Annotated in this window: 40 protein-coding genes, 2 pseudogenes and 1 riboswitch (1 of these 43 only partly in view); of the genes and pseudogenes, 10 read left to right on the top strand and 32 right to left on the bottom strand. The window is 71.6% G+C overall.

The annotated features are described in order from the left end of the window. Positions 1-118 precede the first annotated feature (118 nt). From ACZ4Z5_RS09315 to ACZ4Z5_RS09305, 3 genes are all read right to left on the bottom strand, one after another. Positions 119-1318 carry an alkaline phosphatase family protein gene (locus tag ACZ4Z5_RS09315; protein WP_468258974.1) on the bottom strand — a complete coding sequence of 400 codons (1200 nt, stop codon included), beginning with the start codon at positions 1316-1318 and terminating at the stop codon, positions 119-121. Beyond that, a complete protein-coding gene (locus ACZ4Z5_RS09310; protein ID WP_468258971.1) occupies positions 1318-1914 on the bottom strand; it encodes a DUF5998 family protein in 597 nt (198 codons plus the stop codon). The genes ACZ4Z5_RS09315 and ACZ4Z5_RS09310 overlap by 1 nt, the downstream gene beginning before the upstream one ends. Before the next feature lie 245 nt (positions 1915-2159). Next, positions 2160-5567 (bottom strand): GNAT family N-acetyltransferase, encoded by a 3408-nt coding sequence (locus ACZ4Z5_RS09305; RefSeq protein WP_468258969.1) that lies wholly within the window; start codon positions 5565-5567, stop codon positions 2160-2162. 178 nt (positions 5568-5745) lie between these two features. On the opposite strand from ACZ4Z5_RS09305, the gene ACZ4Z5_RS09300 reads away from it, so the two are divergent. Beyond that, positions 5746-6027 carry an HPr family phosphocarrier protein gene (locus tag ACZ4Z5_RS09300; protein WP_468258967.1) on the top strand — a complete coding sequence of 94 codons (282 nt, stop codon included), beginning with the start codon at positions 5746-5748 and terminating at the stop codon, positions 6025-6027. A 259-nt stretch (positions 6028-6286) separates the two neighbouring features. On the opposite strand, the gene ACZ4Z5_RS09295 is transcribed toward ACZ4Z5_RS09300, so the two are convergent. The 4 genes from ACZ4Z5_RS09295 to ACZ4Z5_RS09280 form a co-directional block, all read right to left on the bottom strand. Continuing rightward, entirely contained in the window at positions 6287-6964 is a 678-nt protein-coding gene (locus ACZ4Z5_RS09295) for a GntR family transcriptional regulator (protein WP_468258965.1), read from the bottom strand. Between the two features lie 365 nt (positions 6965-7329). Next, positions 7330-8163 carry a M23 family metallopeptidase gene (locus tag ACZ4Z5_RS09290; protein WP_468258963.1) on the bottom strand — a complete coding sequence of 278 codons (834 nt, stop codon included), beginning with the start codon at positions 8161-8163 and terminating at the stop codon, positions 7330-7332. A gap of 13 nt (positions 8164-8176) precedes the next feature. Beyond that, positions 8177-8341, bottom strand: a riboswitch (cyclic di-AMP (ydaO/yuaA leader). 232 nt (positions 8342-8573) lie between these two features. After that, positions 8574-9956 (bottom strand): M16 family metallopeptidase, encoded by a 1383-nt coding sequence (locus tag ACZ4Z5_RS09285; protein ID WP_468259599.1) that lies wholly within the window; start codon positions 9954-9956, stop codon positions 8574-8576. 17 nt (positions 9957-9973) lie between these two features. After that, a complete protein-coding gene (locus ACZ4Z5_RS09280) occupies positions 9974-11317 on the bottom strand; it encodes a M16 family metallopeptidase (RefSeq protein WP_468259596.1) in 1344 nt (447 codons plus the stop codon). Positions 11318-11522: 205 nt separating this feature from the next. Here ACZ4Z5_RS09280 and ACZ4Z5_RS09275 point away from each other — a divergent pair, with 205 nt between their 5' ends. Beyond that, positions 11523-13979 (top strand): DNA gyrase/topoisomerase IV subunit A, encoded by a 2457-nt coding sequence (locus ACZ4Z5_RS09275; RefSeq protein ID WP_468258961.1) that lies wholly within the window; start codon positions 11523-11525, stop codon positions 13977-13979. Between the two features lie 6 nt (positions 13980-13985). Here ACZ4Z5_RS09275 and ACZ4Z5_RS09270 read toward each other — a convergent pair whose 3' ends face one another. Together ACZ4Z5_RS09270 and ACZ4Z5_RS09265 are read right to left on the bottom strand one after the other, a co-directional pair. Next, positions 13986-15035, bottom strand: a complete 1050-nt coding sequence (locus ACZ4Z5_RS09270) for a CobW family GTP-binding protein (RefSeq protein WP_468258958.1) — start codon at positions 15033-15035, stop codon at positions 13986-13988. Between the two features lie 25 nt (positions 15036-15060). Continuing rightward, positions 15061-15186, bottom strand: a pseudogene (locus ACZ4Z5_RS09265) (citrate synthase/methylcitrate synthase); the annotation flags it as partial. Between the two features lie 244 nt (positions 15187-15430). On the opposite strand from ACZ4Z5_RS09265, the gene ACZ4Z5_RS09260 reads away from it, so the two are divergent. Next, the gene (locus tag ACZ4Z5_RS09260) at positions 15431-17053 is read left to right on the top strand and encodes a sensor histidine kinase (RefSeq protein ID WP_468258956.1); all 1623 of its coding nucleotides are present in this window, start codon (positions 15431-15433) and stop codon (positions 17051-17053) included. A gap of 41 nt (positions 17054-17094) precedes the next feature. Then, complete coding sequence (locus ACZ4Z5_RS09255) at positions 17095-17823, top strand: DUF7342 family protein (RefSeq protein ID WP_468259593.1); 729 nt, start codon at positions 17095-17097, stop codon at positions 17821-17823. A gap of 518 nt (positions 17824-18341) precedes the next feature. Here ACZ4Z5_RS09255 and ACZ4Z5_RS09250 read toward each other — a convergent pair. From ACZ4Z5_RS09250 to ACZ4Z5_RS09240, 3 genes are all read right to left on the bottom strand, one after another. Further along, positions 18342-19937: a solute symporter family protein gene (locus tag ACZ4Z5_RS09250; protein WP_468258953.1), complete on the bottom strand. Its 1596-nt coding sequence runs from the start codon at positions 19935-19937 to the stop codon at positions 18342-18344. Continuing rightward, positions 19934-20398, bottom strand: a complete 465-nt coding sequence (locus ACZ4Z5_RS09245) for a DUF485 domain-containing protein (RefSeq protein ID WP_468259590.1) — start codon at positions 20396-20398, stop codon at positions 19934-19936. Before ACZ4Z5_RS09245 ends, ACZ4Z5_RS09250 begins: the two co-directional genes overlap by 4 nt. Positions 20399-20692: 294 nt before the next feature. Further along, a complete protein-coding gene (locus ACZ4Z5_RS09240) occupies positions 20693-22810 on the bottom strand; it encodes a DNA gyrase/topoisomerase IV subunit B (protein ID WP_468258950.1) in 2118 nt (705 codons plus the stop codon). 432 nt (positions 22811-23242) lie between these two features. On the opposite strand from ACZ4Z5_RS09240, the gene ACZ4Z5_RS09235 reads away from it, so the two are divergent. Continuing rightward, a complete protein-coding gene (locus tag ACZ4Z5_RS09235; RefSeq protein WP_468258948.1) occupies positions 23243-23473 on the top strand; it encodes a DUF7455 domain-containing protein in 231 nt (76 codons plus the stop codon). A gap of 121 nt (positions 23474-23594) precedes the next feature. On the opposite strand, the gene ACZ4Z5_RS09230 is transcribed toward ACZ4Z5_RS09235, so the two are convergent. From ACZ4Z5_RS09230 to ACZ4Z5_RS09215, 4 genes are all read right to left on the bottom strand, one after another. Next, positions 23595-24422, bottom strand: coding sequence for a serine protease (locus ACZ4Z5_RS09230; RefSeq protein ID WP_468258945.1), 828 nt, complete (start codon positions 24420-24422; stop codon positions 23595-23597). Between the two features lie 194 nt (positions 24423-24616). After that, on the bottom strand, positions 24617-26167 hold the full coding sequence (locus tag ACZ4Z5_RS09225) for an RNA polymerase sigma factor (RefSeq protein ID WP_468258942.1): 1551 nt from the start codon (positions 26165-26167) through the stop codon (positions 24617-24619). A gap of 368 nt (positions 26168-26535) precedes the next feature. Next, positions 26536-27423, bottom strand: a complete 888-nt coding sequence (locus tag ACZ4Z5_RS09220; RefSeq protein WP_468258940.1) for a FadR/GntR family transcriptional regulator — start codon at positions 27421-27423, stop codon at positions 26536-26538. A 161-nt stretch (positions 27424-27584) separates the two neighbouring features. Next, a complete protein-coding gene (locus ACZ4Z5_RS09215) occupies positions 27585-28514 on the bottom strand; it encodes a hypothetical protein (protein ID WP_468259643.1) in 930 nt (309 codons plus the stop codon). Between the two features lie 660 nt (positions 28515-29174). On the opposite strand from ACZ4Z5_RS09215, the gene ACZ4Z5_RS09210 reads away from it, so the two are divergent. Further along, positions 29175-29660: a hypothetical protein gene (locus tag ACZ4Z5_RS09210; protein ID WP_468259640.1), complete on the top strand. Its 486-nt coding sequence runs from the start codon at positions 29175-29177 to the stop codon at positions 29658-29660. Between the two features lie 69 nt (positions 29661-29729). Here the strand turns inward: ACZ4Z5_RS09210 and ACZ4Z5_RS09205 are convergent. From ACZ4Z5_RS09205 to ACZ4Z5_RS09190, 4 genes and pseudogenes are all read right to left on the bottom strand, one after another. Beyond that, positions 29730-30137, bottom strand: a pseudogene (locus ACZ4Z5_RS09205) (ATP-binding cassette domain-containing protein); the annotation flags it as partial. A gap of 103 nt (positions 30138-30240) precedes the next feature. Beyond that, positions 30241-31005 (bottom strand): NUDIX hydrolase, encoded by a 765-nt coding sequence (locus ACZ4Z5_RS09200; protein ID WP_468258937.1) that lies wholly within the window; start codon positions 31003-31005, stop codon positions 30241-30243. 83 nt (positions 31006-31088) lie between these two features. Further along, positions 31089-33119, bottom strand: coding sequence for a glycogen debranching N-terminal domain-containing protein (locus tag ACZ4Z5_RS09195; protein ID WP_468258935.1), 2031 nt, complete (start codon positions 33117-33119; stop codon positions 31089-31091). A 375-nt stretch (positions 33120-33494) separates the two neighbouring features. Then, positions 33495-35333 (bottom strand): DUF4192 family protein, encoded by a 1839-nt coding sequence (locus ACZ4Z5_RS09190; RefSeq protein ID WP_468258932.1) that lies wholly within the window; start codon positions 35331-35333, stop codon positions 33495-33497. 137 nt (positions 35334-35470) lie between these two features. Here ACZ4Z5_RS09190 and ACZ4Z5_RS09185 point away from each other — a divergent pair, with 137 nt between their 5' ends. After that, complete coding sequence (locus ACZ4Z5_RS09185; protein WP_468258930.1) at positions 35471-37642, top strand: RecQ family ATP-dependent DNA helicase; 2172 nt, start codon at positions 35471-35473, stop codon at positions 37640-37642. A gap of 212 nt (positions 37643-37854) precedes the next feature. Then, a complete protein-coding gene (locus ACZ4Z5_RS09180; RefSeq protein ID WP_468258928.1) occupies positions 37855-38481 on the top strand; it encodes a hypothetical protein in 627 nt (208 codons plus the stop codon). Between the two features lie 166 nt (positions 38482-38647). On the opposite strand, the gene ACZ4Z5_RS09175 is transcribed toward ACZ4Z5_RS09180, so the two are convergent. From ACZ4Z5_RS09175 to ACZ4Z5_RS09150, 6 genes are all read right to left on the bottom strand, one after another. Next, positions 38648-39253, bottom strand: a complete 606-nt coding sequence (locus ACZ4Z5_RS09175; protein ID WP_468258926.1) for a hypothetical protein — start codon at positions 39251-39253, stop codon at positions 38648-38650. A gap of 95 nt (positions 39254-39348) precedes the next feature. Continuing rightward, on the bottom strand, positions 39349-40050 hold the full coding sequence (locus ACZ4Z5_RS09170) for a ribonuclease HII (RefSeq protein WP_468258924.1): 702 nt from the start codon (positions 40048-40050) through the stop codon (positions 39349-39351). A 722-nt stretch (positions 40051-40772) separates the two neighbouring features. Further along, positions 40773-42326, bottom strand: coding sequence for a DUF4153 domain-containing protein (locus ACZ4Z5_RS09165; protein ID WP_468258921.1), 1554 nt, complete (start codon positions 42324-42326; stop codon positions 40773-40775). A gap of 439 nt (positions 42327-42765) precedes the next feature. Continuing rightward, positions 42766-43674, bottom strand: coding sequence for an ADP-ribosylglycohydrolase family protein (locus tag ACZ4Z5_RS09160; RefSeq protein ID WP_468258918.1), 909 nt, complete (start codon positions 43672-43674; stop codon positions 42766-42768). Between the two features lie 26 nt (positions 43675-43700). Next, positions 43701-44360: a histidine phosphatase family protein gene (locus ACZ4Z5_RS09155; RefSeq protein ID WP_468258915.1), complete on the bottom strand. Its 660-nt coding sequence runs from the start codon at positions 44358-44360 to the stop codon at positions 43701-43703. A 158-nt stretch (positions 44361-44518) separates the two neighbouring features. Continuing rightward, on the bottom strand, positions 44519-45124 hold the full coding sequence (locus ACZ4Z5_RS09150) for a YdbC family protein (protein ID WP_468258913.1): 606 nt from the start codon (positions 45122-45124) through the stop codon (positions 44519-44521). 183 nt (positions 45125-45307) lie between these two features. Between ACZ4Z5_RS09150 and ACZ4Z5_RS09145 the strand changes: the two genes are divergently transcribed. Next, the gene (locus ACZ4Z5_RS09145; RefSeq protein ID WP_468258911.1) at positions 45308-45844 is read left to right on the top strand and encodes a TerD family protein; all 537 of its coding nucleotides are present in this window, start codon (positions 45308-45310) and stop codon (positions 45842-45844) included. 517 nt (positions 45845-46361) lie between these two features. Here the strand turns inward: ACZ4Z5_RS09145 and ACZ4Z5_RS09140 are convergent. Together ACZ4Z5_RS09140 and nrdR are read right to left on the bottom strand one after the other, a co-directional pair. After that, complete coding sequence (locus ACZ4Z5_RS09140) at positions 46362-49271, bottom strand: vitamin B12-dependent ribonucleotide reductase (RefSeq protein WP_468258908.1); 2910 nt, start codon at positions 49269-49271, stop codon at positions 46362-46364. A gap of 140 nt (positions 49272-49411) precedes the next feature. Continuing rightward, complete coding sequence (gene nrdR, locus ACZ4Z5_RS09135) at positions 49412-49933, bottom strand: transcriptional regulator NrdR (RefSeq protein ID WP_468259587.1); 522 nt, start codon at positions 49931-49933, stop codon at positions 49412-49414. 504 nt (positions 49934-50437) lie between these two features. Here nrdR and lexA point away from each other — a divergent pair. Then, positions 50438-51223: a transcriptional repressor LexA gene (gene lexA / locus ACZ4Z5_RS09130; RefSeq protein ID WP_468258906.1), complete on the top strand. Its 786-nt coding sequence runs from the start codon at positions 50438-50440 to the stop codon at positions 51221-51223. A gap of 106 nt (positions 51224-51329) precedes the next feature. Here the strand turns inward: lexA and ACZ4Z5_RS09125 are convergent, their stop codons facing one another. The 4 genes in view from ACZ4Z5_RS09125 to ACZ4Z5_RS09110 are tightly spaced (at most 60 nt apart) and all read right to left on the bottom strand, a layout consistent with a single transcriptional unit that may run on beyond the window. Continuing rightward, complete coding sequence (locus ACZ4Z5_RS09125) at positions 51330-53300, bottom strand: ATP-dependent DNA helicase (RefSeq protein ID WP_468258904.1); 1971 nt, start codon at positions 53298-53300, stop codon at positions 51330-51332. 37 nt (positions 53301-53337) lie between these two features. After that, positions 53338-55188 (bottom strand): IucA/IucC family protein, encoded by a 1851-nt coding sequence (locus ACZ4Z5_RS09120; protein WP_468258901.1) that lies wholly within the window; start codon positions 55186-55188, stop codon positions 53338-53340. A 60-nt stretch (positions 55189-55248) separates the two neighbouring features. Further along, positions 55249-56142, bottom strand: coding sequence for a GNAT family N-acetyltransferase (locus ACZ4Z5_RS09115; RefSeq protein WP_468258898.1), 894 nt, complete (start codon positions 56140-56142; stop codon positions 55249-55251). Positions 56143-56174: 32 nt separating this feature from the next. Further along, on the bottom strand, positions 56175-57671 hold the 3' portion of the coding sequence (locus ACZ4Z5_RS09110; protein ID WP_468258895.1) for an IucA/IucC family protein. Its footprint extends 444 nt past the window's final position; only the last 1497 of its 1941 coding nucleotides appear in the window; its start codon lies beyond the right edge, outside the window; it ends in the stop codon at positions 56175-56177.

The following is a 57671-nucleotide window of genomic DNA, read 5'->3' as shown; positions in this document are numbered from 1 at the left end:
CAAGCAGGTCGGTGCTCTTTCCGCAGTCCATCGTTCCGGAGAAGAACACCAGCTCGGGCATGGGGATGTGACGGCCTTCCAGGTGACAGCAGCGTGCGGCGGAGCGTGGGCGGAAGAGCTACGAGCGTACTTCGATGAGCGGGACGTACTGCTCCACGGGGGTCATCGAACCGTGCATGCCCACCATCGCGGACTCATGGGGCTCGTTGGCCGAGGCGATGATCACGACGTCGTCGTGGGCGGCCGCGACGACGTCGCCGATCCGCCCGTACACCCGCTCGTCGCATTCACCGGGCGGACCGAACCACCCGGCGGCGACGGCCTCGTCCCGGCTCGCCACCCAGAACTGCTCGCCGAGCACCTCACGCCACACGGCCAGGACATCGGCCTCGGCGCCGGGCACCGCGTAGACGTGCCGGGCGCGGCCCTCGCCGCCCAGCAGCGCCACTCCGGCGCGTAGTTCCCAGTCCTCGTCGAAGTCGATGCGCGACTGCTCGTCGAAGGGTATGTCGATCATCCCGTGGTCGGCGGTGACGTACAGCGCGGTGCGCGGCGGGAGCTGCTCGACGAGCCGCTCCACCAGCCGGTCCACGTACATCAGCTGGCCGCGCCACGCGTCGGAGTCCACGCCGAAGCGGTGCCCCTTGCCGTCCAGCTCGCTGTAGTACGTGTAGACCAGCGAGCGGTCCCCGGCGGCGAGCTGCTCGGCGGCGAGGTCCATCCGGTCCTCCGCGGACAGCCGTCCGTGGAAGGTGCCGCCGCTCAGCGCGATCTTCGTCAGCGGGGTGTGCTCGAAGGCGGGCGCGGAGACCTGTGCGGTGTGCACGCCTGCGGCGTCGGCGAGCCGGAACACGGTCGGGTAGGGCTGCCAGACCTGCGGAGGGGTCCACGGCTTCCAGCGGAGCTGGTTCATCAGCTCGCCGGTGTCCGGATTGCGCGCGGTGTAGCCGGGCAGGCCGTGCCGGGCGGGCGGCAGGCCTGTGCCGACGGACGCCAGCGAGGTCGCCGTGGTCGCGGGGAACCCGGCCGTGATCGGCCGGCCTGTGCCGCCGCGGGACGTCCGCATCAGGGACGTGAGGTAGGGCGCCTCCTCGGGGTGCGCCGCGAGCTGCTCCCAGCCGAGGCCGTCGACCAGGAACACGCAGTTCCGGTCGGCCGGGGTGAGCTCGCCCAGGGTCGCGGTCAGGCCCGGAACGCCCTGACCCGCCGCCAGCGTGGGCAGCAGATCGGCGAGCGAACCGCTGCCGTACTGCGGCACCGGCGCGGTGTCGAGGGCGAGCGGGAACGGGTCCTGGTCCGGCCAGGCGGGCCGGCTCATCAACGGCCGGTGGCCGGGGTGGCGGCGGTGGCCTCGGAGAGCGCCTGGGCGAAGGCGAGGGTCTGCCGGACCGTGTCCGGGCCGTCGCCCGCCTCGCTGACCCGCAGGCTGAGGTCGTCGGCGGTCGAATTGCCGGTGTAGCCGTGGTCGGCGTCGCAATTGGGGTCGCCGCAGGCGGCCGGCTCCAGGTCGATACGGGAGACCGCGCCCCAGCCGATGGTGAGCACCACCTCACGGGGCAGCGTGCCCGGCGTGTAGGACTCGGGGTTGGCGACGACCCGGCTCACGACGACCGACGAGATCCGGTCCAGCTTCACCGACTCGGTGGAGGTGGTGGCGTACGGGGACGGCGAGCTGTTGTCGGCGGCCTGCTCGTCGGTGTGGCTGACGATGAAACGGTTCCCGGTCAGGACCAGCACCGTGACATGACGGCGCACTTCGTTCGCGTCGAAGGTGGTTTCCTGGTGCACTAGGTACGACGCGATCTGCTCACCACCGACCGCGGCCTCCACCGCCTCGGCCACGAGAGCCGGGTAGTAGCCGCTGCGCTCGATCGCCGCGCGCAGCCCCTGGGTCGTCGTACCGGTCTTCGCCATGCCGTCCATCCTAATCCGTGGGTAACCGCGCTCCGGCCGTCCGGGAGGTTCCCCTCCTCTGGCCCCTGCCCCCGCGGACCCGGTCGTCACCGTGAGGGCGGGGTGCCCTTCGTGGACGGGCCGCCGGACGGACGTCGCGTGCGGCCGCGCCTCGCCTCCGGTCACTGCGAGTGGCCGGCCCGTGGGCTGCGGAAGGGGCAGCCTGCCGTCGTACGGGGCCCAGGGCCGGGCAGGCGGCCCACGGGTCAGTAGCTGGGCAGGCGGCGGGGCCCGAGATCGGGGCGGGCCGGCGGGGGTGCCAGCCGGACCGACGCGCTCAGGACCGACAGTCCGCGGGGAGCCACGACGACGGGTTCCAGGGCGACCGAGACGATCTCCGGGTGGTCGTCGACCAGTCGCGACACCCGGAGCAGGAGCCCTTCGAGCGCCGGGGTGTCCACGGGCGCCGCGCCTCGCCACCCGAACAGCAGCGGGGCGGTCCTGATGGACCTGATCAGTTCGGCGGCGTCCCGGTCGGTGGCGGGCACGAGACGGTGGGCGGTGTCGCCGAGGAGGTCGGAGGGCGCGCCCGCCAGGCCGAACGACAGCACCGCGCCGGCGGCCGAGTCGATCACGGCGCGGACCACCGTGTCGACGCCGCGCGGCACCATGGCCTGCACCACCGGCAGCAGTTCCTCGGGTTTGCCCAGAACCTCGGTCAGCTCGGCGTAGGCCCTGCGGAGTTCCGCCTCGTCGGCCAGGTCGAGCCGTACCCCGCCGAGGTCGGGGCGGTGGCGCAGGTGCCGCGCCGTGGTCTTCAGCGCCACGGGGTAGCCGAGGCGAGCGGCCGCGGCGACGGCGGCGTCCGGGTGCGGCGCGGGCAGTGCCTGCCGCACGTCGATCCCGTACCGACCGAGCAGCTCCCGGGTGGCCGCCGGCCCCAGCGGCCTGCCCCGGGGGTCGGGGTTCTCCCCGAGCAGGGCCTGGATCTGCGCGGCGGCCCCGGACTCGTCGATGTCCTCGTACTCCGGTACCCGCCCGGGCTCCGCGGCCTGTCGCCGCCACTGCGCGTACCGCACCGCCTCGGCCAGGGCGCGGACGGCCCGCTCCGCGGCGGGGTACGCGGGGATCTTCCGCACCGGGCCGGCGGGGGCCGGCTCGGATCGGGCGGGGGCCGGCTCGGGCGGGGCGGGCAGGGCCGCCGTCACCGCGACGCCCCTCGCCCCGTCGGGTGCGGGACGGGCGGCCGACGGCCACGCCCCCTCGCCGGCCGGACCGGGCGGTGTGGGCCGTGGGGCCGTCGGCCATCGGCCGGCGGCTCCGTCCGGCAGCCCGTCGGCAGGTCCCCGCATGCCGCCGGGGTCACCCGCGCCGGCGGTCGGCGGTACGGCGGCTGCCCCGGCCCCGTATCCGCCGTCGCGTCCGGGCACGGCGGCGTGCGCGGCGGGGCCGTCCGCCGGTCCGAGCGGGCCGGCGGACCCCGGTGCGAAGGTCCCCGGACCGGACAGCCTCCGGTTCGCCGCCGGGTCCGGGACCGGCCCGTTGGACGAGCCGAGCGGGGCGGTCGGCCGTGCGCCGCCCGACGGCACTGCGGTAGCCGGGCCGTCGGCGGGGCCGAGCGGCCCGGCGGGAACAGGTCCGGCGGGGACGGGTCCGGAGGGCACCCCGGCCGGGCCCGAACCGGCCGGCGCCGCGGGCCGGACTCCGGGCCGGATTCCGGCGGGACTCGTCGGCGGCCCCTCCGGCCCGGCTTCCTGCGCCCCGGGGGGCGACGCACCGGAGCCGCCGCCCGCGGCCGCGGTGCGCGGCGACGCCGTGCCCGTCGCCGCGGCAAGTGCCTCCGCCAGTCCGCCGAGTTCGACGTGCACGACGGCGACCGGCTTCGCCGGGGCGGTCGCCGTCGCCTCCCGCAGGGCGGCGGCCAGGACTTCACCCTCCCCGGATTCGGTGACACCGTCCTCACCGACCCACGGGATGGCGGTGACGATGACCGCGTCGCAGCCGTCGTCGGCGAGCGCCTCGGCGAGGGCGCGGCGGAAGTCGTCAGGGGTGGCGGCCGTGGTGAGGTCGCGCGGCGGGAGGGGGCGCAGTCCTTCGGCGAGGCAGGCGTCGTAGCTGATCAGCCCCAGGGACTCGGAGTTCCCGAGGATGGCGACGCGGGGGCCGCTGGGCAGCGGCTGCCCGGCCAGGAGCAGCCCGGCGTCGACGAGTTCGGTGACCGTGTCGACGCGGATGACTCCGGCCTGCCGGAACAGCGCGGCGACCGTGCTCTCGGGGATCCGGGTGACGGGCACGGCGTGTCCCGGGGGCGTGCTGCCGCTGTGCCGTGCGCCCTTGACGACCACGACGGGCTTGATCGTGGCGGTGCGCCGGGCGATGCGGGTGAACTTCCGCGGGTTGCCGATGGATTCCAGGTAGAGCAGGACGACGTCCGTGTCGGGGTCCTCGTACCCGTACTGGAGGAAGTCGTTGCCCGAGACGTCCGCGCGGTTGCCGGCCGAGATGAACGAGGACAGTCCGGCGCCGCGCCGGTGCAGTCCGGACAGGAGGGCTATGCCGATGGCGCCGGACTGGGTGAAGAGACCGATGCGGCCGGGAACGGGCGACTCCGGGGCGAGGGAGGCATTGAGCCGTACGGTGTCCGCGGTGTTGATGACGCCGAACGCATTGGGGCCGATGAGCCGGATTCCGTACGAGCGTGCCTGGCGCACGAGTTCCCGCTGCCGTGCCCTGCCCAGGGGGCCGCTCTCCGCGTATCCGGCGGAGAGCACGAGGAGGCCCTGGACGCCGTGTTCACCGCATTCGGCGACGGCCTCGGGGACGCGTTCGGCGGGTACGGCGAGGACGGCGAGGTCGACGGGTTCGCCGATGCCGGCGAGGGAGCGGTGGGCGGGGACGCCCTCGACGGTGTGCGTGCCTTCGGGGAAGGCCCGGTTCACCGCGTAGGTACGTCCGGTGAACCCGTTGGCGAGGATGTTGCGCAGCACGCTGCGGCCGACTCCGCCGGGGGCGCGGCCGGTACCGATGACGGCGACGGACCCGGGGGCGAGGATGCGCTGCACGGAGCGTGCCTCGGCGCGCTGTTCGCGGGCACGCTGCACGGCGAGGGCGCGGTCGGTGGGTTCGAGGTCGAGTTCGAGGCGGACGACACCGTCGGCGAAGCTGCGCTTCTGCTGGTACCCGGCATCCGTGAACACCTTGATCATCTTGGTGTTGGCGGGCAGGACCTCGGCGGCGAAGCGGCGGATGCCGCGTTCCCGGGCGACGGCCGCGATGTGCTCGAGCAGCGCGGAGGCGACGCCACGGCCCTGGTGTGCGTCCTGGACGAGGAAGGCCACCTCGGCCTCGTCGGCGGGGGCCGAGGCGGGCAGCCCCTCGGCGTCGATCCGGTCGAAGCGGACGGTCGCGATGAACTCGCCGCCCACGGTGGCCGCGAGGCCGACCCGGTCCACGTAGTCGTGGTGGGTGAACCGGTGCACGTCGCGTGCGGAGAGGCGGGGATACGGGGCGAAGAAGCGGTAGTACTTCGACTGGTCGGAGACCTGCTCGTAGAAGCTGACCAGGCGATCCGCGTCATGGGTGGTGATGGGCCTGATGCGCGCGGTGCCGCCGTCGCGCAGCACCACGTCGGCCTCCCAGTGGGCCGGGTAAGCGGGGTCCGACGGGGTCTGCATGGAGCCAGCGTACGGGCGGAGGGCCGGGCAGACCTACGGGTGGGTGGACCCGGCTCGCGCGGTGTCGCTTCGGGCACGGGGTCCGACCGGTGCGGAAGGACGGCGGGGCCGGCCGGAGCACGGCACCGCCCATGAGATAGTGGTCTAGACAACCCGTTCACAGCTGAAGGGCAACACCATGGCTGAGCGCCGCGTCAATGTCGGTTGGGCCGAGGGCCTGCACGCCCGCCCCGCCTCCATCTTCGTCCGTGCCGCCACGGCCTCCGGCGTCCCCGTGACGATCGCCAAGGCCGACGGCACCCCGGTCAACGCCGCGTCGATGCTCGCCGTGCTCGGCCTCGGCGCGCAGGGCGGCGAGGAAATCGTGCTCGCGTCCGAAGCGGACGGCGCGGACGCCGCCCTCGACCGCCTGGCGAGGCTTGTCGCCGAAGGACTGGAAGAGCTTCCCGAGACGGTCTGACGGCTCCGACGGCGGACACTTCCGCCGGTGCGCCGTTTCGCCGTCGACGGACCGCTGCCGTCGACGGACCGTTTCCGCCGGCCGAGGCCGGTGCCGTCCGGGAACGGTCCGGGAATGACCCAGGAAATACCGCGAGAGCCGTGGCCCCGAAATTCGGGAACCACGGCTCATCGCTGTCCGGCACATCCCGGGAATGGCGGAAGAATCCACCGCACCCGAATGCACTCCGATTGCCCCGTCTTTGTATACGGTGCTTTTGTTAATGACAGAGGCCCGCGGTGTTTACGGGATGTTGCGAAGTCCTCACGCGGTCCGCGCGGCGGAGCCGGTGCGCCGCGGCGACCCGCTCCGTGTGCCGGGCGGTCAGCGAGCGGGCCCGCTCCGCGTCGCCCCGGGCGACCGCGTCCACGATGGCGCCATGCTCGGCCCAGGCGTCCACGGGCCGGTCCGACTGGTCGACGGAGTACATCCACGCGATCTTGTGGCGGAGCTGGGTGAGCAGCGCGATCAGCCCGGGACTGCCCGAGGCCTGGGTCAGCGTCTCGTGGAACCAGCCGCCGAGGGACCGCAGATCCTCGCTCTGACCGCTGCGGGCCCGCTCCTGGCCGAGCCTGACCAGACCGCGCAGGACCTTGAGGTGGGCCTCGGTGCGCCGCTGCGCGGCCCGCGCGGCACCCAGCGGCTCCAGCAGCATGCGGACCTCCAGTAGGTCGGCGGCCTCCCGCTCGGTCGGCTCGGCGACGCACGCCCCCGCGTGCCGGCGGGTGGTGACGAAACCCTCCGACTCCAGCGTGCGCAGGGCCTCCCGCACCGGGACCCGTGAGACGCCGTAGCGGCGTGCGAGCAGTTCCTCGGTCAGCCGGCTGCCGCGCTCGAAGACCCCGGCGACGATGTCGTCCCGGATGGCCGTGCATACCGAATGCGCCGGAATGCGCATGCCCGAACCTCCGTTTAATCCCCGCGAAACGCGGTCGCAGACCACCGTTTCCTCGACTCTATTGCAGGGTGCGGGAATTTCCGAAGGACTCGATGATTTCTGGAAATGTTTTGGCCATCGCGATGCCGGGGACCCGGGACGTCCGTCCGGCTGCGGCCCCGCGGGCGAATCCCCCACGGGGACACCCTGACCCGCAGGACGCCCGGCCCGCGGCTCGCCCGACACGCAGGACGCCCTATCCACACGACGCCCTACCCACGGGACGCGACCGCGGGGGGCACACGACGAAGACCCCGGCGGACGGAGCGCCGGGGTCTTCGGCCATGCGTGCCCCTGGACCGGTGGGGCGAGGCGGAGGCCGTGCGTCAGAGGGCGACGCCGTGGCTGCGCAGGTAGGCGACCGGGTCGATGTCGGAGCCGTACTCCGCGCTGGTGCGCGCCTCGAAGTGCAGGTGCGGGCCGCTCGAGTTGCCCGTGGAGCCGGACAGACCGATCTGCTGGCCGGCGGCGACCTGCTGGCCGACCGAGACGGAGATCGACGACAGGTGGCCGTACTGGGTGTAGGTGCCGTCCGCCATCCTCAGGACGACGTTGTTGCCGTACGCGCCGCCCCAGCCGGCCTCGACGACGGTGGCGGCGCCGACCGCGCGGACCGAGGTGCCGGACGCGGCGTGGAAGTCGACACCGGTGTGGCTGCCGGAGGACCAGGCCGCACCGCCGGCCTTGTACTGGGTGCTGACGTACGAACCGGCGACCGGCGAGACGTACCCCGAGAAGTTTCCGGAGAGGCTGGTGCGCTCCGCCGCGCGGGCGGCGCGCGTCCCGACGTCCCGCTGCTCCTTGGCCTCGGCGGCCGCGCGCTCCGCCTTGGCCCGGGCCTCGGCCTTCGCCTGGGCTTCCGCCTTGCGCTTGGCCTCCGCCTTGGCGAGGACCGCGGCGTGGTCCTGGACGGCGGCCTGCTCCTGCGCGTCGGCCTGGGCGTCGATCTCGGTGGCCAGCGAGTCGTCGATGACGAGCGCCTGGGACAGCCCCGTGTCCTCGACGGTGACCGGAGCCGGACCGTCGACGGCCAGCGCCGGGGAGGCAAGGGTGCCGACGACGCCGGTGGTCGCGATTCCGGCAATGCCTGCGATGTTCGCACCCTTGCGGGTCATACGGCTCGGGCGACGGTGCTTCCCGGTGGCACGGGTGAACGCCATGAAGAGAGCTGGTCCTTTCCTTCCCTGTCGCCTGCCGGGTTAGCTGACGGGTTCGGAGAAGGAAGGTCTCCTACGGCTGCCTCCGCGGGCGAAGGCACCCGATTCACCCCAGGGGACGCGCAGTTGGGTCCCCGGCTCCCCTGGCTCGCGCCGTACGGGGATTCGGCGATGGCTGTCCGGTGCCGCGGCTGCGACGAGGTGCATTGGACGAACAGCTCCACCGACGCTAGACGGGTCACCTTTTAATCACCAAACAGACACGGTCTTTTGTAGCGCACGCCACAGGGCAGACAGGCGGCCTCCGCAACAAAACGGACAAACGACGGGCCCCGGTGGACGTCGTCCACCGGGGCCCGGTCGCCGGCACAGCGGGCAGTCCGGTCGGCCGGCGGGAGCCGACGGACCGTCAATCAGCCGCTGACGACGGAGACTTCACCGATGCCGAGAGCCTTGACGGGCTCCTCGATCTGCGCCGCGTCGCCCACCAGGACCGTCACCAGACGGTCCACCGGGAAGGCGCTGACGACGGCGGCGGTCGCCTCGACCGTGCCGGTCTCGGCGAGGCGGGCGTACAACTGCGCCTGGTAGTCGTCCGGGAGGTACTGCTCCACCTGGTCGGCGAGCGTGCCGGCGACGGCTGCCGCCGTCTCGTACTTGAGCGGGGCGACCCCGACGAGGTTCTGCACGGCGACATCGCGCTCGGCGTCCGTCAGGCCCTCGGCGGCGAGGGTCCGCAGCACCGTCCACAGGTCCTGGAGCGCGGGGCCGGTGTGCGGGGTGTCCACCGAGCCGCTGATCGCGAGCATGGCGGCGCCCGCCGGCCCCGTGACGGACGCCGGCGGCGCGGAGCGCAGCACCTGGCTGAAGGCCCGCACGCCGTACGTGTAGCCCTTCTCCTCGCGCAGCACCCGGTCCAGGCGGGAGGTGAGGGTGCCGCCGAGGCAGTACGTACCGAGCACCTGGGCCGGCCAGAGCCGGTCGTGCCGGTCCGTGCCGACACGGCCGATCAGCAGCTGGGTCTGCACGGCGCCCGGGCGGTCCACGATGATCACGCGGCCGGTGTCGTCGGCGACGACGGGCGGCACGGGCCGTGGCTCGGCCTTGTCACCGGTCCAGGCACCGAGGCTGTCGGCGAGGATCGCGTCCAGGTCCGTACCGGTCAGATCACCCACGACCACGACCGTGGTCGTGGCCGGGCGGACGTGGTCGCTGTAGAAGGCGCGGACGATGGCGGCGTCGATGCGCTCCACCGTCTCCTCGCTGCCCTGCCGCGGGCGGGACATCCGGGAGTTCTCCGGGAAGAGCTCCTTGGAGAGTTCCTTGGCGGCACGGCGGGCCGGGTTGGCCGTCTCGTGCGGGATCTCGTCGAGGCGGTTGCGGACCAGCCGCTCCACCTCGCTGTCGGCGAAGGCCGGTTCGCGCAGCGCCTCGGCGATCAGGCCCAGCGCCTTGGACAGCCGGGAGACCGGCACCTCCAGGGCGATGCGCACGCCCGGGTGGTCGGCGTGTGCGTCGAGGGTGGCGCCGCAGCGCTCCAGCTCGGCGGCGAAGTCCTCGGCCGACCGCTTCTCGGTGCCCTCGGAGAAGGCGCGCGCCATGATGGTGGCGACGCCGTCGAGGCCCTCGGGCTCGGTGTCCAGCGGGGCGTCGAGGAGGATCTCGACGGCCACGACCTGCTGGCCGGGGCGGTGGCAGCGCAGCACGGTGAGACCGTTGGGCATGACACTGCGGTCGGGGGCGGGGAAGGCCCACGGCTTGGCGGTGCCGGCCTGCGGCTGCGGGTGGAATTCCATGGTCACGGCAGCGTCGCTCACTGGTCCGCCCCCTCTGCGTCGTCGTTCTCGTCCTCGGTGGCGATCGGCTCGTACGCCAGCACGGCCCGGTTGTCGGGGCGCAGCCGCTCCCGGGCGACCTGCTGGACCTCCTCGGCGGTGATGTCCAGGACGCGCTGCACGGCGGTGAGGGCGAGCTGCGGGTCGCCGAACAGGACGGCATAGCGGCAGAGTTCGTCGGCGCGGCCGGCGACCGTGCCGAGCCGGTCCAGCCATTCCCGCTCCAGCTGGGCCTGCGCGCGCTCCATCTCCTCGGGCGTGGGACCCTCGGCGGCGAACCGGGCGAGTTCGTCGTCGACGGCACGCTCGATGTCCGGCACCTCGACCCCGGTGGACGTCTTCACGTCCAGCCAGCCGAGGGAGGGCGCGCCGGCGAGCCGGAGGAGGCCGAAGCCGGCCGCGACGGCCGTGCGGTCGTGGCGGACCAGACGGTTGTGGAGCCGGGAGGACTCGCCGCCGCCCAGGACGGTGAGCGCGAGGTCCGCGGCGTCGCACGCGCGGGTGCCGTCGTGCGGCAGCCGGTAGGCGGCCATCAGGGCGCGGGCCGGGACCTCCTCCTCGACGACCTCGCGCAGCTCGCGGCCGATGACGTCCGGGAGCGAGCCGTCGCGCGGCGGCTGCTTGCCGTCGTGGGACGGGATGGAGCCGAAGTACTTCTCGACCCAGGCGAGCGTCTGCTCCGGGTCGATGTCCCCGACGACCGACAGCACCGCGTTGTTCGGCGCGTAGTAGGTGCGGAAGAAGTTGCGGGCGTCCTCGAGGGTCGCCGCGTCCAGGTCGGCCATGGAGCCGATCGGGGTGTGGTGGTACGGATGGCCCTCGGGGTAGGAGAGGGCGGTCAGCTTCTCGAAGGCCGTGCCGTACGGCACGTTGTCGTAGCGCTGGCGGCGTTCGTTCTTGACGACGTCCCGCTGGTTCTCCATGGACTCGTCGTCGAGCGCGGCGAGCAGCGAGCCCATCCGGTCGGCCTCCAGCCAGAGCGCCAGTTCCAGCTGATGGGCGGGCATCGTCTCGAAGTAGTTGGTGCGCTCGAAGCTGGTGGTGCCGTTGAGCGAGCCGCCGGCGCCCTGCACCAGCTCGAAGTGGCCGTTGCCCTTGACCTGCCCCGAACCCTGGAACATCAGGTGCTCGAAGAGGTGGGCGAGACCGGTGCGGCCCGCCACCTCGTGGCGCGAGCCGACGTCGTACCAGAGGCACACCGCGGAGACCGGGGTCAGGTGGTCCTCGGAGAGCACCACGCGCAGACCGTTGGCCAGCCGGTGCTCGGTCGCTGTCAGGCCGCCGGTACCGGCCTGGTCTGTGGCCGTGTGACCCATGGGCATGTACGTCCCTTCGATCGCGATGACGAGAGTCCCTGCCACTGTATGCAAGCGCGGCGACACCTCGCGAAGTTCCCGTGCGGGGTCCATCCCTTCGTGAACGCCTCGGGGAGGGTCGAGGTCGGCGTTGTCGGTGGGGCGGTCCACAATGGTCGGCGTCAGATCCAGCACGTTGCGTTGCCAAGACCGTGAAGGAGCCGCAGCAGCGATGGCCCGCCGCAGCACGAAGACCCCGCAGCCGGACGACGCGTTCGAGGAGCGGATCCTCGACATCGACGTCGTCGACGAGATGCAGGGCTCCTTCCTCGAGTACGCCTACTCGGTGATCTACTCGCGGGCCCTGCCGGACGCCCGCGACGGCATGAAGCCGGTACACCGCCGGATCGTCTACCAGATGAACGAGATGGGGCTGCGCCCCGACCGCGGCTACGTGAAGTGCGCGCGGGTCGTCGGTGACGTGATGGGCAAACTGCACCCGCACGGCGACGCCTCGATCTACGACGCCCTGGTGCGCATGGCCCAGCCGTTCAGCATGCGGCTCCCGCTGGTGGACGGCCACGGCAACTTCGGTTCGCTCGGCAACGACGACCCGCCGGCCGCCATGCGTTACACCGAGTGCCGGATGGCGGACGCCACGTCACTGATGACGGAGTCGATCGACGAGGACACCGTCGATTTCACGCCGAACTACGACGGTCAGGAGCAGGAGCCGGTCGCGCTGCCGGCCGCGTTCCCGAACCTGCTGGTCAACGGCGCCTCCGGGATCGCGGTCGGCATGGCGACCAATATGCCGCCGCACAATCTCGGGGAGGTCGTGGCCGCCGCCCGCCATCTGATCCGGCACCCGAACGCCGACCTCGAGACGCTCATGCGGTACGTGCCGGGACCGGACCTGCCGACCGGCGGCCGGATCGTCGGCCTGAACGGGATCAGGGACGCGTACGAGACCGGCCGCGGCACCTTCAAGATCCGTGCCACGGTGTCCGTGGAGACCGTCTCCGCGCGCCGCAAGGGCCTGGTCGTCACCGAACTGCCCTTCACCGTCGGCCCGGAGAAGGTGATCTCCAAGATCAAGGACCTGGTGGGCTCGAAGAAGCTCCAGGGCATCGCGGACGTCAAGGACCTCACGGACCGCGAGCACGGTCTGCGTCTGGTGATCGAGGTCAAGAACGGCTTCCATCCGGAGGCGGTGCTGGAGCAGCTGTACAAGCTGACGCCGATGGAGGAGTCCTTCGGCATCAACAACGTCGCCCTGGTGGACGGCCAGCCGCTGACGCTGGGCCTGAAGGAGCTGCTGGAGGTCTACCTCGACCACCGCTTCGACGTGGTGCGGCGGCGCAGCGAGTTCCGCCGGGGCAAGCGACGCGACCGGCTGCACCTGGTCGAGGGTCTGCTCGTCGCCCTGCTCGACATCGACGAGGTCATCCGTCTCATCCGCTCCAGTGACAACTCCGCGCAGGCGAAGGAGCGCCTGATCGAGCGCTTCTCGCTGAGCGAGGTGCAGACGCAGTACATCCTGGACACGCCGCTGCGCCGCCTCACCAGGTTCGACCGGATCGAGCTGGAGTCGGAGCGCGACAAGCTCAAGGCGGAGATCGCCGAGCTGACGAAGGTCCTGGAGTCCGACGCCGAGCTGCGCAAGCTGGTGTCCGCTGAACTGGCCGCGGTCGCCAAGAAGTTCGGCACCGAGCGGCGTACGGTCCTGCTGGAGTCGGCGGGCGCACCGGTCGCCGCGGTGCCGCTGGAGGTCGCGGACGACCCGTGCCGGGTCCTGCTGTCGTCGACCGGGCTGCTGGCGCGGACGGTCACGGGCGAGCCGCTGGTGACCGCCGAGGACGCCAGGCGCTCCAAGCACGACGTGATCGTCTCGTCGGTGCTGGCGACCGCACGCGCGGATGTCGGCGTGGTGACCTCCGAAGGACGGCTGCTGCGCCTGCCGGTGATCGACCTGCCGCAGCTCCCGGAGTCGGCGACCGGGCTGAACCTGTCGGGCGGGGCCCAGCTGTCGGAGTTCCTGCCCCTCGGGAACGACGAGCAGGTGGTGTGCCTGACCTCCCTCGACGAGTCGTCGCCGGGGCTGGCGCTGGGCACGGAGCAGGGTGTGGTCAAGCGGGTGGTGCCCGACTACCCGGCCAACAAGGACGAGTTGGAGGTCATGACCCTCAAGGAGGGCGACCGGATCGTCGGCGGAGTGGAGCTGAGCACCGGCGAGGAGGACCTGGTCTTCATCACTGATGACGCGCAGCTGCTGCGCTACCCGGCTTCCCAGGTCCGTCCGCAGGGCCGCCCGGCGGGCGGTATGGCCGGCGTCAAGCTGACGGCGGACGCCAAGGTGATCTCCTTCACCGCCGTCGACCCCGCGGCCGACGCGGTGGTGTTCACGGTCGCCGGCTCGCACGGCACGCTGGACGACTCGGCACAGATGTCGGCGAAGCTGACCCCGTTCGACCAGTACCCGCGCAAGGGCCGGGCGACGGGCGGTGTCCGCTGCCAGCGGTTCCTGAAGGGCGAGGACCGGCTGGTGCTCGCTTGGGCGGGGGCGGCCCCGGCCCGGGCGGCGCAGAAGTCCGGGTCCCCGGCCGTGCTGCCGGACCGCGACCCGCGCCGCGACGGTTCGGGGACGCCGCTGGCGCAGCCGGTCGCGGTGGTCGCCGGACCGGCGTAGCGAACGTCACTCGCCGTCGGGCACGTACCGCAGGACGCCCCACATGCCGCGCTCGTCGGCGGTGTCCTGCGGTCCCCCGGCCCGGCAGCCGTCGAGTTCCCGGTGCAGGGCGGCGGTGTCGATGCCGGAGCCGATCAGCACGAGCTGGGTGAGGCGTTGAGCGCCGCGTGCCCATGGCTTCGGGTAGAAGCGCAGGAAACGCCCGACGGCGTGGACGCCGTACTGGTTGCGGGGGTCGGCGTTCCCGAAGTGCACATGCCCCTTGATGCGGTAGAGGCCGTCGGGCCTGCCGTCGAGGAAGCCCATGAGCCGGCGCGGATCCATGGGCTCCTCCGCGGTGAAGGAGACGCTCTCGTACGCCGTGTGCAGATGCCCGTCGTGGCCGTCGTCGGGCTCCTCGCCGCCGTGGCACAGGTCCTCGAACGACAGCTGGCCGATCGTCTCGGTCCTCGGCTTCCGCTCGAAGAGCAGCCCGGGGTCGATCCGTCCGTAGGAGGCGCGGACCACGGCCGTCCCTCCGCACAGCGTGTCCAGCGTGGACCGCAGACGGTCCAGCTGTTCCTCCGCGACCCGGTCGGTCTTGTTCAGGACGACCAGGTCGGCGACGGCCAGATGCCGGTCGATCTCCGGGTGCCGCTCCCGGGTCGCGTCGAACTCCGCCGCGTCGACGACCTCGACGAGCCCCCCGTAGACGATCCGCGGGTTCCCGCTGGCGAGGACCATCCGCACCAGTTCCTGCGGCTCGGCGAGCCCGCTCGCCTCGATGATGATGACGTCCAGCCGTGTACCGGGGGCGGTCAGCCTGTCCAGGTACTCGTCGAGGTCCCCGGCGTCGACGGCGCAGCACAGGCAGCCGTTGCCGAGGGAGACGGTCGAGTCGACCTGGCCCGCGATCGCCATGGCGTCGATCTCGATGGCGCCGAAGTCGTTGACGATCGCGCCGATCCTGGTGCCCCCGCTGTGCCGCAGCAGATGGTTGAGCAAGGTGGTCTTGCCCGAGCCGAGGAAGCCCGCGAGGACGACGACGGGGATCTGCTGCTTGCCGGGCAGGCTCAACGGGGCGGCCTTTCTGGTGCGGTGGTCACGGGGCGGGCACGGGCTGCGGCGGGGGCGGGCCCGCATGGCGGGCAGCCGACCGGATGATCTTCGAGTCCGCGGCCTGTTCCAGGGTATGCGCGCTCCAGCCGGCCACCCGCGCCGCGGCGTAGGCCGGCCATACGGATCGCCGCATCCGCCCGCGCCCATCCGTACGCCGTGGTGTCCGTCGGCCCCGGCGTACTGGAAGGCCACCTGCACGGTACGGCGAGCGGACTCGCCCACCGCGGGACGCGCCACCGACGCCCGCCGGAGGCCCGGCCGTGGACCGTGCGCCGTCCGGCGGGCGTCTGCGGCGTCCGGGGTGTGGCCGGGGCTTGACCTCGGAGACCCAGCTGCGCTTACCGTTCCCCGTCATGAGGACCGCATCGCCCGCACCCGTGAGACGGCGCCGGCTCGGCTGGCCACAGCGTGTGTTCTCGCAGGTGCTGCTGATGCAGGTGGCGATCGCCGCGGGAGTCGCCGTACTGGCCACCGGGCTGTTCCTGGCCCCGCTCAGTGCCCAGCTCGACGACCAGGCCATGCGCAGGGCCCTGGCGATCGCCCAGACGACCGCGTCCAGGCCCCCGCTCGTGGAGGCGCTGCTCACCACTCCCCCGAAGGCCGACGGCCCCGTCCAGGCGGAGGCCGAGCGGATCCGTGAGGCCACCGGCGCCGAGTACGTCGTGGTCATGGACACCCGTGGCGTGCGCTGGTCGCACACCGACAGCCGGCGGATCGGACGGACCGTCTCCACCGATCCCAGCCAGGCTCTGGCGGGCCACGAGGTCATGGAGATCGACAGCGGCACGCTCGGGCGGTCCGCGCGGGGCAAGGTGCCGTTGCGCGACCACGGCACGATCGTCGGAGCGGTCTCGGTCGGCATCGAGTACGACAGCGTCCGGGACCGTCTGCTCGCCGCGATACCCGGTCTGTTCGCCTATGCGGGAGGAGCCCTGGCGGCCGGCGCCCTCGCCGCCTGGCTGATCGCCCGCCGCATCCAGCGTCAGACGCGCGACCTGGCCTTCTCGGACATCTCCGCCCTGCTCGCCGAGCGTGAGGCGATGCTCCACGGCATCCGCGAGGGCGTCGTGGCGCTGGACGCGGAGGGCAGGATCCGGCTGATCAACGACGAGGCGCAGCGGCTGCTGGGGCTGGGGCCCGATGCTGCGGGGCAGCCCCTCGACACGGCTCTGGGCGGGGGGCGCACCACGGACGTACTGGCCGGCCGGGTCACCGGCACCGACCTGCTGACCGTACGCGGACAGCGGGTACTGGTGGCCAACCGGATGCCGACCGACGACGGCGGTGCCGTCGCGACCCTCCGCGACCGTACCGAACTGGAACGCCTGGGACGCGAACTGGACTCCACGCGCGGTCTGATCGACGCACTCCGGGCCCAGGACCACGAGCACGCCAACAGGCTGCACACCGTGCTGGGACTGCTGGAACTGGAGCTGCACGACGAGGCCGTGGAGTACGTGACCGAGGTCGTGGGCGTCCACCGGGCGACCGCCGAGCAGGTCGCGGAAAGGATCCACGACGCCCTGCTGGCCGCGCTGCTCGTCGGCAAGACGACCGTGGCGGCCGAGCGGGGCGTGTCGCTCCGCATCGCCCACGGCACCCTGCTGCCCGACCGGCTGGTCGACCCGCGCGGGCTGGTCACGATCGTCGGGAACCTGGTGGACAACGCCCTGGACGCGGCGGCGGGCACCGACGAAGCCCGTGTCGAGGTGGAAGTGAGCGGCTCCGGGCGTACGGTCCTGCTGCGCGTCCGCGACAGCGGGCCGGGGGTCCCGGCCGGCCGGCGTGACATGGTCTTCGGCGAGGGGTGGTCCACGAAGGAGCCTCCTGCCCACGGCCGGCGCGGACTCGGCCTGGCCATGGTGCGCAGGCTCGCCGAGCGGCACGGTGGCAGCGCGACGGTGGGCGACGGCCCGCTCGGCGGAGCGGAGTTCACCGTGGTGCTTCCCGAGGCGCTCACCGAGGAGGCACGATGAACCGCATTGTGGGCGACACGTCGGGCAGGGGCACAGCGGACATGGACGCGCGGGGCGGCGACGCGCCGGTCAGGGAAGCACGGGACGACGGCGCCATCGACGTCCTGGTGGTGGACGACGACCCCGGGGTCGCCCGGATCAACGCCGCGTACGTCGGGAAAATACCCGGCTTCCGCGTCGTCGCGACCGCCCATTCGGCAGCCGAAGCCCTGGCCCTGCTGTCCGGACGGCACGTCGATCTCATCCTCCTCGACCACTACATGCCCGACGACAACGGTCTCTCAGTGGTCCGCGAGCTGCGCAGGCTCGGCCACCACACCGATGTGATCATGGTGACCGCCGCCCGGGACGTGGCGACCGTGCAGGCCGCCATGCGGCACGGGGCGCTCCAGTACCTGGTGAAACCGTTCACGTTCGCCGGGCTGCGCAACAGACTGGAGGCCTACGCCGGCCTGCGCCGCAAACTGGCCTACGGCGGAGAGGCCGAGCAGGCCGACGTGGACCGCATCTTCGGCGCTCTCTCCGTGTCCGACGGCACCACCGATCTGCCCAAGGGGCACTCCCCGACGACCGCCGAACTCGTCCGCCAGGTGCTGCTGGCCGCCCACGAACCGCTCTCCGCCCAGGAGGTCGCCGACCGGGCGGGCGTGAGCCGCCAGACCGCGCAGCGCTACCTCAAACTGCTGGAACGCACGGCCCGCGTACGGCTCAGCCTCAAGTACGGGGAGACGGGCCGCCCGGAGCACCGGTACGCATGGGCGGCCCGATAGCGGCCGCAGCGGCGGCCCCCGCATCGACGGGGTGCGGCGGCAGCCTCCGCACGGCGGGGGTGCGACGGAGCGGCGCCCCCCGCACGACAGGGGTTGGGGCGGCCGTCTCCGGGCGGGCGGGACACTGCGGCAGTTCCCCGGTGGACGGGACGCTGCAGCAGTCCCCGGCGGTGCGGGAACTTCGGCCGTCCCCGGCCGGGTGGCACACTGCGGCAGTCCCCGGCCGACCGCTCCTGGTGCGAGGGAACGGGTGTGGGGCCCGGTCTCCCCGGCCCTCCCGCCGGCCCGGGGCGGAGAGCGATGACACCGCGCTCCCGGACACCCGGCTCGACGCGTTCGTGACGGAGATCCGACCACCCGCCGCTCTCCTGCCGGGACATGGCCAAGGCGTTCCGGAACGCTGGGCACTCGGCCTCGGAGGTCCGCCTCCGCGCCGCCTGGCGCCGCGTGACGCCCCGGACCACCACCGGCTGACGACACGCGAACGCTCCGCCGGGCACGATCGCACCGCTCCCCCGTCAGGCCGCTCCCGCTCCGGTCAGGGAACGCACCTCGGTCTCCGCGTGCTTGGCCGCGTCGGGTTCCTCCGCCGAGAGCACCGTCCCGAGCCAGCCCGCGAGGAAGCCCAGTGGGATCGAGACGAGGCCGGGATTCTGCAGCGGGAAGAGGTGGAAGTCCACGTCGGGGAAGAGGGATTCGGGGCTGCCCGAGACAACCGGTGACAGCACCACCAGCACCAGGGCCGGCACGAGCCCGCCGTAGACCGACCAGACCGCTCCCCGGGTGGTGAAGTTGCGCCAGAACAGAGAGTAGAGCAGTACGGGGAGGTTGGCCGACGCGGCGACGGCGAAGGCCAGCCCCACGAGGAACGCGACGTTCAGATCGCGCGCCAGCAGACCGAGGGAGATCGCGGCGGCCCCGATACCGACCGCGGCGATCCGCGCCACCGTCACCTCGCTGTACTGCCTGCGGCCGGGACGGCGCCGCATCGAGGCGTACAGATCGTGGGCGACTGACGCAGAGGAGGCCAGGGTGATTCCGGCGACGACGGCGAGGATCGTGGCGAAGGCGACCGCGGCCACCACCGCGAAGAGGACCGCTCCCCCGGTCGACTCGGCCCCACCGCCGAGGTCGAGGGCGAGCAGCGGGATCGCGGTGTTCCCGGCAGCGCTGGAGGCCTTCACCTCGGCGGAACCGACCAGTGCGGCGGCTCCGAAGCCGAGCACGATCGTCATCAGGTAGAAACCGCCGATGAGCCCGATGGACCAGATGACCGAGCGGCGGGCCGCCCGTGCGGTGGGCACGGTGTAGAAGCGCGAGAGGATGTGCGGCAGTCCGGCCGTGCCGAGCACCAGGGCGAGTCCGAGACTGACGAAGTCCAGCCGCGCGGTCCAGTCCCCGCCGTACTTCAGTCCGGGCGACAGGAAGTCGCTGCCGTGGCCGCTGCGTTCGGCCGCACTGAGCAGCAGCTGGTTGAAGTCGCCGTGGAACCGCAGCAGGACCAGGACGGTGAGCGTGACCGTTCCCGCCATCAGCAGCACAGCCTTGACGATCTGGATCCAGGTGGTGGCCCGCATCCCGCCCAGGGACACGTAGATCACCATCAGGGCGCCCACGCCGATGACGGTCCAGGAACGCGCCGCGCCCGTCGTACCGCCCAGCAGCAGCGCCACCAGACTGCCCGCGCCCACCATCTGCGCGACGAGGTAGAGCACCGAGACCGTGACCGAGGAGGTTCCCGCGGCGATCCGCACGGGGCGCTCGCGCATCCGTGCGGCGACGACGTCCGCGAGGGTGAACCGGCCGCAGTTCCTCACCAGTTCCGCGATGAGCAGCAGCACGACCAGCCAGGCGACGAGGAAGCCGACGGAGTAGAGCATGCCGTCGTAGCCGTAGAGCGCGATGAGTCCGGAGATGCCCAGGAAGGACGCCGCGGACATGTAGTCGCCCGCGATGGCGAAGCCGTTCTCCAGCGGGGAGAAGAGCCGCCCCCCGGCGTAGAACTCCTCGGCCGATCCACGCCGTTCCCGGCCCGCCCAGGTGGTGATGGCGAGGGTGCCCGCGATGAAGGAACTGAACAGCAGGAGGGCCAGGGTCTGGTGGTTGCCGCTCAACGGACCGCTCCTCGCGCCGATTCCCGGCCCCGGTTCTGTTCGAAGACCTCCCAGCGCAGGTCGAGTGCGGCCCTGTCCCGGCGCAGCCGGGCATGGCGGGCGTACGCCCACGTCAGCAGGAAGGTGGTGAGGAACTGTCCGAGACCGGCCACCATGGCGACGTTCACCGCTCCGGCCACCGGGCGGGCCATCAGGTCCGGCATGGTGGTGGCCGCGACGACATAGGCCACGTACCAGACGAGGAAGGCCAGGACCGCCGGGACCACGAACCGCCGGTAGCGGCTGCGCACCTCCTGGAAGGCGGGGCTGTGCTGGACCTCGAGATAGATGTCGGCCGTGCTGCGCCCGCCCGTGCGGGCCGCCGGAAGACCGTGCGGGCCGGAGGGATCGCCTGCACCCGGGGGGTCGACGGCGCCGGGAACGCACACCGGCACGCTCGTCGTGACGTCCGCGGTGGGCATCTCGCCCCAGCCGGCGGCCGGGGCGTCGTACCACGGGTCGGCGAGCCGGACCGCTCCTGCGGTGCACTCGTCGTCCGGGGTGTCTGCGGGCGTCTGCGCCCGCTGTGTGAGCGGATCCACCACACCTCTCTCCTTCTCGGCGAACCGTTTCGGCCGCGAGCCAAGAATGAGCGGAGCAGTGCACCCGCGATGCACCAATGCGTCCATATTCACCACATCAGGTGATGGACGTCTTGGATGCCCGTACTGGGGTCGTGGGCGAAGCAGCGACTCCGTCCACGACCCCGGGAGGTGTCAGGCGTCGATGCGGGACCGGTCGAGCGTCGCCGCGGAGCTGGTGATGAAGTCCTTGCGCGGAGCGACCTCATTGCCCATGAGCAGGTCGAAGGCCTGCTCGGCCGCTTCCAGATCACCGATGTTGATCCGGCGCAGGGTGCGGTGCCGGGGGTCCATCGTGGTCTCCGCCAGCTGGTCCGCGTCCATCTCACCGAGACCCTTGTAGCGCTGGATGGAGTCCTTGAAGCGCACGCCCTTGCGCTGGAACTCCAGCAGCGTCTGCCGCAGTTCGCTGTCGGAGTAGGTGTAGACGTACTTGTCCTGGCCCCGCTTGGGCTGGACCAGTTCGATGCGGTGCAGGGGCGGCACCGCGGCGAAGACCCGTCCCGCCTCCACCATGGGGCGCATGTAGCGCTGGAAGAGCGTGAGCAGCAGGCAGCGGATGTGGGAGCCGTCGACGTCGGCGTCGGTCATCATGATGACCTTGCCGTACCGCGCCTGGTCGATGTCGAAGGTCCTGCCGGAGCCGGCCCCTATGACCTGGATGATCGCCCCGCACTCGGCGTTCTTCAGCATGTCCGACACGGACGACTTCTGGACGTTGAGGATCTTTCCGCGGATCGGCAGCAGCGCCTGGAACTCGGAGTTCCGGGCCAGCTTGGCGGTGCCCAGCGCGGAGTCTCCCTCGACGATGAACAGCTCGCTGCGGTCGACGTCGTCGCTGCGGCAGTCGGCGAGCTTCGCAGGCAGGGACGAGGACTCCAGCGCGGTCTTCCGGCGCTGGGCCTCCTTGTGCTGGCGGGCCGCGATGCGCGTCCGGGCGGCGGCGACCGCCTTCTCCAGGACCGCCCTGGCCTGGGCCTTGGCGTCCCGCTTGGTGGAGGTCAGGAAGGCCTTCAGTTCCTTGGCGACCACATTGGCGACGATGCGGCTGGCCGCCGAGGTGCCTAGGACCTCCTTGGTCTGCCCCTCGAACTGGGGCTCGGCGAGCCGGACGGTCACGACCGCCGTGAGGCCCTCCAGGGCGTCGTCCTTGACGATGTCGTCCTCGGCGACGCGCAGCAGTTTGCTGCTGCGCAGCACCTCGTTGACCGTCTTGGTGACGGCACGTTCGAAGCCGGTGACATGGGTGCCGCCCTTGGGCGTGGCGATGATGTTCACGAAGGACTTCAGCGTCGTGTCGTACCCCGTGCCCCAGCGCAGGGCGACGTCGACGCCCAGTTCACGGACGACCTCGGTGGGGGTCATGTGGCCGCGCTCGTCGAGGACCGGGACGGTCTCCTTGAAGGTGCCGTGACCGGTCAGCCGTAGTGTGTCGCACACGGCCTTGTCCTGGGCGAGGTACTCGCAGAACTCGCTGATCCCTCCGTCGAAGCGGAAGATCTCCTCGGACTTGCCCTGGCCCTCCAGGTCCCGCTCGTCGCGCACGACGATGGTGAGGCCGGGGACCAGGAAGGCGGTCTGCCGGGCCCGCTGGTGGAGCGTCTCCAGGGAGAGCCTGGCCTCCTTGAGGAAGATCTGGCGGTCGGCCCAGTAGCGCACCCGGGTGCCGGTGCGGCCCCGCGGGGCCCTCTTGGTCTTCCGCAGACCGTTCGCCGGATCGAAGGGGGAGTCGGGCCCCGACTCCGTGAAGATGCCGGGGACGCCCCGCCGGAAGCTGATCGCGTGGGTGTGCCCGCTGCGGTCCACCTCGACGTCGAGCCGGGCGGAGAGCGCGTTGACCACGGAGGCACCCACTCCGTGCAGACCGCCGGAGGCGGCGTACGAGCCGCCGCCGAACTTTCCGCCCGCGTGCAGCTTGGTCATCACGACCTCGACGCCGGACAGACCCGTCTTGGGCTCCACGTCGACCGGGATGCCGCGGCCGTTGTCACGGACCTCGACCGAGCCGTCGTCGTGGAGGAGGACTTCGATGTGGTCGCAGTAGCCGCCGAGGGCCTCGTCGACGGAGTTGTCGATGATCTCCCAGAGGCAGTGCATCAGGCCACGGCTGTCCGTGGATCCGATGTACATGCCGGGGCGCTTGCGGACCGCCTCGAGACCTTCGAGTACCAACAGGTGCCGAGCGGTGTAGTTGGAACCGTCACGGTCTGCGGTCAGCAGCGCACTGGACGGCACGGACGTCTCGGCGGTCACGCGGTTCGCTCCTCGCTGAATTTCGGGGTCGTTCCAAGGGTGGCAGGGCCGGCTACGGCCGCCGGTCAGAGGGTACCGAGGCCTGGTAGAGCGGTTGTCACGCCACCCTCGTGATTCTTCATGCTAGTCGAGCCTCGCATGCATGTTCGATCCCTCGTTCGAGTGAAGCACACATCACGTTCCCTTCGAGGCATGAACCATTTAGGCTCCGGGCACGTCCTCATGAACAACCGGCAACCCCGCCGGGAGGGCTAAACGAGACAAGCAACGCGAAACCCGTAGAGCACAGCAATACGGCTCATTCGCCGCCAACCGGCAGCAGACAGCCACCTTGACAAGAAATTTCGAGGAAAAGGCACGAGCGGGAACGTTTTCGGCCTGGTTGGATGTTGACCCTGGTACGACAGCTCGTCGAGCTAGAGAAGAGGCGACGTGACTACTGTTCTGACCCCCGCGAGCCCCCTGACGGCCGCTGACCGCTGCGACCGTTGTGGCGCCCAGGCATACCTGCGTGTCGTCCTGACCAGCGGCGGTGAACTGCTCTTTTGTGCCCACCACGGACGCAAGTTCGAGCCGGAACTGAAGAAGATCGCCGCCGAGATACACGACGAGACGGAGCGGCTGACCGCCGTTCCTGCATCGGCGGACGACGAAGAACGCTGACACATCGCGTCGCGCGACGAGCCATCGCCGGTCCAGGACCGGCCGACGGGCGGCCCGCCCCCGCACGGGGCAGGCCGCCCGTTTTCATCTCCCGCCGGCCGAGGTGCCTGCGCACCGACGGTCAGCCGGCCGGGATCATTCCCACGAAGGGCGCCAGCCGGGTGTAGACACCGGGGAACTGCGCCTTGCCGCAGCCGTTCCCCCAGGACACGAGACCGATGAGCCGGCCTCCCGCCACGATGGGCCCTCCGCTGTCCCCCTGGCAGGCATCCCGCCCACCCGCCGGGTTGCCCGCGCACAGCATGTTCGCCGGCTGGTACGAGCCGGCGAACCCGCCCGGATAGGCCTGCCGGCAGGTCTCGTCGGAGAGCACCTGCACCTGTGCCGCCCGCAGTGACGTCGCATAGGTGCCGAGACCCGTGGTGTCCCCCCAGCCGTATACCCGCGCCTGCGCCCCGGCCGCGTACGCGGGATCCCCGGCACCCGCCGCCTTGATCACGTTCGCCGCGGGCAGCGGTTCCGACAGGGTGAGCACGGCGACGTCGCCCTCGTTGGTGGCCGGGTTGTAGGTGGGATTCACCTGGACCCTGCTGACCGCGATCTCCTCCCCGCCCGAGCCCGTCAGCTCCGAACGTCCGGAGATGATTTTCAGGTCCGGGACGTCGGCGGGCGTCGACCCGAGCGCCTCCGTACTCATGCAGTGTGCGGCGGTCACCACCGTGGACGGGCCCACCAGCGCTCCGCCGCAGAACTGACCCGCCCTCGTTGCGCCGAACCGGTCACGGCTGGACACGGCGACCACCCATGGGCTGTCCTCGATGAGCACCGGCGTACCACCGATGATCACGCTGTCAGCAGCGGCCGGACCAGGCGGGACCGCAGGGGCGAGGGCGGCCGTGGCCACCAGGGGAAGGGCCCTGGCCAGACTTCGGACAGAGATGCGGCGCATGGGGCCTCCTGACTCTGTGGTGATAGCGGCACACCCAGGGTCAACCGATCGCGCGCCGTCCGCACCCGGACACGGTCCGGGCACGGCGCGTCCCGCCGCGGGGGCTCCCGACGCGCGACCGCGAGGGGAAACGCCGTGGGCCCGGCCCCCACGAGGGGGAGCCGGGCCCACGGTTCGTCCTGCCGGGCGGCGTATCAGTCGAGGTAGTCCCGGAGCACCTGGGACCGCGACGGGTGACGCAGCTTCGACATCGTCTTGGACTCGATCTGGCGGATCCGCTCACGCGTGACGCCGTAGACCTTGCCGATCTCGTCGAGGGTCTTCGGCTGGCCGTCGGTGAGACCGAAGCGCATGGAGACCACGCCGGCCTCACGCTCGGACAGCGTGTCCAGGACGGAGTGCAGCTGCTCCTGGAGCAGGGTGAAGCTCACCGCGTCGGCCGGGACGACCGCCTCGGAGTCCTCGATCAGGTCGCCGAACTCGCTGTCGCCGTCCTCGCCGAGCGGGGTGTGCAGCGAGATCGGCTCACGACCGTACTTCTGGACCTCGATGACCTTCTCGGGGGTCATGTCGAGCTCCTTGGCCAGCTCCTCCGGGGTGGGCTCACGGCCCAGGTCCTGGAGCATCTGGCGCTGGACGCGGGCCAGCTTGTTGATGACCTCGACCATGTGCACCGGAATACGGATGGTGCGGGCCTGGTCGGCCATGGCGCGGGTGATCGCCTGACGGATCCACCAGGTGGCGTACGTGGAGAACTTGTAGCCCTTGGTGTAGTCGAACTTCTCGACCGCGCGGATCAGACCGAGGTTGCCCTCCTGGATCAGGTCCAGGAAGAGCATGCCGCGGCCCGTGTAGCGCTTGGCGAGCGAGACCACGAGGCGGAGGTTGGCCTCCAGCAGGTGGTTCTTGGCGCGGCGGCCGTCCTCGGCGATGATCTCCAGTTCACGCTTGAGCTTCGGCGCGAGCTTGTCGGAGTTGGACAGCTTGTCCTCGGCGAACAGACCGGCCTCGATGCGCTTGGCCAGCTCGACCTCCTGCTCGGCGTTGAGCAGGGGGACCTTGCCGATCTGCTTGAGGTAGTCCTTGACCGGGTCCGCGGTAGCGCCGGCAGCGGCGACCTGCTGGGCCGGCGCGTCGTCCTCGTCCTCGTCGGAGAGGACGAAGCCCTGCGCCTCGCCGTCCGTGCCTTCCTCGCCCTTGCCGGGCGCTGCCTCTTCGAGCAGCTCATCGGCGTCGACGAGCTCTTCGTCGTCCTTCTTGCCGACGGTCTTCTTCGCCGTCGTCTTCTTCGCCGTGGTCTTCTTGACCGCGGCCTTCTTCACGGCCGTCTTCTTGGCGGCGGCCTTCTTGGCGGACGCGGCCGTGGGCTCCTCGGCCGCCGCTGCGTCAGCGGTCTCGGCGGACGGGGCAGCGGGGGCCGCGACGCTCTTGGTCACGGTGGTCTTCGCCGCGACGGTCTTGGTGGCGGTGCGCTTGGCCGGGCTCTTCGCTGCGACGCTCTTGCGGGTGCGCTTGGGGGATTCCGCGGCACTGACCATCAGCGTCACACCCTCTTCCTCGAGGATCTGGTTGAGGCTGCGCAGAACATTCTTCCACTGGGTTGGCGGAATCTGGTCAGCCTCGAAGGCCCGACGCACGTCATCGCCGGCGATCTGCCCATCTGCCTTCCCCCGCTCGATGAGCGCCATCACAGACTCGGACTCGGCGATCTCCGGCGGGAGCGTACGGGATGTGCTGGCCGACACGAACAACCTCTCGGAACGATGGGAACGGCTTCCGGCCCCGCCCTCTGTACGGGCAGGAGCCGACGACCACCGGTCTGCGGATGTACCGGCGGCGCGGGCTGAACCTTGGAGCTGATACAGCGCCTCTGTCGGCGTCCGTATTCCCTCCTCGGCTGTCACCTCTTAGGTCATCGCGCTGTTTCGAGGAGTGTTACGCCCAATCTGCGTGGCCCGAGTCACACCTCATTCGCGACATACTTCTCAAAGGTGAGGAACTACCCACAATCGTGGGTGATGAACTACCCACAATCGTGCCGCCGGACCCTTTCAGGTCCGGCGACACGGGCCGGGGCGCCCGGGTCCGGGGTCGCGGTCGTGTCTCGGGACGGTCAGTGTTCGCGAGGCGCCGGAACGACGCGTTCCACCTCGGGGTGGACGGTGAGCAGTTGGCGCATGGCCGTTTCGGCGGCGGAGGCGTCACCCGAGGCCAGGGCGTCGACGATCCGGGAGTGATGGGCGAGCGACGCCTCGGAGGGGCGTTCGCAGCCGGTGGCGGGCCCGCCGGAGACCTGGAGCGCGGCGGACACGATGCCCGAGAGGTGCTCGAGCATGCGGTTCCCGGACACCTGGATCAGCAGCGCGTGGAACTCGGAATCGGCCCGGGCGAAGGTGAGCGCGTCGCCCTGGCCGAGCGCATGGCCCATGATCCCGATCATGTCGGAGAGCCGCTGCTGCACGTCGTCCCGTCCGTGACCGGCGGCCAGCCGGGCGGCGAGCGGTTCGATGGTCCAGCGCAGCTCGGTGAGCTCCCGGCGCTGGTCGTCGCGCTGGGGGCCGAAGGCCCGCCACTCGATGATGTCGGGGTCCAGCAGGTTCCAGTCGCTGACCGGCCGCACCCTGGTGCCGACGTTGGGCCGGGCGCTGACGAGCCCCTTGGCCTCCAGCACGCGGAGCGACTCGCGCACGACGGTGCGGGAGACCTCGAAGCGCTGGCCGATCTCCTCGGGGACGAGCGGGCGGTCGGCGCCCAGATCGCCGGAAACGATCATCTGGCCGAGCTGCTGAACGAGTTGGCCGTGGAGGCCGCGGCCGCGGCTGCCGGTGGCCCGGCGCCCGACCCGGCCCAGCTCCGTGTCCGCGCTCTCCCAGGACGGGGCGCCGACGCGTTCGGCGCCGGGGGCCTCCGCGTAGGAGTAGCGGTCGAGTTCGCCCGGGCCGGCGAGGCCGGTGTCGGTGGGCCGGGCGGCGGTCATCATGGTGTGCGCAAGGGTACTCACGCATCCTTATGTCGGCGTGGCTCCGGCGCCCCTTGAGGTCTTTGGTGAAAAGCACACGAAAGGGTGATCGGCGCCCGGCCCTCAATTGACGCTTTATCGGAAAGAAGCGGGCAATCTCCGGGGAGTTGCGCACAGTACGGCACACCTGCGCCACCAGCCGGTCACCAACGGGCCCTGGCGCGAAGGCCGGTGAGCAGAAAGGCGCAGAGCAGGGCCGGGAGCGACAGCGCCAGCGCAGCAGCGACCGGCTGGGTCAGCAACCGCAGCGCGGCCTCCAGCCACGGGTCCGCTTCCCGCGGCCACTGCACCCGGGAGAGCTCCCGCAGTCTGGCGGGCAGACCCACGACCGAGGGTGCGAGGGGCGCCTCGAGTGCCGTGCGGACGAGCGGGGCCACGACCACCGGCACGAAGAGGACGACGGCCACTCCGGCGGTGGTCGCCCTGAAGATCCCTGCACCCAGCAGCCCCGCCCAGGCGCAGCCCACGACCAGGCCTGCCCAACTGGCCAGCAAGGCCACCCAGTCCGACGGCAGCCGCACCAATTCGTTCCCGTACAGGAGGCGGAGGATCTGGGCGTCTGCCGCCACGGTCAGCGCGGCGATCACCAGCGCGACCACGGCAGCCACCATCAGTTTGGCCATCAGCAGGCCGAGACGCCTCGGCACCGTGCCCCGGGCAGCCGCCAGGGACGGATAGCGGAACTCCTCGCCGAATGCCAGGGCCCCGAGGAGGCCGGCACCGAGAGCGGCAGGGGGTAGTGGCAGAACCGGCGGCCAGGCGACGAGCAGCGCGGGCAGCTGGGTACGGCCGTCGCGGGCGAGGAACACGGCCACCAGGGCGGAGCCGACGATCACGGAGGCGACGATCACGGCCGTGGACGGCACACCCAGGAGGCGGCGGATCTCGTAGCGGACCGGGCGCTGGGGGCCGCGGGCGGCCCGGGGGCGCGTCGCGACACGCCCGGGGCCGACGCGCCCGCCGGGGGCGGTGGGGACGGTGGACGCGGCGGGAACGGCCGGGGTTCCCGGAGCGTCCGTTGCCGTGCGGTGCGTACGGTGCGTGCGCGGCCGTCCGGCATGCGCGGACCCCACGCCCCACGAAGGACCTGCCGGCGCGTCTCGGGACGGCAACGGTTCGTACGGCGAGGAACCGGTGCGCGGAGGTACGGGCTGCGTCGCTTCCGTCGCCGGAGGTTCGGGCCGGTGCGGTTCCGTCCGCGGAGGCTCAGGCCACGCCGATTCGTTCGACCGAGACTCGGACCCCGCCGCCTGCACCCGCAGAGGTTCAGACCGGGTCGCCTCCACCCACGGAGACCCAGGCCACGCCGGATCCACCGACCGAGACTCGGACCCCGACACTTCCATCCGCAGAGGTTCAGACCCGGTCGCCTCCACCCACGGAGACCCAGGCCACGCCGGATCCACCGACCGAGACTCGGACCCCGACACTTCCATCCGCAGAGGTTCAGACCCGGTCGCCTCCACCCACGGGCGTCCGGACCGCGTCGAGTCCGGCCGCCGGGATTCGGTCCGCAGCGGTTGCCGGGATGGTTCAGTCTGCGGAGGTGCGGCTCGTGAGGGTCGGGGACCCACTTGCTCGGTCCATCCCCTCGGCGTGGGCGCACCCCGGGCGCCGATGCCCGAGGCCCGAGCGGCATCGGTGCCGGGGACTCCGGAACCGGATGCCGCCTGTCGGGCCGCCGCCCGCCGGGGCGCGTCGGAGGCCGGAGGCAGCGAGGTCTCGCCGGGCGCGTGCGGGGCAGGGTCTGCCGCGGACGGCGCGCGGGCGACGCCCGATGCGGACGGGCCGACGACGCCGAGGCGGGAACGGAGACCGACGCCACCGGTGTCACCGATCTCGTCGGCGAGTTGGTGCAGGAGGATTCCCGCGCGGTACGCGGTCTCGCCGACTTCGGCGCAGCTGCTGCCGTAGACGCTCAGCCCGCCCCCCTCCTCGGCTACCACTTCCACGGAACGCCTGGCGGCACGGGCCTCCCTGCCGAGGAGGGTGGCCAGCCGTGCGGCGTGCGGGGTCCGGACGGCGACACGGGGACGCAGCCGCGTGCGTGCGAAGTCAGCCGCTTCCTGGTCCGCGACGAGACGACCCGCGTCGATGGTGACTACGCGGTCGGCGGCCCGGGCGGCCTCCTTGGGGTCGTTGAGGGTGCACAGCACGGTGCCGCCGTGAGCGGCATGGCCGCGCATCAGGCCGTACAGCCAGCGGGTCTCGCGGGGTGACAGGTCCCGTGCGGGTTCGTCGAGCACCAGGGTGTGGGGGTCGCCCAACAGTGCGCAGGCGAGACCCAGTCTGCGGTCCATGCCCCGGGAGAGCGTGCCGAGACGCATGTCGCGGAGGCCGGAGAGACCCACCAGGTCGAGCATGTCGTCGGCGCGGGAGGGCGGGACGCCCACGGCGGCGCAGAGCATGCGGAGCTGCCCCCGGACGGAGCGGGCGGGGTGGCCGGGCACATCTCCGAGCAGCACCCCGACCTCATGGGTCGGCCGGGTCACCCGGTGCAGCGGCCTGCCCCGGAAGTAGGTGATGCCGCGGCCCGGTTCGAGTTCCAGCATCAGCCGCAGCGCCGTGGTCTTCCCGGCCCCAGGCCCGCCGAGGAGGGCTGTGATCCGCCCGGGCCGGGCTTCGAAGGTCAGATCGTCCACCGCGGGTGGCCGACTTCGACGGGGGGCGCTGGTCAGTCCGATGGCCTGGATCATCGCTTCTCCCGCAAGAGATCAGTCCGCTGGGCGGCACGGCGGGTACCGCAGCAAGATAACGCGATGTTTCGGACTTTTTGCGCAGATCTGCCGTTTGCGGGTGTCAGACCTCCGGGCGCAGCATCGGTGGATTGAGCAGCGTGGCGCCACCCGCCCGGAACAGCTGCGCGGGTCTTCCGCCCTGGCGGGTGGTGGTGCCACCGGCCGGAACGAGGAAGCCGGGGGTGCCGGTCACCTTGCGATGGAAGTTCCGTGGGTCGAGGGCCACTCCCCACACCGCCTCGTACACCCTGCGCAGCTCGCCGACGGTGAACTCGGGCGGGCAGAACGCCGTCGCCAGGGACGAGTACTCGATCTTGGAGCGGGCGCGCTCGACCCCGTCGGCGAGGATCCGCGCGTGGTCGAAGGCGAGCGGCACCGACTGTTCGCCCTCATCGGCGGACGCGCCCTCCTGGTCCAGCAGTTCCTCCACGGGTGCCCAGCGCGCGCTGTGGGCGTCCCCGCCGGCGCGCGGTGCGGGCAAATCGGGGGCGAGGACGAGGTGCGCGACGCTCACCACCCGCATCCGGGGGTCCCGATGGGGGTCGCCGTATGTGGCGAGCTGTTCCAGATGGGCGCCGTTCCCGGCCGCCGGAGTGACGGGGTCCGCGGCGCAGAGTCCCGTCTCCTCGACCAGCTCGCGTGCGGCGGCGGCCGCCAGGTCCTCGTCGGGGCGGACGAATCCGCCGGGCAGTGCCCACCGTCCCTGGAACGGCGGCTCGCCGCGGCGGACGACCAGAGCGCAGAGCGCATGGCCGCGCACGGTGAGCACGACCAGGTCGACGGTGACAGCGAAGGGCGGGAAGGCCGACGGGTCGTAGGGCGACATGCCGTGATCATAGTCGTCTTCCTGACGATAAACACGTCCCCTTCGCCACCTGGCCAGTTCCGGGTCCTGAAGCGCTTCCACGTTCACCCTCCCAACTGAAGCCCGGCAGCGGCTTCCTCCACCATTGCGAGCCCGAGCCGACTGATCCGGATGGAGAAGGGCTCGTCCGCGACCCTCAGGCCTGTGATCCGAAGGGCACCGAGCGGGGCGGACTGCAGGGGCCGGAGCGCGACGGTCCCCGCCGGGGCGTCGGGGCGGATTCCGGCGAGCGAGACCAACGCGTACGGACCGGCCGCGGCGGCGAGCGCCGCCGGACGGCATGCGACGGGGTGCGGTGATGGCGGGCTTCCTGCCGTCCGCCGGTCGCCGCCGAACATCTCGGGCAGCCGGTGCCCGAAGGCCTCGGCCGCGTCGACCAGTCCTCGGAGCAGGGTGCCGGCTTCCTTCTCGTATCCGGCTGCGGACAGACCGCCCACGGCGAGGGCCGTCTCGTGGACGTGTACGGCGCCGGCGCGGTGCCCGTAGGGGTTGTGTCCCGGCTCTCCGGTACCGAGGCCGCGCAGTCCCCATCCCGAGAACATGGCGGGACCGCAGAGGAGTGCGGCCAGTCGGTCCGTCTGCGTCGCGTCCAGCAGTCCGGGGGCGGTCCGCCCGGCGCCCAGCAGGCCGGTGTCGAGGAGGTGGGCGGCCGCTGCGGTCAGCCGGGGAACGGTCCGGCCGTCCGCGGCGCGGGCGGCCAGCGGCCTTCCGCCGCCGCGGTCGTCGAGCCAGAAGTCCCGGCGGAAGCGCGTGCGTACCGCCAGGGCCCAGGTGCGCAGGGCGTCGGCGCCCGGACGTCCGCAGGCTTCGAGGAGCCCTGCGCCGAGCACGGCTGCCCGGTGGGCGTGTGCCTGGATCTCGGCCCGGAACAGACCTGCCGGTCCGGGATCGGGTACGTACCCGTCGCCTGCGGTCCTGTGCAGCCATCCGAGGCAGCGCTCGGCGACGGGCAGCAGCTCGGCGACGTCCTGATCGGCGAGACCCCACAGCCGCGCCTCGGCCAGCACCGTGGGGAACGCGAGTGTGGCCTCGACACCCGTACACCCCGGGGGGAGATGCGGACCGGCGCCCCGTACCGGTCCGGGAATCCGCCCGGCGTCCGGGCCGGTACCCGTCACCTGTGTGCGGGCCAGGGTGCGCAGGGTCGCGGCGGCCAGGCGAGATCCGAAGGGAAGCGCCATACGTGCTGCCCACAGGGCCTCCGCGGGGGCGGGGACACTGCGCCATGGCACTCCGGCCGCCGGGCACATGTCCCCGGGGCGGCCGGGGTCGCGGAGCAGCAGTGCCCGGAGGTCGTCGAGGCCGGTGCGGAGCAGGGCGCCGACGCGCGGATCGTCGCCCTCCGCCTCGGCTGCCGGCGACGGATGGCTCAGGACGGCCCGGCACTGGGGACGGGCGGGCCGACCCGTGCCGATGCGCAGCTCGATGGTGTGCTCGGCGCCCGGCGGCAGTTCCACCTCCCAGTGCAGCAGGCCGAGGGGGGCCAGTACATCCGCCGGGGGTGGGTGAGCGGTGACCACGACGTGGGCCCGGGACGTGGACCAGCGCAGGCCCGACGCATGGACGGTGGGCCGCAGTTCCGGTGCCGCGCACTTTCCGGCGACGGCGGAGAGGTCGGCGAGGTCCGACCCGAGTGTCACTTCGACGGGCAGCCATACGGTGCGCACCGCCGCGCTGCGCAAGGTGATCCGTTCGATCCCTTCGGCATGACGGAGCCGCTCCACGACGATCTCGGGATCGGGCCCGGCGTCAACGGCCGCCGGCACCACCGCCAGGAACCGCGCACGGTCCGCTGCCAGCAATCCACCCTGCACCGAGATGGGTTCACGGCCCCGGATCCGCAGCCGGCAGCGGGAGAGCAGGCGTCTGCCGTGCTGGTAGAAGCCCTCCAGGCCGTCGCCGGTGAGCTGGCCGTGCTCGGGGGACACGGCGAAGGCGGGGAGCGCGACGCAGATCAGTGCGTCATGGACCGGCGGCGGTTCGAACGTCCGGGCTTGCGGGACCCCTCGTGGCAGGGGCGCCGTACCGAGGGGCGGCCCGGCTCCCATCGGCCGAGGCGGGACGGTTCGAGCCATGGACTGCCTTCTGTTCAGCGCTTCCGACGGATACGCGGTGACGACGGCCCGGACATCGCCGGTCCACCACCGAAGTGAACGCCACCGGGTGCGCCAGGTCACGCCCTTGACGGCCGATCCCACGACTGGCGGTCACCTGCGGTGGCCCGGACGCCGGGGTGCCTCGCCTCGCCCCGGACGCCCGGCCGCCCAACGTGCTCGATCACCGTGCCTGGCGGGCGACGCCCCGGAAGTGGGGCGACGCCGAGCAGAACCTCCTCGCCGGAAGTGGGTGCGGACCCATCGAAGATCGTGCGGAGCCCTCGGGGAACCCGCGGCCGCATCCATGACCACGCGAACCAGGCGCGCGCGTCCATGACCACGCGCACCCGTCGGCTACTGCCCACGCGCACCACCGCCCGGCTGCCGCGCGCTTCCGCGGCGCGACGGTCGCGCTCGGCCTGGTACACGTGCGGTCGCGGGGCGCACGGGTGGTGCGGCGCAGGACCGACTGCGTTCGGCCGGCCGGACCGGCGATTTCCGCAGGGGGTGTCCGCAGGACGAGCGCGGACCGGACGGTGCCTCGGAAGGTGCCCCTTCCTCCAGTGGTGCACGGGTGCCGGAACCACGGTCGGACCCGTTCTCGCCGGCTCCCGGCTCGTCCCGTGTGTTCCGCGACGGGCCCTGTTCCGGCAGGTGCCTGCTCCGGTCGGTCGCCGCTTCGTCATGGCTCCGGTGGTCCGGGCCGTCCTGCTCCCCCTGCGACGGTCCTTCCCCTACCGGCGGAAGCCCACGGCCCGAACCGCCGAGGGTGCACCTGTCCCCCTCGTACCGGATGGCGCCGTCCGGGGCGGTGTCTCCCGGGTGCCGCCCGTTCTCGGGTGCGTCCGCCGAACCGTCGTGGGTACCCCGCCGAGGGACCCCTCCATGAAGGTCCGCCCCGTGCGGGCCGTCCGGCCCACCGCCCTCGCAGCGGCCGTGTTCCCCGCTCTCCGGTGCCGTGTCCCGGCCGGGTCCGCGGCCGGCCCCGAAGACGCTCTCCGGGGCCGGCTCGGAGGCGGGCCGACGGGCTGTTTCCCGGCGGCTCTCGTCCGCCCGGCGGCGCTCTCTCCCGTCGCGCTCGTCGCGAAGGCAGCGCCGCAACTCCTCCGGGTCCAGGCCGCGGCTGCAGGCCTCGTTCAACAACTGCGCGAAGTGGTACCTCGCGTCGACGCGCAGGGCCATGCCGAACGCGATCCTGGCTTCGGCTTCGTCGCCCGTGGACCAGGCGACCCACCCGGCGAGGGTGAGCGGTGCCGCGGCGTGCTCGGCGTAGGAGCGGACGCACCGCCGGGCAAGTGCGCGCCACAGGCGGAGTGCGGGAGCCGCTTCCCGGCCCTCCATCCACTCTGCGGCCCGGTCCCTGGTCACCCGGTCCTGAAGGCCCAGGATCAGGGCCGCGGCCTCGTCGTCCGTAATCAGTGCGTCGTCGGAGACGTCCGCCGCGGCGTCGCCGCGGACCTGCGGCGCGGCGTCCAGGCGGTCCATCAGCGTCCTGGCCAGGGCGAGCGTCTCGGCACCTGTCTCCTTGCGCTGCACATCGCCGAGGATCCGGGGCACCAGCGCGGCCGCGGCGGCATCCAGAGCCCTTTCCTGACCTGCCGAGGCTTCCGTGCCCCCGGCCGTGAGCCGTGCTTCCAGCTCCCGCTGCGAGCCTCTGACCTGCACCCCTGCGAAAGTCGCGGTCGCCGCCATGACCGAGGTGCCCGGGAGGGCGATCGCCGTGCCCTCGTGAGGACAGCAGCGGAGGTCGGAGCAGCAATAGGACCAGAACCGGCCGTCGGAAATACAGAGCGCTTCGAGCACGGGCACGTCGAGGCTGCCGCAGGACGTGCGGAGGCGCTGCGCGAGGGGTCGCAGCCACTCCATGACCTGCCCCGGCGTCTCCCCCGCCACGGGGTCCCGGCAGAGGAAGACGAGGATGCCGTCGGGACGCGGGCCCGCGCGTTCGCTCGTCAGGATCAGGCACTCGGCGAGCTGATCGGCAGCCTGCGGCCACTCGGCCGGTGAGGCGGGGATGCCGAGCCTGAGCCTGCCGCCGAATCGTCCGCGCCTGCCGTGGAGCGCGATCATCACGATCGAGTCGGTGGGGTGGAAGCCCATGACATACGGCAGGGCGTCGGCGAGTTCGGCCGCACCGCGCAGCGTGATCTGGGGCCGCGGGGACGAGTCGATGGGTTCGCGATGCTGGTTCATGCATCGAATGTGCCGCAGACCGCGCAGCCTCCGTCAGGCCTGTGGACAACTTGTCCACAGGTGGGGCGACGGGTTGGTTGTCCACAGGTGGGGCGACGGGTTCGCGTGATGTCGGCGGCATCGGGTTGCATGGGGGTATGAGCAACGCAGCCAACGCAGACCTCCGTGCCTCTGCCGACTCCGTACTGGCCCGCCTCGTCGGTGACGCCTCGGGCACGGCCCGGCTGCGCGAGGACCAGTGGCGTGCCATCGAGGCGCTTGTCGCCGACCGGCGCAGGGCGCTGGTCGTCCAGCGAACCGGGTGGGGGAAGTCCGCGGTGTACTTCGTCGCAACCTCCCTGCTGCGGGAGCGTGGCGGCGGTCCCACGGTGATCGTGTCCCCTCTGCTCGCGCTGATGCGCAATCAGGTGGAGGCCGCCTCCCGGGCCGGCATCCACGCCCGCACCATCAACTCGTCCAACACGGAGGAGTGGGAGACGATCCAGGCCGAGGTCGCCGCGGGCGATGTGGACGTCCTGCTGGTGAGCCCCGAGCGGCTCAACAACCCCGACTTCCGGGACGAGATGCTGCCCCGCCTCGCCGCCGCGACCGGTCTGCTGGTCGTCGACGAGGCGCACTGCATCTCCGACTGGGGCCATGACTTCCGGCCGGACTACCGGCGGCTGCGCACGATGCTCGCCGATCTCCCCGCCGGAGTTCCGGTCCTCGCGACGACCGCGACCGCAAACGCGCGGGTCACGGCGGACGTGGCGGAACAGTTGGGCACCGGTGCCGGTTCCGACGCGCTGGTACTCCGGGGGCCGCTGGACCGGGAGAGTCTGAGTCTCCATGTCCTGCGCCTCCCCGATGCCGCGCACCGGCTCGCCTGGCTGGCGGAACACCTCGGCGAACTGCCCGGCTCTGGGATCATCTACACCCTGACGGTCGCCGCCGCCGAGGAAGTGACGGCTCATCTGCGGCAGTGCGGTCATGTCGTCGCCTCGTACACCGGCCGGACGGAGAACGCGGACCGGCAGCAGGCGGAGGAGGACCTGCTGGCCAACCGGGTCAAGGCGCTGGTGGCCACGTCCGCGCTCGGTATGGGCTTCGACAAGCCCGACCTGGGCTTCGTGGTCCACCTGGGCTCGCCGTCGTCACCCATCGCCTACTACCAGCAGGTGGGCCGGGCGGGCCGCGGCGTGGAGCACGCAGAGGTGCTGCTGCTCCCCGGCAAGGAGGACGAGGCGATCTGGCAGTACTTCGCATCGGTGGCCTTCCCACCGGAGGAACAGGTCCGGCGGACGCTGGACGCCCTGGCCCACGCGGGCCGGCCGCTCTCGCTGCCCGCCCTCGAGCCACTGGTCGAACTGCGGCGCACCCGGCTGGAGACGATGCTCAAGGTGCTCGACGTGGACGGCGCCGTGCGACGCGTGCGCGGCGGCTGGACGAGCACCGGGCAGCCATGGGTGTACGACACGGAGCGGTACGCCTGGGTGGCGAAGCAGCGCGAGGCCGAGCAGCAGGCCATGCGGGACTACGCCGCGGCCACGTCATGCCGGATGGAGTTCCTCCGGCGGCAGTTGGACGACGACGCAGCCGCCCCGTGCGGGCGCTGTGACAACTGTGCGGGAGCCAGGTTCACGGAGTCCGTCTCCGCGGCGGCGCTGGACGCGGCACGCGGAGAACTCGGCAGGCCGGGTGTGGACGTGGAACCCCGCAAGATGTGGCCCACCGGCCTGGCTGCCGTAGGAGTGGACCTCAAGGGCCGTATCCCCCAGAGGGAGCAGGCCTTCCCCGGCCGCGCGCTGGGTCGGCTTTCGGACATCGGCTGGGGCAATCGGCTGCGCCCCATGCTGGCTCCCGGCGCCACCGACGGACCCGTGCCCGACGACGTACTGAAGGCCGTGGTGAACGTGCTGGCGGACTGGGCGAAGGGCCCGGGGGGCTGGGCGTCCGGCGCACCGGACGCCGCGTCCCGTCCGGTCGGCGTCGTGACGGTCGCCTCCCGGACCCGGCCCGGGCTGGTGGGTTCGCTCGGTGCGCGGATCGCGGAGGTGGGCCGCATGCCGCTGCTCGGTTCCGTGGAGTACGCACAGCCCGATGCGGCCGGACAGCTCTCGCACAGCAACAGCGCCCAGAGGGTACGGGGCCTGCATCACTCACTCGTGGTACCGCCCGAACTGGCGTCCGCACTAGCGCAGGCGAGGGGGCCCGTGCTGCTCGTGGACGACTTCGCGGACACCGGCTGGACGCTGGCGGTGGCGACGCGGCTGCTGCGGGGGGCCGGAGCAGAGGGCGTCTTTCCGCTGGTCCTCGCCGTCCAGGGCTGACGGGGCATCGGCGGGGCCACAGTGGGGCAGGGATATGAACGTCATAACCGCCGATTCCAGTCAGCGACGTCATTTGCTCGTTGCCGCGTGCGCGACGGCCCGTAAGAATTGAAGTCGCTCCCCGCGCGGCCTGACGGCGTCCTGTTGGGCTGCCCCGGTGCGGCCCCACTCAACCCTGCCCGCTTCGTGGGCGCGTATGCGAAGGGAGGACCGTGACCTTCGGATTCGCTCCGTCCACAGCCGCGACGGGTTCCGTCGCCGACTCCACCAGCAGGCTGGGCCGGTTGCTCGAACCGGCCGAATGGGCCGCCGCAGGTGTGCCGTTGCTGCGCAACCCCCGCGAGGTGGTGAGCGGTCTGCACTCCCGGCATCGTCCGATACCCACGACCGCCGTGGTCGCCGTCCTCGACCACGAGGAACGGCTCGCGGCGAGTGCCTCGTTCGTGCGCCGCTCCGCCCCGGCGGACGGGTGGGAGTTCCGCAACGCGCTGCTGGCCCAGCTGCGCCGGGTGATCCCGCACGACCTGCGGCGGCGGGTACCGGTACGCACCGCGGTGCTGCTCTACTGCCGTGAGGGCGACGAGCGGTGGACCGAGGAGGACGGGGCCTGGATGTGGGGGCTGCGCGACGCCTGCACGCTGCACGGGCTGCGCTGCGGCGCGTACATCACGCTGACCGCGGGCGGCTGGCAGGTGCTCGGCGAGGGCCGCGGCGGACGTAGCCCGAGTTCGGTGTCCCGCCCCGCGGCGCTCGCGGACCTGGCCGCCGACGCCGATCCCGGACGGCTGCGCGCAGGGGGCGCCGCCATGGAGCTCCTGCGGCGCACCGCGGCCCGCTGAGGCCGTCCACCGAAGGCCGGTGACCGGTGGCGACCCCGAACGGCATGTCCACGGGACGGCGCAGGGCGCGCGCCCATGGCCACGAGGCAGAGCGGTGCCGGACGCATAACCGCCCGGCGGGCCTGGAAGGCCGCCGGGCAGCCGGGGTTCCCGGGTGCGGGTCCGGTCAGCGGCCGGTGCCCAGCACTTCGTCGATCTGCTTCGGGTCGCCGCAGACGACGAGCAGGGCATTCGCCCGCTGCAGGGCCTGGGGCATGGCCCGGGCCACGACGTCGTCGGCGGCACCGTTGACGGCCACCACGACGACCGGCCGGGCCACCGCACGCTCGATGACGGCCACGTCCGCGTAGAACACGTCGTCGCGGGCGTCATGCTGGGCCCAGTAAGCGTTCTCACCGAAGGACAGCTCGTGCGCCGCCCAGGGGTGCTGCTCACCCGTGGTCAGGACCAGGATGTCGCCGGGCGCGCGCCCGGAGTCGAGCAGCAGATCGACCGCTTCCTCGGCGGCGTCGAGCGCTCCCTCCACAGAGGCGGGGATGAGCTGGATCTGCGGCACGGAACGATTCTCCGGCTTCGGCTGCACGGCAGTACCGTGCGCGCGCTGCGCGGGAGGCGCGGGCCGGGCAGGTCCCGGGCGTCCGGGGCGCGGCGCCGCTGCGGTACGCGGACCGGGTACGGGGCGAGGGGTCGGCGTGGTGCGGCCGGCGGCCGGAGCGACGCGGGGACCCTGGGCACTCTCGTGAATCTGAGGCTCCTCGGGGATGAGAGGCATGGGTGGATGTCTATCAAATGCCGCTGTTGCAGGCATCAGCGGGGTGGGCACATGAGTGCGATCTGGACGAGTTCGCCCCGCTCATCGGGGCGGATTCAGAAGTCGAAGCCGAGTTGGCCCCCGCTCTCCAATGCTTCCGCCCCCGCCGGGACACGAATCTTCTTCAAGTGCCGCCACTGGGGCAGCGCGTCGAGATACGCCCAGGAGAGCCGATGGTACGGGGTGGGCCCCCACTCCTGAAGGGCGGCCTTGTGCGTGGGCGACGGGTAGCCGGCGTTGGCGGCGAAGTCGAACGCCCCCCATTGCTCGCCGAGTTCGGCCATCATCCCGTCCCTGGTCACCTTGGCGATGACCGAGGCGGCGGAGACCGCGACACAGGACTGGTCACCCTTGATCACGGTACGGACCCGCCACGGAAGCCCGAGATAGTCGTGCTTCCCGTCAAGGATCACCGCGTCCGGGCACACCGGAAGCGCTTCCAGGGCGCGCACCGCGGCGAGCCGCAGGGCGGCGGTCATCCCCAGCTCGTCGATCTCCTCGGGGGAGGCGTGGCCGAGCGCGTGCGCCGTGACCCACTGCTGGAGTTCCCCCGCGAGCTCGAGACGCCGCTTGGGAGTGAGCAGCTTCGAGTCGGTGAGACCGACGGGAGGGCGGCGCAGTCCGGTGACCGCCGCGCATACCGTGACAGGACCGGCCCACGCCCCTCGTCCGACCTCGTCGACACCGGCAATGATCTTGGCTCCGGTGGTGGCGCGTATCGAGCGCTCAACGCTGTGGGTGGGTGGTTTGTACGGCATGGCGCCAGACAGGTTACGCCGCTCGACCGGCCCAGGAACACCCCGGTATCCGGACCGGCACCCGGACCGTTGCGGTCACACCCCGGTGGACACGGCCGGGCGGGCAGGAAGCGGAATCCCCTGCCGTCGAGCGGCGCCGGCAGCGGCACCGCGACATGATCGATCAGCAGTGCGGTCACACCACACGTCATTCACTCTCGCACACCTGCGATCGATACACCCTCACGCCCGACCCAAGGGACCCCACCGGGAGGACCCCGACGATGGAGGGCACGACACCCCTGTAATTCCACGGTGCATGACATTCACGATCACACACGATGATGATTCGATCACCTACGAGAGGGGTCACCGCCGGAACCCTGGACAGTCAGTCCGTTGCATTCGCGAAGATCACATCCCGGCGCGAACCCGAAACGCCCGCGCATCGCGTCCTTCGGGCGTCGACAGAGGGCGGAGTGCACCCCGCATACGGAACCTCGGCCGCTCTCCGCGCCGCGAGCGCCGAGGGCGGCCTCGAAGGCATCCGAAACAAAGATCCTCCACCGCGAGGCCCTCTCCCGCTCCTGCCTCTGCCCCTGCCTCTGCCTCTGCCTCTGCCTCTGCCTCTGCCTCTGCCTCTGCCTCTGCACCCTCCGCCGCGTCGACGGCCATGTCGAGAAGCAACTGATGGTCGAGGGCATCATGGTGACGACGTCTCAGCCGCACGCCTGACGCAGCTCCTAGGGCTCCAGGAGACCCTCCTCGTACCTGCCCCCGTCCTCCGCGATCCCGGCGCAGCTTTCCTGCACCAGAACCACCTGACGCTCGCGAAGGAGGTCCCGGGCCCGCGCCTCACTCAGGCTCATGGCGAACCACGGCTCGTCCTCCGCTTCGAGATTCTCGGCGATGTCCCTCAGGGCACAGGAACGCAACGGCTCGGGCAGCCGGTCCAGCTCGGGGACGGCATCGGCCGACAGGCTCCGGTGGTACCTCAGGTCGATCGTCCCGGTGGCTCGGTAACGCTCAAGATTCTGTTCCGCCACGAGACCGTCCGGGGACAGCAGTCCGAACGTCAGGACCGCGACGGCCGCACTGCCCGCCACGGCACGCGGGAGCCAGCGCGTGCCCCATACGCCCGCCGCCAGGATCAGGACGATCACCGCCCCCAGCCAGATCTCCATCGCGGTCACGGAGACCCGCAGCCGCGTCAGCCCGTAGGCATCGACGTACAGATCCATGCGTCGCAGCGCCGACGCCACCACGACCAGCGTCAGCACGCACAGCGTTCCCAGCACGCCGCGCACGAGCAGTTCGTCGGAGCGCGTGCCGCGTGGGGCACGGCGCAGGGCGACGGCGATCACGACGAGGGTGAGCAGGGTCGCCCACAGCAGTTGCCAGAACCCCTGCCGCGCGTACTCGGCGTACGTCAGGCCCGTCTCCTCCAGCACCGCGTCGTACCCGCCCAGGAGCACGGCGAGCTGGACGGCGTGGAACGTCGCGAACAGCACGTTGAGCACGATCAGCGGAAGGGCCCACTCGACCCGGCCGCGGGCCCGGCCGGGTCGTACGACGAGCCGGTCCCAGCGGGCCGGTGCCGCTGCCGTCCGGGCGGCGGCCAGGGTTCCGACCAGGCCCACCATGAAGAGGAGGAACCTCCAGGGGCCGTCGACGATCGAGATCTCGGGAACCAGGGCGTCGAGCAGATCCGCGAAGGCCGCGTCCGCACCGGCGAACAGCGCACCGAACACCACCAGGAGGAGCACCGCGACACCTGTCGTCCGCAGCACCGGTCCCCATCGGCGGTCGGATCCCCGCATATGGTCCCGCGCACCCTGCCATGCCCAGACGGGGCCGGTGCCCACCGCGCCCAGCAGGCCCACGGGGCCCATCAGCACCCCGGGCCACGTGCGGCCCCCGTGCAGCGCGAGCGAGCCGAGCGCCAGGGCGGACACGACGGCGAGGAAGGTCGGCCAGCCCGCGTCATGGAGGGCAGGTACGGCGAGCATGGCCAGGCCGCCCGCCGCCCACACGGCCGTCCAGGGACGGAGGCGGCGCCCGGACGCCCTCGCGGCCGACCAGGCCGCGACGGCCGCGGGTATCGCGACCATGAGGAGATTGAGCCCGACTCCCTCGCCGAGCAGCAGCGCGCTCAGGACCGCGGCCGCGAGCGCCGTCCACAGGATCGCCGGCCGGGCCGGGGGCGGTGGATCGGCGCGGATGTCGGTGATCCACTTCGGCGGTGCCGGGGGCTGCTGGTGCCAGCCGGGAGGAGTGGGTCTCGCCGCCCGGGGCATCGGCGCGGGTGCCCACGGCGACCCGGTGGAAGCCTCCGTCCGTACCTGTCCGGGAACGTCCGCCTCGGGTGACCGCCTGGAGGAGCCCGTGGCCACCGGTGGTCCGGACTCCCCCGTCACCGGCGGCGGCCCGGACGGAGGCGCTGCCGCCGGCGTCTCGGACGGGACCGCGGGTCCGCCGGACGGTGTCGGCTCCGGTGCCTGCGGTGCTGTCGGTGTCTCGCTCACTGGGCCCTCCCCCGCGGGCCGTCGGCCGGGTGCGGCGGACCGCACGGCGGAGAGGCCCGTCGTCTCGCAGCGCAGCCTCGATGATCACGAGGGCTGTGTGGCCGAGGCTACGGCGGGACGGCGCGCGGCACGAGAAGGGTGCCGGGATGTGTCAGGACCGTGACAATCAGCGGCAGGCGTCGGCGCGGCCGTGGCGGCGAACCGCGCCGGTTCAGCCGGTCGCCGGCGTGATCCAGTCGGGTAGTGCCTCCGTCCGGGCCAGCCACTCCTCCGGCGGACTGCCGCCGACACCGGCGGCGACGACGCCGCCGACGATCGCGCACGTCGTGTCCACGTCGCCGCCGACCTGCGCGGTGGTCCAGAAGCCCCGCTCGAAGTCACCGAGTGCCCTGGCCGCCGACCAGAGGGCGAACGGTACCGTGTCGTGCGCGCTCGTCCGGCGCCCGCAGCCGAGCACCGCCGCGACGGTCGCGGCGTCGTCGTAGTCGAGCATGTCCCGGGCTCGGCGCAGTCCGGCTCCGACGGCGCTGCGCGGGACGAGCGCGATCACGCCGTCGAGGAGTTCCTCCGGTCCGGGCGGCCCGTCCGGCGAGGCCACGAGGGCGGCGGCCGCTGCCACGGCCATGCTGCCCACGACGGCCTCGCGGTGCTGATGGGTGGGGTAGGCGGAGATCTCGGCCTGGTGGGTGGCCTGTTCGGGGTCGTCCGCGTACCAGGCGCCGAGCGGTGGTATCCGCATCGCGGCGCCGTTGCCCCAGGAGCCCTGTCCCTGGAAGAGCGCGGCGGCGAGCTCGCGCCAGTCGCCGCCCTCGCGGATCAGCCGGAGCATGCGGTTCACGGCCGGGCCGTAGCCGCGGTCGAAGTCATGGTGGTCGGCGAAGGAGCGGGCGAGTGCGTCCTGGTCGATGCGGTGGTGCCGGGCCAGCACAGCGAGCACCGAGCTGGCCATCTCGGTGTCGTCGGTCCACTGCCAGGGACCGGCGGGCACGCTGCGCGCCTTCAGCAGGGAGTAGTTGGAGGGTACGAAGTACTGGGAGCCCAGAGCGTCTCCCACGGACAGCCCGCGCAGGCTGGCCAGAGCGCGGTCGAAGCGCCGGTCGGGGGTGGAGTCAGCGGTCATCGCGCAGCCACTCTATCCGGTGACCCTCATTCGGTGAGCTCGGAAGCTTCCGGTTTTTTCCAGCGCTCGAACGGCCGGTCGAGGACGTAGCGCCCGTCGGAGCCGAGCAGCAGGATGCGCGTCTCGCCGTTCCCGGGGTTGGCCAGGCACTCGAACTCGGCGACCGTCCAGTGGAACCAGCGCATGCAGAACAGCCTCATGGTCAGGCCGTGTGTCACGAGCAGGACGTTCGGAGGGTGGTCGGGCGCGTCGAAGCTGCGGTGGAGGCTCTCCAGGAACGCCCCCACCCTGTCGTACACGTCGGCGCCCGACTCTCCCTGGGCGAAGCGGTAGAAGAAGTGGCCGTAGGCGTCGCGGTATGCCTTCTGACGCCGGACGTCCTCCCGGTCCTGCCAGTTTCCCCAGTCCTGCTCGCGCAGCCGTGGCTCTTCCCTGACCCGCACCAGCGAGGGGTCGAGGCCGAGGGCGCCGAATGTCTGGTGGGTCCTGCGGTACGGCGACACATAGACGCTGACCCGTTCCCGGCCGAAGAGCTCCCGCAGCCGGACACCGGTCTCCCGGGCCTGGCGCCATCCGGCGGCCGTGAGCGGAAGGGCGTGATCCGGCACCCGCTCGTACACGGAGTCGTCGATGTTGCCCACCGACTCGCCGTGTCGCATGACGACGATGCGCCGTGGTCTTGCCATGGTCAAACCGTAGTTCGGGGACGAGCCGACGGGACAGCCGGCCTCCGGGGCCGCCCCGGCGGCCGGCCCCCACTCCGCAGGACGGTCCTTACGGGACAGCGGTCCGCACGGCGCACCACGGGCGGCCCGGACCGGAGCGAACCGGGCGCCGGAGGCGATCACACCGTCCAGGCGGCCTCAAGATCCACCACGGCACCGCTCAGCGCGGCTATGTCCGCCGCCGTCTGCGCGCGCAGCGACAGTCGCTCCACCCGTTCGGTGCGGTACTTGCCGTGCTCGGCCGCCGACTGCCACATGGACAGCACCAGGAACTCGTCGCCCGGGGCCTCGCCGAACACCCCGCGTACCATGCCCGGCGACCCTGCCATGGCCGGGTTCCACACCTTCTCCTGCATCAGCGCGAAATGCTCGCTGCGCTCCGGGCGTACGGTGCAGTGCGCCACCCTCACCACGTCGGCGTCGGTGAACCGAGGCTCGAAGCCGGTCTTCACATCGAACCGGTAGTCGAACAGCTTGACCTGTATGTTCCGGTACGTGCCCGACTGTGCGGCGGCGAGCCGGTCGTGGGAGCGTGCCATGAACGAGTCATAGAAGGCCCGGCTCTCCCAGAAGGCGAAAACATGGGCCACCTCCGGCCGTTCCCGGCTCCATCCGCCGCCCTGCCCCCGGAATCCCGGTTCGCCCAGCAGCCCCGCCCACTTCCGCTGCCCCCGTTCGAAACCACGACGGTCCACCACGGTGCAGCGAGTCCACTTGACCAGCACCGCGCCATCGTACGGCGCCGGGGGTGATCTCGGTCATGGTCGCGCGGAGTGCACCCCCGCCGTGCCTCCGGACGCCGGTGCGACCGCCCCGGAGCGCCGCACGAGGAGTTGTCCACAGGCCGGACACCGTCCGCATCGGTGCCGTTACGATCGCGGTCGGACAGTTCGAGGAAGGGGAGTCCGGTGAGCAGTCTGCGCAAGGGGATCGGAAAGGCCGAGGTCACCCTCAAATGGGACCCCAGCCCGTCCGGGGCACCGGTCAATGATCTCGACATCGTCGCCGCGACGTACTCCGGGGAGGACCCCTACGGCACACCGTCGTACGTGGTCCACTTCGCCAGCCGGTCGCCCGACGGCACCATCACCCTCACCCGGGACAGCAGGACCGGCCAGGGCTTCGGAGTCGACGAGGCCATGACCCTGGAACTCGACAGGCTCGCGCCGTCGTACCGGCGTGTGGTCGTGGGCGTGGCGATCCAGCAGCGTGCGGGGCGCAGGACGTTCGGGGACGTACCGAGCGCCGCGGTGCGCATCCTCGAGGGCTACACGGAGCTGGCCGCCACCGGCTTCGCGGCGGTAGCCGGCTCCACCGCTGCGACGATCGCCGAATTCGTCCGCACCGATTCCGGCGAATGGCAGCTGCGTCCCGTCCTCAAGGGATTCGACGTCGACACGGCTTCGTTCACCGACGTGATGGGGGCCCTGCCGGCCGGCAGCTGAACGGGGTGTGTCCGGGTCGGGCACGCTCGTGGGCCCGTCCGGACCGTCCGGGCAGGCTCAGGTCCGTCCGGAACGAACCGCCCCACGCGCGCATCTGTCCGGCCGCATCGGCCGCAGCGCCTCGCCCGCGGTGCCTCAAGCAGACGTCACCGCGGGCGGTGGAGCCGGTTCCCCGGCCCCACCGCCCGACGGCGGAGGTCACGCCCTCGCCCGCCCCGCGATGCCGGCGCAGGGTGGATGCTCCTGGTGTGCGCCGTTCCTCACCGGATCGCGGCCGGTCGGCGAACGCCGGCAGCCGGCGGCCCGACGCCGTCTCTACGAGCCGGACGATCCCGGGATCCCTGACCGCGAGGGCGTTCCCTGCCACCTCGCACCAGTCATCACGCTTGAGAAGTGCCGGGCCGGTCGCAGGTACGACGAGGGGGACCGGCCCATGGCCGGTCCCCCTCGTGAGCTGCTGGTCAGCTATGCCTGCGGGCTACCACGGATGGTGCGTCCGACGCCATTCCGCCCGGTATCAGCTGCAGCCGCTGGTGGAGCCGCAGCCCTCGCAGATGTAGCAGCTGCCCGCCCGCTGCATCTTCGTCCCGCAGGAGAAGCACAGCGGCGCGTCCGCGCTGATGCCGAGCTGCATCTCGACCAGTTCGGCCGAGGTGTGCGCCTGCTTCGGCACGGACTTCTCGGCCTCCGCGGGGGCCTTGGGCGTGGCGACGGCCTTCAGGGGCTCGGTCTGCCGCGGAGCGGACTGGGCGAGTCCCTCGACGTCCATCTCCTCCTCGGCCGGTTCGTAGGAGCCGGTCTCGAGGTGGCGCTGACGCTCCTCGGCGGAGTGGATGCCGAGCGCCGAGCGGGTCTCGAAGGGCAGGAAGTCCAGGGCCAGGCGGCGGAAGATGTAGTCGACGATCGACTGGGCCATCCGCACGTCCGGGTCGTCGGTCATACCGGCCGGCTCGAAGCGCATGTTGGTGAACTTCGAGACATACGTCTCCAGCGGGACGCCGTACTGGAGACCGACCGAGACGGCGATGGAGAAGGCGTCCATCATGCCCGCGAGGGTCGAGCCCTGCTTGGACATCTTGAGGAACACCTCGCCGAGGCCGTCGTCCGGGTACGAGTTCGCCGTCATGTAGCCCTCGGCTCCGCCCACCGTGAAGGAGGTGGTGATGCCGGGGCGGCCCTTCGGGAGGCGCTTGCGGACCGGACGGTACTCGACGACCTTCTCGACCGCGGTGCGGATGGTCTCCTCGGCCTTCTCGGCGATCTCGGCCTTCTTCTCCTCCTCCTTCTTCTTGGCGGAGAGGGGCTGGCCGACCTTGCAGTTGTCGCGGTAGATGGCGAGCGCCTTGACGCCCATCTTCCAGGCCTCGAAGTAGATCTCCTCGACCTCTTCGACGGTGGCGGACTCGGGCATGTTGACGGTCTTGGAGAGCGCACCCGAAATCCACGGCTGGATCGCGGCCATCATGCGCACGTGGCCCATCGGGGAGATGGTTCGCTCGCCCATGGCGCAGTCGAAGACCTCGTAGTGCTCGTGCTTCAGACCGGGCGCGTCGATCACGTTTCCGTGCTCGGAGATGTGGGCGACGATGGCCTCGATCTGCTCCTCCTGGTAGCCCAGGCGGCGCAGTGCCTGCGGCACGGTGCCGTTGACGATCTGCATCGAGCCGCCGCCGACCAGCTTCTTGAACTTGACCAGCGCCAGGTCGGGCTCCAGGCCGGTCGTGTCGCAGGACATGGCGAGGCCGATGGTGCCGGTCGGGGCGATCACGGACGCCTGGGAGTTGCGGTATCCGTTCTTGGCGCCGAGGCGGATCACGTCCTGCCAGGCCTCGGTGGCGGCGGCCCAGATCGGGGTGTCCAGGTCGTCCATGCGCACCGCGACGCCGTTGGCGTCGGCGTGCTGCTTCATCACGCGCTGGTGCGCCTCGGCGTTGCGGGCGTAGCCGTCGTACGGCCCGACGACGGCGGCGAGCTCGGCGGAGCGCTTGTACGAGGTGCCGGTCATCAGCGAAGTGATGGCACCGGCGAGGGCACGGCCGCCCTCCGAGTCGTAGGCGTGGCCGGTGGCCATGAGCAGGGCGCCCAGGTTGGCGTAGCCGATGCCGAGCTGGCGGAAGGCGCGGGTGTTCTCACCGATCTTCCGGGTCGGGAAGTCGGCGAAGCTGATGGAGATGTCCATGGCCGTGATGACCAGCTCGACGACCTGGGCGAAGCGCTCGACGTCGAAGGACTGGCTGCCCCGGCCGTCGTCCTTCAGGAACTTCATCAGGTTCAGCGAGGCGAGGTTGCAGGACGTGTTGTCCAGGTGCATGTACTCGCTGCACGGGTTCGAGCCGTTGATGCGGCCGGACTCGGGGCAGGTGTGCCAGTGGTTGATCGTGTCGTCGTACTGGATGCCCGGGTCGGCACAGGCCCAGGCGGCCTCGGCCATCTTGCGGAAGAGGGCCTTGGCGTCGACCTCCTCGATGACCTCGCCGGTCATACGGGCACGCAGGCCGAACTTCCCGCCGGTCTCGACGGCCTTCATGAACTCGTCGTTGACACGGACGGAGTTGTTGGCGTTCTGGTACTGGACGGACGTGATGTCGTCGCCGCCCAGGTCCATGTCGAAGCCCGCGTCGCGGAGGGCGCGGATCTTCTCCTCTTCCTTCACCTTGGTCTCGATGAAGTCCTCGATGTCGGGATGGTCGACATCGAGGATGACCATCTTGGCGGCGCGGCGGGTGGCACCGCCCGACTTGATCGTTCCTGCGGACGCGTCCGCACCGCGCATGAAGGAGACCGGTCCGGAGGCGTTGCCGCCGGAGGACAGCAGCTCCTTGGAGGAGCGGATACGGGAGAGGTTCAGGCCGGCGCCGGAGCCGCCCTTGAAGATCATGCCCTCTTCCTTGTACCAGTCGAGGATCGACTCCATGGAGTCGTCGACGGACAGGATGAAGCAGGCGGAGACCTGCTGGGGCTGCGGCGTGCCGACGTTGAACCAGACCGGGGAGTTGAAGCTGAAGATCTGGTGCAGGAGGGCGTAGGCCAGCTCGTGCTCGAAGATCTCGGCGTCGGCGGGCGAGGCGAAGTAGCCGTGGTCCTCGCCGGCCTTGCGGTAGGTCTTCACGATGCGGTCGATCAGCTGCTTCAGACCGGTCTCGCGCTGGGGCGTGCCGACGGCACCGCGGAAGTACTTGCTGGTGACGATGTTGACCGCGTTCACGGACCAGAAGTCGGGGAACTCGACGCCGCGCTGCTCGAAGTTGACCGAGCCGTCGCGCCAGTTGGTCATGACGACGTCCCGGCGCTCCCACGTGACCTCGTCGTACGGATGCACGCCGGGGGTGGTGTGGATGCGCTCGATGCGCAAACCCTGCCGGGCCGCTGCGGCCTTGGATCCCTTGGAGCGGGAGCCTCGTGCCGGGCCGCTCGTCGTCTCTGTCATGCCGCCTCCCATATACGGGCAAAAACGCCCTGAAGTGCCCATTTCTTCCCGGGCACCCTGTTTCTGTCTGTTGTCGTGGACGCCGCGCACAGCGCCCGCGACAGGTCCGGAATACTGCCGGCCCGACCCTCGCCGACGGGTCAGTCGGCAGCGGTGGCGGGCACGGGGACCTCGGGGGTCACGCCGGGCACGCCGTCGTCTGCGGTGCTTGCGGGAGGCCGCCGGTCGCGGAGCTCCGCGATGGCCGCCTCGAAGTCCTCGAGCGAGTCGAACGCCCGGTACACGGATGCGAAACGCAGGTACGCGACGAGGTCGAGCTCCTGCAGCGGGCCGAGTATGGCCAGCCCCACGTCATGGGTGGTCAGCTCGGCGCTCCCGGTGGCCCGCACCGCCTCCTCGACGCGCTGGCCGAGCTGGGCAAGAGCGTCCTCGGTGACCGGCCGCCCCTGGCATGCCTTGCGCACGCCATTGATGACCTTGGTGCGACTGAACGGTTCGGTCACCCCGCTCCGCTTGATCACCATCAGGGAACACGTCTCGACCGTGGTGAACCGGCGAGAGCAGTCCGGGCACTGGCGACGCCTGCGGATGGAGGTGCCGTCGTCAGTGGTGCGACTGTCGACGACGCGACTGTCGGGGTGCCTGCAGAAGGGGCAGTGCATGGTTCCCATCCCTCCTTCAAGCACGACGAAACAGCCCCGCCGGGGCCGCACAGGGCCCCGCGAAGCAGCCACAAGCATAGGGGATGCCCGAGGGCCCACCCGAACGCCACCACAACTTGTGGGTGACCCGGCCAATCCAACCACTAGATCTAGGGTTTGGCCGCTTCGCACACCGAAGCGCGTGTCGCGCCTTCCGGGCCGTTTCCGGGCCGGGCACGAGGGTACGGGACACGCGGCGCGAACCGGGATCCAGGCCCCTCCGGTGTCACACTGGAACGCAGGGGATCGAGAAATCCGGTCACCCGCGAGTCATGGTTCGCAACCCTGACGGTACGGTGGATACTCGAATACATATTCGACCCATCGTGCACCATGACTCCATACACCCGAGTAGGAAGACATTGCAGCTTTTCCGCGGTTTTTCACTCGAACGTGTGTTTGGCGCAACCTTTCGAAAGCAACTACCGTTGTCCAGCTAGGGAGAACTTCTCGAGAGGGGCCGATGTGACCACGACCGCAGACAGTGCCACCATCACTGCTCAGGACCGCTCCCAGAACCGATTCGAGCCGGTGCATGCCATGAATGACGCGATCACGAACCCGGAGGGGCCCAAGCCCACACGCTCGCTGCCCGGCCGACCTCCAGGGATCCGCGCCGACAGCTCCGGGCTCACGGACCGGCAGCGGCGGGTCATCGAGGTCATCCGGGACTCGGTCCAGCGCAGGGGGTACCCGCCGTCCATGCGGGAGATCGGCCAGGCGGTGGGACTGTCCAGCACCTCGTCCGTCGCCCACCAGCTGATGGCACTGGAGCGCAAGGGCTTTCTGCGGCGGGACCCGCACCGGCCCCGTGCCTACGAGGTGCGCGGCTCCGACCAGCCCAGCACCCAGCCCGCCGACACGGCCGGCAAGCCCGCCGCGTCCTACGTCCCCCTGGTCGGCCGGATCGCCGCAGGTGGTCCCATCCTCGCCGAGGAGTCGGTCGAGGACGTCTTCCCCCTCCCCCGCCAGCTCGTCGGCGACGGTGAGCTCTTCGTCCTGAAGGTCGTCGGCGACTCGATGATCGAGGCCGCGATCTGCGACGGCGACTGGGTCACCGTCCGCCGCCAGCCCGTCGCCGAGAACGGCGACATCGTCGCCGCCATGCTCGACGGCGAGGCCACCGTCAAGCGCTTCAAGCGCGAGGACGGCCATGTCTGGCTGCTGCCGCACAACTCCGCATACCAGCCGATCCCCGGTGACGAGGCCACGATCCTCGGGAAGGTCGTGGCCGTGCTGCGGCGGGTGTGACGCATCCGCCGGCTCGGACCGGGCCCCGGGACCCACTGCGCCGGTCCCGGGGCCTGCCGTATGCCCTGCGGGTGATGACGTGCCTCGCCTCACGGGCCGGCCGGCGCTACCTGCCTTCGGCCTTGGCCGCCGCATCGATGGCGGCCAGGGAGCGCCGGACCTGATTGCGGTCCGTGGTGTGCCAGAAATCAGGCAGGGACGTACGGAGGAAACCGCCGTACCGTGCCGTGGCCAGGCGTGGGTCGAGGACGGCGACGACACCGCGGTCCCCCGCCGCCCGCACCAGCCGTCCCGCCCCCTGCGCCATCAGCAGTGCGGCATGGGTGGCGGCCACCGCCATAAACCCGTTGCCACCCGCCTCCTCCACGGCCTTCTGGCGGGCGCTCATCAGCGGATCGTCCGGGCGGGGGAAGGGGATGCGGTCCATGACGACCAGCTGGCAGCTCGGCCCCGGCACATCGACGCCCTGCCACAGGGACAGGGTGCCGAACAGGCAGGTCTCGGGGTCCGCCGCGAAGTTCTTGATCAGCTCGCCCAGCGTCTCCTCGCCCTGGAGCAGGATCGGCTTGTCGATCCTGCCGCGCAGCTCCTCCGCAGCGGCCTGAGCGGCCCGCATGGACGAGAAGAGACCGAGCGTACGGCCACCCGCGGCCTCGACCAGCTCCGTGAGCTCGTCGAGCATGTCGTTCCTGGTGCCCTCACGTCCGGGGGTGGCGAGGTGCTTGGCGACGTAGAGGATGCCCTGCTTGGGGTAGTCGAACGGCGAGCCGACGTCGATGCCCTTCCACACGGGCAGGTCGTCCCCCGTGGCACCCTCGGCAGCCAGTCCGAGCGACGCACCCACTCCGTTGAAGTCCCCGCCCAGCTTGAGGGTGGCAGAGGTGAGTACCACCGAACGGTCCTCGAAGAGCTTCTCCCGGAGCAGCCCGGACACGGACATCGGCGCGACCCGGAGCGTGGCGCCGAACCGGTCGTGCCGCTCGTACCAGACGACGTCGTACTCGGAGCCCTGGAGGATCCGCTCGGCGACGCCGTGCACGCTCTCCACGGACGCCAGGGCCTGCTTGCGCACGGCGTCCTCGTCCTGCACGGACTTGTCCCGGGTGGCTCCCAGGGCGGACACGACCGTGCGCGCGGCATCGCGCAGGGTCATCAGGGCGTAGCCGAGATCCTCCGGGATCTCCTCCAGCCGCCCGGGAAGGGCGAGCTCCATGAGCCGCTCGAAGCCCTCCGCGGCGGTCTGGAGGGCATCGGCGTCCTTCTCGTCGACGAGCTTCGCGGCACGGCGGACCGCACGGTTGACCTGGCCGGTTGTGAGTTCTCCGGTGGCGACGCCGGTGACGCGGGACACCAGCTCGTGGGCCTCGTCGACGATCAGCACCTCGTGCTGCGGGAGCACCGGGGCTCCCTCGATGGCGTCGATGGCGAGCAGCGCGTGGTTGGTGACGACGACCTCGGCCAGCTTGGCCCGCTCCCGGGCGAGCTCCGCGAAGCACTCGGCGCCGTAGGCGCAGCGGGTGGCTCCCAGGCATTCGCGGGACGAGACCGAGACCTGCGACCAGGCACGGTCGGAGACGCCGGGCGTCAGATCGTCGCGGTCACCGGTCTCCGTCTCGCCGGACCAGTCGCGCAGCCGGATCAGGTCCTGGCCGAGCTTGCTGGTCGGGGCCGCCGCCTCGAACGGGTCGAAGAGCCCGTCCTCCTCGTCCTGCGGTACGCCCTCGTGCAGACGGTGCAGGCACAGGTAGTTCGAGCGGCCCTTGAGCATGGCGAACTCCGGCCGCCGGCGCAGCTGCGGATGCAGGGCCTCGACGGTCCGGGGCAGATCACGCTCGACCAGCTGTCTCTGCAGCGCGAGGGTGGCGGTGGCCACGACCACCCGCTCCCCCTGAGCCAGCGCCGGAACGAGGTAGCCGAGCGACTTTCCCGTGCCGGTGCCGGCCTGGACCAGCAGGTGGGATCCGTCGTCGATGGCCTCGGCGACGGCCTCGGCCATCGCGACCTGGCCTGGCCGTTCCACACCGCCGACGGCGGTGACCGCGGCGTGGAGGAGCTCGGGGAGGGAAGGCTTCGTCATAGCTTTTCCACCCTACGGGGCGCCACTGACAACGGGATCAATCCTGGACCGATCCGGGGTCGTGCAGCGGGTTCGGCACGGTTCCGTGGACCGCTGCGTGCGGCCGCTCCGCACGGTCGCGGTAACCGTCGTGATGCAGCCGGTTCCGGTTGAGACAGAGCCGCTCGATGCGCGGCGCCAGCAGGTCGAACGTCTGGTAGCGGTCCTTGAGCTCGGGGAATCGCGCCTGGTGGCGCAGGATCTCATTGCGCACGAGAGTCCAGAATTCCCTCTCCGACACCCCCAATTGCTCCTCGCACAGCGGCGCGAGGAATCGGAAGACGCCGATGAAGAGCCCGGAGTGGATGAACTGGGTGAGGAATGCGGGCGGCTCCGTGAGCAGCACCGCACGGACGTCGTCGGGCATGGAGTCGTGCTCGGGCAGCGGCTGGGAGCTGATGTTGATGTCGTCGACGAAGTCCTTGATCGCCACCCGGACGGGGACGTCCTTCTCGCCGAAGACGACGATGGCGTTCTCTCCATGAGGTGAGAACACGGTCCCGTAGCGGTAGAGGAACCGGAGCAGCGGCGGCAGCACCGCGGCGAGGAGATGGCGCAGCCAGACGATGGGGGTGAGGCCGGAGCGGGCGACGAGCTCGGCGGTGAAGGCCCGGCCGTGGAGGTCGGTGTGGAGGAGGGACGCCAGGGTGCGGGCGCGCTCGCCGGGGCGCAGGCGGGGCTGCAGCGGCTCCCTCCAGATGGCGCCGAGCAGCTCCCTGTACTGGTACGGGACCTCGGGGAGCCGGTCGTAGAGGGGGTGCTCGACGGTGACCGAGGCGACTTCGCCGAGCAGGATCACTCCGCATTCGTCGCGCAGGAAGGGGTCGGCGTCGCGCAGGCCGAGCACCCAGGAGGTGACGGCGGGAGCGGCGAGGGTCCGCTCGGTGGGCAGACCGCGCCATACGAGGGTGTTCAGGATGGACAGCGGCAGTTTGACCAGGTGCCGGTCCGGCCTGCTGGTGTTGACGAACGTCCTGATGGACTGCTGCGGGAGGCGCAGGTCTGCGTCGGCGTGCAGGGGGACGATCATGCCGCGCGCGATGTCGGGGGCGAAGAGCGGTACGACGACTTCGTCCCACTGCCAGGGGTGGACCGGAAGGTAGAGGTATGCGGCCGGGTCGTGGCCGCGGCCGCGCAGCTGGGCGGCGAAGGAGGCGAGCACGGTGTCGTCGAGTTCGCGCCGGTAGAGCTCGTCGGGGGCGGCCAGCCCGGGAACCCCGCGGTAGACGGCGAGGGTGCGGCTGACGGCGATCCAGGGGAGGCGGGCCGGCCTGCGGGCCTCGGGGGCCCAGCGTGCGGTGTCGGGGGCGGAGAAGCCCAGGCGTCCTTTGTTCACGACGAGCCACGGGTGGCCCGTCTGGTGGCCCTCGATCTCGGCGTAGTCGAGTGCGGCGAGGCGGTCGGCCGGGAGGGCGTTGCCGTCGAGCCGGGTGTCGGAGACCAGAGTGGTGGTGAGCTCACGGACGAGGTGGCCGAGGGTGGGGCCGTCGAGGCCGAGGAGGCGGCGGGCCAGCGTGAGGAACCGCAGCGGGTCGCCGAAGGGCCGGCCGTCGCGTTCGACGGAGTTCGGGTCGACGCGCCAGTCGTCGTACGCGCCGCGGCGGGCGCAGAAGGTGAGGGTGCCGCCGTCGTCGAGCCGGAGGTCGTACCGGTGGCCGGCCCGGTGGGGCCGGCCGTCGTCGTGGTCCGGCCGGGCGACCGGTTCGACGATCTCCTCGTAGGCGAAGGCGCCGATCATCTTGGCGAGCAGGCGTCGGGCGGCACGGTCCCAGGTCGCGGCGTTCAGTTCGGGCGGAAGGTACAGCGGTTGCGGCTCCTGGAGGTCACGGGTGGCAGGTCGTTTCGTCACGAGGACTCCTCGGGCTGGAACCTTGTCGGTTCGTGCTTCGTAAACAGAGCAGCGGGTCGGTCACAGCAGGCTCCGCAGGGGGCGGTCACGGATCAGGAGGGCGGCCCGCTTGTCGGGGAGTTCGGTCTCTGCCGAGAAGCGGAACCCTGCGCTCAGGAAGGCGGCGACGGACGGGGTGTTGCGGATGTCGGGCTCGGCGATGAGGCGCGAGCACATGGGACGGTTGTCGAGCACGAGGTCGGATACCGCCCTGATGAGTGATCTGCCGAGACCACGGCCGCGGTCCGCGGCTCCTCCGATGAGCAGGTGGATACCGGTGTCCTGGGGGCGCACCGGGTAGTAGCGGGCGATGGGGTGAAGGTCCGCGCGGTAGATCTCCCAGTAGCTCATCGGTACGCCGTCCAGGACGCCGAGGCAGGGCACGCTGCGTCCGTCGCCCTCCAGTTGGGGGCGCAGATGGTCTTCGGTGACGGAGAGGGGCCCCGCGAGCTCCCAGAAGGCGGACACGGCGGGATCGTTCATCCAGCGGCTGATGATCGCCAGATCGCGGCGGACCGACACCGTGACGAGCTGGAACACACCCGCAGTCGTGGCGACCGGGGGCCATGTTCCGGGGGCGTCCAGCAGAAGGTCGCCGAACGCGTCTCCCGGGGGGACGGCACCTGTGACGGCGGACGGGCCGGCCTGCCCGGTCGGGCCGTCCGCCCGCGGTGGTGCGACGGCCGTCAGTCCGACGCCGCCGGGGGCCGACAGCGCCGCGTGCGGCGCGTGCGGCGCGGTGACCGACTGCGGCGCCGGGTGCGGTGTCCGGTCCGGCGCCGGGCGGTCCCCGTCGTGGAGGGCGGCCAGCAGTTCGGCGGGCAGCCGGAAGTCCAGGGTGTCCGCGATGTCGTCGGCCGGATCGCCCGGCGGGGATGCGGGGCCGGTGCCGGCGTTCGCGTCGGTGGGGGGCACGGCGTGGCCCTCCTCTCGGCGGGGTCGGCCGGTCATGGCCGTTGGGCGTGGAGGGGGTTGGTGATGGTGGCGTAGACGGACTGGGTGTCGACGGGGCCGACGAGCTCGTCGAGGCCGTGGAGTCTGGTCAGCAGGTTGGCCTTGCAGCGCAGGGTCGGGGATCCGAGGAGCAGGGCCGGGAGGGGTGTGCCCAGGCCGGAGCAGCGTCCGAGGAACTGGCGGAAGGCGGCGAGCAGGACCTGTTCGTCGGCGAGACGCTGGGCGCCGAAGGCACCGATCAGGCCCAGCACGTTGTTGATCCCGAGGTAGTAGGCGAACCGTTCGTCGGTGACGGCGTCGCCGACGAAGGTGTCGCTCCTCGAACCGATTCCGGGAAGGCGCCGGTCGAGTGCCGAGCGGTGCGATTCGCGGAAGTAGTAGCCCTGGTTGTCGCGGTAGCGGCCACCACGGGGCCAGCCGACGGGGTCCAGGAGGACGAGGGTGTTCTGCTGGTGGGCTTCCAGCGCGACGCCGGCGGTCCCGTCCAGCCAGAGCACCGGACGCACGACGTGGTCGAGGTAGCGCAGGAACCACTCGGTGGCGACGGCGGCGACGGGCCGGCCGGTGCGGGCGGCGAGCCGGTGCACGATGTCGGCGAGCCGGGACCGCAGTGCCGGCTGTCCCGGCCAGGGGCGGGGCGCCGTCAGTGCCGCGATGCACACGGCGTCGTCCCGGGCTCCGAAGGGGTTGTGCCGAAGGACCACGTCGAGGCCGGTGAGCGGTGTGCCGTCCGGGGCGTCGACGGCGAGCCAGGCCGGATCCCGGACGATGTCGAATCCGGGGTGGGCGGACTGCCATCGGGCGCCGAGGCCGGAGCGGAGCAGCCGGTGCACCTCGACGCCGCGGTGGAGCTCCTTGCGGAGGTTCTCCCGGCGGGAGTTGGTGATCCGCAGCCCGAGGGAGAGCTTGAGCATCATCGGGGTGCCGGGACGGGCCACGGTCCGGACGGAGGAGGTGGGGTACCAGCGGTCGCCGTGGACCCCCAGGTCGTGGAGGAGACCCGCGTCGAGCAGGTCGGCCACGGCGGGCCGGTGCAGGAGTTCCCTGGCCTGCCACGGGTGCAGGGGCAGCGGGACGGTTCCCTCCGGGAGCGGGGGCTCGCCGACGAAGCGGCGGACGAGCCGGTCCGCGGGGACCGCTCGGCCGCGTTCGGTCCAGGCCGAGTCCATGGCGAGCAGCGAGGAGTCGACGGCGAACCAGTGGAGGGGGAACGAGCCGTGCAGTTCGGGTGAGTAACGGAGGGCTTCGCCCTCGGAAAGCCCTTCCCTGCTCTTGGGGGTGGGGTGCAGGGGGTGGCCGAGGAGCAGCGACTGTTCGGCGCCGAGGAAGAGGTCCACCTCCGGGTGGCTCGCCGGGCTGCGGCGTCGTTCCGCGATGAAGGCTGCGGTGCGGCGTACGGAGTCGGCGACCCGGCCGACGAGTTCGGTGCCCTCGCCACCGGTTCCGGCTTCTTCGCCGCCGGCGCGTCCCGCCGCGGCCTCACGGGTGAT

The organism is Streptomyces sp. NPDC030222, from assembly GCF_055573115.1.
This window is presented reverse-complemented; position numbering and strand designations above follow the sequence as displayed.

What these genes read in the sequence shown, in the direction of transcription:
- ACZ4Z5_RS09295 (WP_468258965.1), bottom strand. Translation starts at nt 6,964, where the DNA reads ATGCGCATTCCGGCGCATTCGGTATGCACGGCCATCCGGGACGACATC.
- ACZ4Z5_RS09245 (WP_468259590.1), bottom strand. Translation starts at nt 20,398, where the DNA reads ATGCCCACCGCGGACGTCACGACGAGCGTGCCGGTGTGCGTTCCCGGC.
- ACZ4Z5_RS09310 (WP_468258971.1), bottom strand. Translation starts at nt 1,914, where the DNA reads ATGGCGAAGACCGGTACGACGACCCAGGGGCTGCGCGCGGCGATCGAG.
- ACZ4Z5_RS09230 (WP_468258945.1), bottom strand. Translation starts at nt 24,422, where the DNA reads ATGCGCCGCATCTCTGTCCGAAGTCTGGCCAGGGCCCTTCCCCTGGTG.
- ACZ4Z5_RS09200 (WP_468258937.1), bottom strand. Translation starts at nt 31,005, where the DNA reads ATGTCGCCCTACGACCCGTCGGCCTTCCCGCCCTTCGCTGTCACCGTC.
- ACZ4Z5_RS09140 (WP_468258908.1), bottom strand. Translation starts at nt 49,271, where the DNA reads ATGACAGAGACGACGAGCGGCCCGGCACGAGGCTCCCGCTCCAAGGGA.
- ACZ4Z5_RS09290 (WP_468258963.1), bottom strand. Translation starts at nt 8,163, where the DNA reads ATGGCGTTCACCCGTGCCACCGGGAAGCACCGTCGCCCGAGCCGTATG.
- nrdR (WP_468259587.1), bottom strand. Translation starts at nt 49,933, where the DNA reads ATGCACTGCCCCTTCTGCAGGCACCCCGACAGTCGCGTCGTCGACAGT.
- ACZ4Z5_RS09185 (WP_468258930.1), top strand. Translation starts at nt 35,471, where the DNA reads ATGAGCAACGCAGCCAACGCAGACCTCCGTGCCTCTGCCGACTCCGTA.
- ACZ4Z5_RS09190 (WP_468258932.1), bottom strand. Translation starts at nt 35,333, where the DNA reads ATGAACCAGCATCGCGAACCCATCGACTCGTCCCCGCGGCCCCAGATC.
- ACZ4Z5_RS09280 (WP_468259596.1), bottom strand. Translation starts at nt 11,317, where the DNA reads ATGCCCATGGGTCACACGGCCACAGACCAGGCCGGTACCGGCGGCCTG.
- ACZ4Z5_RS09170 (WP_468258924.1), bottom strand. Translation starts at nt 40,050, where the DNA reads ATGCCGTACAAACCACCCACCCACAGCGTTGAGCGCTCGATACGCGCC.
- ACZ4Z5_RS09255 (WP_468259593.1), top strand. Translation starts at nt 17,095, where the DNA reads ATGGACGCGCGGGGCGGCGACGCGCCGGTCAGGGAAGCACGGGACGAC.
- ACZ4Z5_RS09305 (WP_468258969.1), bottom strand. Translation starts at nt 5,567, where the DNA reads ATGCAGACCCCGTCGGACCCCGCTTACCCGGCCCACTGGGAGGCCGAC.
- ACZ4Z5_RS09195 (WP_468258935.1), bottom strand. Translation starts at nt 33,119, where the DNA reads ATGGCTCGAACCGTCCCGCCTCGGCCGATGGGAGCCGGGCCGCCCCTC.
- ACZ4Z5_RS09160 (WP_468258918.1), bottom strand. Translation starts at nt 43,674, where the DNA reads ATGACCGCTGACTCCACCCCCGACCGGCGCTTCGACCGCGCTCTGGCC.
- ACZ4Z5_RS09165 (WP_468258921.1), bottom strand. Translation starts at nt 42,326, where the DNA reads ATGCCCCGGGCGGCGAGACCCACTCCTCCCGGCTGGCACCAGCAGCCC.
- ACZ4Z5_RS09275 (WP_468258961.1), top strand. Translation starts at nt 11,523, where the DNA reads ATGGCCCGCCGCAGCACGAAGACCCCGCAGCCGGACGACGCGTTCGAG.
- ACZ4Z5_RS09315 (WP_468258974.1), bottom strand. Translation starts at nt 1,318, where the DNA reads ATGAGCCGGCCCGCCTGGCCGGACCAGGACCCGTTCCCGCTCGCCCTC.
- ACZ4Z5_RS09260 (WP_468258956.1), top strand. Translation starts at nt 15,431, where the DNA reads ATGAGGACCGCATCGCCCGCACCCGTGAGACGGCGCCGGCTCGGCTGG.
- ACZ4Z5_RS09175 (WP_468258926.1), bottom strand. Translation starts at nt 39,253, where the DNA reads ATGCCTCTCATCCCCGAGGAGCCTCAGATTCACGAGAGTGCCCAGGGT.
- ACZ4Z5_RS09285 (WP_468259599.1), bottom strand. Translation starts at nt 9,956, where the DNA reads ATGGAATTCCACCCGCAGCCGCAGGCCGGCACCGCCAAGCCGTGGGCC.
- ACZ4Z5_RS09300 (WP_468258967.1), top strand. Translation starts at nt 5,746, where the DNA reads ATGGCTGAGCGCCGCGTCAATGTCGGTTGGGCCGAGGGCCTGCACGCC.
- ACZ4Z5_RS09125 (WP_468258904.1), bottom strand. Translation starts at nt 53,300, where the DNA reads ATGACGAAGCCTTCCCTCCCCGAGCTCCTCCACGCCGCGGTCACCGCC.
- ACZ4Z5_RS09155 (WP_468258915.1), bottom strand. Translation starts at nt 44,360, where the DNA reads ATGGCAAGACCACGGCGCATCGTCGTCATGCGACACGGCGAGTCGGTG.